Source organism: Brevibacillus fortis, assembly GCF_003013395.1.
Lineage (GTDB): Bacteria > Bacillota > Bacilli > Brevibacillales > Brevibacillaceae > Brevibacillus > Brevibacillus fortis.
In genome coordinates, this window is record NZ_PXZM01000004.1 from 1 (window position 1) to 48,083 (window position 48,083).

34 protein-coding genes and 2 pseudogenes are annotated in these 48,083 nt (G+C 46.7%); 5 read left to right on the top strand and 31 right to left on the bottom strand.

What is annotated here, in order from left to right; all coding sequences use genetic code 11:
* Positions 1–505 precede the first annotated feature (505 nt).
* The 7 genes from nagA to C7R93_RS05020 form a co-directional block, all read right to left on the bottom strand.
* Positions 506–1,675, bottom strand: a complete 1,170-nt coding sequence (nagA, locus tag C7R93_RS04990; RefSeq protein ID WP_106837781.1) for an N-acetylglucosamine-6-phosphate deacetylase — start codon at positions 1,673–1,675, stop codon at positions 506–508.
* 54 nt (positions 1,676–1,729) lie between these two features.
* Complete coding sequence (locus tag C7R93_RS04995; RefSeq protein ID WP_106837782.1) at positions 1,730–2,800, bottom strand: NAD(P)H-dependent flavin oxidoreductase; 1,071 nt, start codon at positions 2,798–2,800, stop codon at positions 1,730–1,732.
* A gap of 16 nt (positions 2,801–2,816) precedes the next feature.
* On the bottom strand, positions 2,817–3,854 hold the full coding sequence (locus C7R93_RS05000) for a VOC family protein (RefSeq protein WP_106837783.1): 1,038 nt from the start codon (positions 3,852–3,854) through the stop codon (positions 2,817–2,819).
* A gap of 205 nt (positions 3,855–4,059) precedes the next feature.
* Complete coding sequence (locus C7R93_RS05005) at positions 4,060–5,091, bottom strand: FecCD family ABC transporter permease (protein ID WP_106837784.1); 1,032 nt, start codon at positions 5,089–5,091, stop codon at positions 4,060–4,062.
* A gap of 2 nt (positions 5,092–5,093) precedes the next feature.
* A complete protein-coding gene (locus C7R93_RS05010; RefSeq protein ID WP_106837785.1) occupies positions 5,094–6,149 on the bottom strand; it encodes a FecCD family ABC transporter permease in 1,056 nt (351 codons plus the stop codon).
* Between the two features lie 129 nt (positions 6,150–6,278).
* Entirely contained in the window at positions 6,279–7,859 is a 1,581-nt protein-coding gene (locus tag C7R93_RS05015; RefSeq protein WP_106837786.1) for an AraC family transcriptional regulator, read from the bottom strand.
* Between the two features lie 129 nt (positions 7,860–7,988).
* Positions 7,989–8,963 (bottom strand): ABC transporter substrate-binding protein, encoded by a 975-nt coding sequence (locus tag C7R93_RS05020; RefSeq protein WP_106837787.1) that lies wholly within the window; start codon positions 8,961–8,963, stop codon positions 7,989–7,991.
* A gap of 285 nt (positions 8,964–9,248) precedes the next feature.
* On the opposite strand from C7R93_RS05020, the gene C7R93_RS05025 reads away from it, so the two are divergent.
* Both C7R93_RS05025 and C7R93_RS05030 read left to right on the top strand, forming a co-directional pair.
* Positions 9,249–10,235: an ABC transporter substrate-binding protein gene (locus C7R93_RS05025; RefSeq protein WP_106837788.1), complete on the top strand. Its 987-nt coding sequence runs from the start codon at positions 9,249–9,251 to the stop codon at positions 10,233–10,235.
* 127 nt (positions 10,236–10,362) lie between these two features.
* Positions 10,363–12,009, top strand: coding sequence for an AraC family transcriptional regulator (locus tag C7R93_RS05030; RefSeq protein WP_106837789.1), 1,647 nt, complete (start codon positions 10,363–10,365; stop codon positions 12,007–12,009).
* 47 nt (positions 12,010–12,056) lie between these two features.
* On the opposite strand, the gene C7R93_RS05035 is transcribed toward C7R93_RS05030, so the two are convergent.
* The 7 genes and pseudogenes from C7R93_RS05035 to C7R93_RS05065 form a co-directional block, all read right to left on the bottom strand.
* Complete coding sequence (locus C7R93_RS05035; RefSeq protein WP_106837790.1) at positions 12,057–12,848, bottom strand: DeoR/GlpR family DNA-binding transcription regulator; 792 nt, start codon at positions 12,846–12,848, stop codon at positions 12,057–12,059.
* A gap of 25 nt (positions 12,849–12,873) precedes the next feature.
* Positions 12,874–14,039 (bottom strand): annotated as a pseudogene (locus tag C7R93_RS05040) (saccharopine dehydrogenase family protein).
* A gap of 23 nt (positions 14,040–14,062) precedes the next feature.
* On the bottom strand, positions 14,063–15,178 hold the full coding sequence (gene phnW, locus C7R93_RS05045; protein WP_106837791.1) for a 2-aminoethylphosphonate--pyruvate transaminase: 1,116 nt from the start codon (positions 15,176–15,178) through the stop codon (positions 14,063–14,065).
* Positions 15,175–15,969 (bottom strand): phosphonoacetaldehyde hydrolase, encoded by a 795-nt coding sequence (phnX, locus tag C7R93_RS05050; protein ID WP_106837792.1) that lies wholly within the window; start codon positions 15,967–15,969, stop codon positions 15,175–15,177. The genes phnW and phnX overlap by 4 nt, the downstream gene beginning before the upstream one ends.
* A complete protein-coding gene (locus tag C7R93_RS05055) occupies positions 15,966–17,681 on the bottom strand; it encodes a putative 2-aminoethylphosphonate ABC transporter permease subunit (RefSeq protein WP_106837793.1) in 1,716 nt (571 codons plus the stop codon). The genes phnX and C7R93_RS05055 overlap by 4 nt, the downstream gene beginning before the upstream one ends.
* Positions 17,682–17,686: 5 nt before the next feature.
* Positions 17,687–18,736, bottom strand: coding sequence for a putative 2-aminoethylphosphonate ABC transporter ATP-binding protein (locus C7R93_RS05060; protein ID WP_106837794.1), 1,050 nt, complete (start codon positions 18,734–18,736; stop codon positions 17,687–17,689).
* 17 nt (positions 18,737–18,753) lie between these two features.
* Positions 18,754–19,830 carry a putative 2-aminoethylphosphonate ABC transporter substrate-binding protein gene (locus C7R93_RS05065; RefSeq protein ID WP_106837795.1) on the bottom strand — a complete coding sequence of 359 codons (1,077 nt, stop codon included), beginning with the start codon at positions 19,828–19,830 and terminating at the stop codon, positions 18,754–18,756.
* A 245-nt stretch (positions 19,831–20,075) separates the two neighbouring features.
* On the opposite strand from C7R93_RS05065, the gene C7R93_RS05070 reads away from it, so the two are divergent.
* Complete coding sequence (locus tag C7R93_RS05070; protein ID WP_106837796.1) at positions 20,076–20,546, top strand: pentapeptide repeat-containing protein; 471 nt, start codon at positions 20,076–20,078, stop codon at positions 20,544–20,546.
* A gap of 84 nt (positions 20,547–20,630) precedes the next feature.
* Here the strand turns inward: C7R93_RS05070 and C7R93_RS05075 are convergent, their stop codons facing one another.
* The 6 genes from C7R93_RS05075 to C7R93_RS05100 all read right to left on the bottom strand — a co-directional run bounded on the left by C7R93_RS05075 (position 20,631) and on the right by C7R93_RS05100 (position 29,296).
* Complete coding sequence (locus C7R93_RS05075) at positions 20,631–21,323, bottom strand: aspartate/glutamate racemase family protein (RefSeq protein WP_106834217.1); 693 nt, start codon at positions 21,321–21,323, stop codon at positions 20,631–20,633.
* Positions 21,324–21,329: 6 nt separating this feature from the next.
* Entirely contained in the window at positions 21,330–22,217 is an 888-nt protein-coding gene (locus C7R93_RS05080; protein WP_106837797.1) for a sugar nucleotide-binding protein, read from the bottom strand.
* 498 nt (positions 22,218–22,715) lie between these two features.
* Positions 22,716–24,707: a hypothetical protein gene (locus C7R93_RS05085; protein WP_106837798.1), complete on the bottom strand. Its 1,992-nt coding sequence runs from the start codon at positions 24,705–24,707 to the stop codon at positions 22,716–22,718.
* A 492-nt stretch (positions 24,708–25,199) separates the two neighbouring features.
* Positions 25,200–25,445, bottom strand: coding sequence for a hypothetical protein (locus C7R93_RS05090; RefSeq protein ID WP_106837799.1), 246 nt, complete (start codon positions 25,443–25,445; stop codon positions 25,200–25,202).
* Between the two features lie 158 nt (positions 25,446–25,603).
* Positions 25,604–28,468: an Ig-like domain-containing protein gene (locus C7R93_RS05095; RefSeq protein ID WP_208637790.1), complete on the bottom strand. Its 2,865-nt coding sequence runs from the start codon at positions 28,466–28,468 to the stop codon at positions 25,604–25,606.
* Between the two features lie 63 nt (positions 28,469–28,531).
* Positions 28,532–29,296: an SDR family NAD(P)-dependent oxidoreductase gene (locus tag C7R93_RS05100; protein WP_106837801.1), complete on the bottom strand. Its 765-nt coding sequence runs from the start codon at positions 29,294–29,296 to the stop codon at positions 28,532–28,534.
* Positions 29,297–29,593: 297 nt separating this feature from the next.
* On the opposite strand from C7R93_RS05100, the gene C7R93_RS05105 reads away from it, so the two are divergent.
* Entirely contained in the window at positions 29,594–30,487 is an 894-nt protein-coding gene (locus tag C7R93_RS05105; protein WP_106837802.1) for a LysR family transcriptional regulator, read from the top strand.
* Between the two features lie 611 nt (positions 30,488–31,098).
* Here C7R93_RS05105 and C7R93_RS30445 read toward each other — a convergent pair.
* The 11 genes and pseudogenes from C7R93_RS30445 to C7R93_RS05160 form a co-directional block, all read right to left on the bottom strand.
* Positions 31,099–31,371, bottom strand: coding sequence for a hypothetical protein (locus C7R93_RS30445; RefSeq protein ID WP_244191449.1), 273 nt, complete (start codon positions 31,369–31,371; stop codon positions 31,099–31,101).
* 164 nt (positions 31,372–31,535) lie between these two features.
* A complete protein-coding gene (locus tag C7R93_RS05115) occupies positions 31,536–31,730 on the bottom strand; it encodes a hypothetical protein (protein ID WP_106837803.1) in 195 nt (64 codons plus the stop codon).
* A gap of 357 nt (positions 31,731–32,087) precedes the next feature.
* Positions 32,088–32,432 (bottom strand): DUF3969 family protein, encoded by a 345-nt coding sequence (locus tag C7R93_RS05120; protein WP_106837804.1) that lies wholly within the window; start codon positions 32,430–32,432, stop codon positions 32,088–32,090.
* 15 nt (positions 32,433–32,447) lie between these two features.
* The gene (locus C7R93_RS05125) at positions 32,448–38,009 is read right to left on the bottom strand and encodes a polymorphic toxin-type HINT domain-containing protein (protein WP_244191450.1); all 5,562 of its coding nucleotides are present in this window, start codon (positions 38,007–38,009) and stop codon (positions 32,448–32,450) included.
* 582 nt (positions 38,010–38,591) lie between these two features.
* The gene (locus C7R93_RS05130) at positions 38,592–39,044 is read right to left on the bottom strand and encodes a nucleoside deaminase (RefSeq protein WP_106837805.1); all 453 of its coding nucleotides are present in this window, start codon (positions 39,042–39,044) and stop codon (positions 38,592–38,594) included.
* Between the two features lie 27 nt (positions 39,045–39,071).
* Entirely contained in the window at positions 39,072–40,022 is a 951-nt protein-coding gene (gene arcC / locus C7R93_RS05135) for a carbamate kinase (RefSeq protein WP_106837806.1), read from the bottom strand.
* An 18-nt stretch (positions 40,023–40,040) separates the two neighbouring features.
* Positions 40,041–41,521 (bottom strand): annotated as a pseudogene (locus tag C7R93_RS05140) (cytosine permease).
* Positions 41,522–41,602: 81 nt separating this feature from the next.
* Entirely contained in the window at positions 41,603–43,027 is a 1,425-nt protein-coding gene (locus tag C7R93_RS05145) for a YlbE family protein (protein ID WP_106837807.1), read from the bottom strand.
* A gap of 2 nt (positions 43,028–43,029) precedes the next feature.
* Positions 43,030–44,574, bottom strand: coding sequence for an acyl-CoA synthetase FdrA (gene fdrA / locus C7R93_RS05150; RefSeq protein ID WP_106837808.1), 1,545 nt, complete (start codon positions 44,572–44,574; stop codon positions 43,030–43,032).
* Positions 44,556–45,467, bottom strand: a complete 912-nt coding sequence (locus C7R93_RS05155) for an oxamate carbamoyltransferase subunit AllH family protein (RefSeq protein WP_106837809.1) — start codon at positions 45,465–45,467, stop codon at positions 44,556–44,558. Before C7R93_RS05155 ends, fdrA begins: the two co-directional genes overlap by 19 nt.
* An 8-nt stretch (positions 45,468–45,475) precedes the next feature.
* Entirely contained in the window at positions 45,476–46,084 is a 609-nt protein-coding gene (locus C7R93_RS05160; protein ID WP_106837810.1) for an ankyrin repeat domain-containing protein, read from the bottom strand.
* A 212-nt stretch (positions 46,085–46,296) separates the two neighbouring features.
* On the opposite strand from C7R93_RS05160, the gene C7R93_RS05165 reads away from it, so the two are divergent.
* Positions 46,297–47,991, top strand: a complete 1,695-nt coding sequence (locus C7R93_RS05165) for a PucR family transcriptional regulator (protein WP_106837811.1) — start codon at positions 46,297–46,299, stop codon at positions 47,989–47,991.
* The last annotated feature ends 92 nt before the right edge of the window (positions 47,992–48,083 follow it).

Genomic DNA, 48,083 nt, shown 5'->3' on the forward strand with positions numbered 1-48,083 from the left:
ATTTCCAGTCTACGCTTCGGCCTCCGCCCCGCAAGGGTGGGAAGACTGTCCGCTTCGGAATGAATGGCGGGAGCGCTTCAAACGTAGATAGTTTCGAAGAAGTGTCTCATAAGTGAAGCTGAAATTCCCCTCCATTCATTCCTACGCTGGGTCGGGCTCCAGAGGCGCTTGGACTGGAAATGCACTTCTTCCCACGCGGCTTTTGTTAACAACATTTTGAAAGGTCATCCTGGAAGAAAGGCGTTATGAAAGCTCTTCCTGAGTTGACCATCATGAACGGTGTAAACCAGGCAGAAGACAATAGCTGTACGGAAGTCCTGTCACATGTTTGGAAGGAGACCGCCCGAACGAAGAGAGGATATAGGCGACTGGAAAACATGTGGCAGGGCTTCGCCCCGACCACTACCGCTAGAAAACATCCTTTTGGAATTTAACTGATTATTAGCCCTTACGCAAAAAAAGCAATCCAAGAGCGATCTTGGACTGCTTTGTTCTATCTAATAAACTATTTTGACTGGTGATAAACCTCTTTACCACCAACGAAAGTCATCGCCACGTCAAACTGTTCATTCAAAACGGTGATATCCGCATCGTAGCCAGCTGCTAGACGTCCTTTTCGCTCGCCCACTCCGACGATGCTTGCTGGGGTATGAGATGCCATTTCCACTGCATCTGGCAAAGCGACACCGCTCAGCGTCACCATATTGCCGACCGCCCGATTCAGCGTAAGGATACTTCCGGCAAGTGTCCCATCTGCGAGCTTCGCCTGATTGTCGTGGACGTGAACCTCTTGTCCACCAAGGTCGTAGGTCCCTTCGCCCATCGCGGCTGCCCGCATGGAATCGCTGACGAGCGCGAGACGTTCAGCCGTTTTGACCCGATACAAAATCTTCATGACTGCTGGATGCACATGGATGCCATCTGCGATCAGCTCTGTACTCAACTGCTCATGGTACATCGCGGCGCCAACTACGCCCGGCTCCCGATGATGCAGCCCTGTCATGGCATTGAAGCAGTGCGTAAAATGGCGCACGCCCGCATCTACAGCCTCCGTCGCTTGGGAAAACGTAGCTCCTGTATGACCAGCAGATACGATGACATCGCGTTCTTTTAACCAAGCAATCGCTTCAAGTGCTTCCGGCTGCTCAGGCGCAATCGTCACGACCTTGATCAGACCTTCTGACAGCCCGTATAGCTTTTGCACCGCCTCGAGCTTAGGTATCGCGATGTTTTCTTCCTTTTGCGCTCCCTTGTAACGAGGGTTGATCCACGGGCCTTCCAGATGGATGCCGATCGCTTGTGCCCCCGGAAGCCCTTTCCTGCTGTTTTGCGCGATGTTTACCAGCACCTGCTCCAGTTGATCATAAGGAGCCGTCATCGTCGTCGCCAAAAAAGACGTCACCCCATGCCGCGCGAGTGCGGTCGAGATAGCCTGAAGTGATTCCGGCGTTCCGTCCATCGTGTCGTATCCATCAATCCCATGCATGTGCATATCGACGAATCCAGGGCAAATCCAGCCATCCTCTACCGTAACCACATGATCTGGCAACGCTTTTCCATAGCCATCAGCACGGCCAGCATAGGTGATCGTTCCCTTTACCACGACTACGAGACCATTATTTATTTCCTGTCCATCTGCGACAAGGTTCCCCTTGATAGCGTATTCCTGGTTCAATTTGATTTCCTCCGTCTTTGGCGTGGCTTTCGTAGCGAACTTAATCTACTGGGGTTACCCCAGATTGCTGCAAATTCTCGTCGTCTCCGCTGCCAGCTTTTCAACGAGCTCACTCGCGCTGATTTCCTGGCTGAGTGGAGCAGCCTGCCCTGCCCACATCGACATGTACGCACGTTGCTGCTGCTTGCCCGCTGCGGCGCGAATGTCTTTGGTCAGGGCATTTTGTACCGGATAGGTCGGGAGCTCGTGATCAAGTGGGGCGAGTGTTGTCATGAACGCATTTTGAATACCCCTTGCCCATTTTCCTGAGAAAGCACGTGTCATTACAATGGACTCTTCGCTCGTTTCCAAAATGGCTTTCTTGTGCAGGGCATGTGCTCCGCTCTCCTTGCACGTCAGAAAAGCCGTTCCGAGTTGTGCCGCCTGTGCCCCGAGCGCAAGTGCTGCTGCGATCCCTCGCCCATCCATAATCCCGCCAGCCGCGATTACAGGAATCTTGACCCGATCCACGATTTGCGGGACGAGCGCCATTGTGCCAATCATATTGCTTGATGAATCCGGCAAAAAGGAACCACGGTGCCCGCCTGCCTCGCTGCCTTGGGCGGCAATCATATCGACTCCGCTCGCTTCCAATGCAATCGCTTCGCGAACGGTCGTCGCTGTTCCGATGACAGTGATTCCCCGCTGCTTCAACTCTGCCATCAAGCGATGATCGAGAACACCAAAGGTAAAGCTGAAAAGGGCAGGCTGTTCCTCCAAGACGACAGCCATCTGCTCGGCAAACGGCTCTGTAAATTGCGTCACCTGCGGGTTGTGCGGGATGCCCAATCGATCTCGCACATCATTCATTGCCTGGGCAATTCCATCTGCGATCGGCTGGTCGGCAGCGAAATCTTCCGGGATAAACAGATTCACCCCAAACGGTTTGTCCGTTAACTCACGAATGGACTTGATCGCCTCACGAATCTGCTCAGGAGACATATAGGCCGCACCGAGCGTTCCGAGTCCTCCTGCTTCTGAGACAGCGGCTACCAATGCAGGCGTGGTCGCACCCCCTGCCATCGGCGCCTGTATAATCGGCCATTTCAAATGTAAACGCGAAGTGATAGGATTGTTTGTCCACATGATATTTTCCACTCCTCTATATTTGTTTACTAGTTGATTGGTCGTCGTTGCGAATCCATTCAAGAAACTGAGCCAACACCCGGGCAGTTAACCCCCAGATGACACGCCCGTCTACCTCGTAAAACAAATGCTCGACTGTCCCTTTTCGCCACGGATATCGCTTGCCACCCGGGATCAGATGATAAGGAAAATCTTCTTCAGGCTCGGTCATGACAGAGGAAAGATACTTCGCTGGTTGCGTAGTCAACAGACGATCGAGCGGAAGGATAAAGACCTCTCCGACCTCGTCTGGATTTGGCTTCATGTCTGGAATTCCTTCCACGTATCCAATAAAGGGCGTAATAATCGAGGAGCCTGGCCCAATCACCTGATCCAGCTCGCCTACAAAATGAATCTGCTCAAGTGGAATACCCAGCTCCTCGCTTGTTTCCCTAGCAGCCGTCGCCCAACGGGATTCGTCACTCTTCTCAGCTCGTCCTCCTGGAAAACAAACCTCGTTCGCCTGTCGCCGCATGGTACTGGCTCTTTTTTCAAATAAAATGCCCAGCTGGTTGTCAGCCATTGTCACGAGTGGAAGCAAGACACTGTATGCGCCACTCGTCCTAGATTCACGTTCTAGCAATCTCTTGGAAATCTCCTTGATGGCAGGAGCAAGGGAAGCTGCTCCTGATTCCTGTGGCAAGTACTGGGAGACCTCGATCAAATTATGGTCCGGATCACGCAAATACACCGAACGTATCGGCCCGATAGCCCCTGTTTTTTTAACAGGCCCTTCCACCAAATGGACGCCGCATTCATGTATATGCCGGATGACTTGTTCGAGTGGACGCGATGTGACCAGACAGAGATCAGCGGAGCCGGCGACTGGATGCATCGCTTTTGGCTCCCATTCTTGTCCGATTTGATGCAAATTGATTTTTTGATGACCGAAATGCAAGGCCCTCCTGCCGTCGCCAAAGGTAACAGCCTTCATACCCAGGACTGTTTCGTAAAAGTGACAGGTAGCTTCGATGTTTTTTACCGTCAAAACCAAGTGGTCTAATCGATCGATCATATGCCTTTACTCCTTCTCGTCCCGATACATGCTTATGCTGTTATTATAGCAAACACAAGGTGGTTGCTTCTTCTCCCCATTGTCCTTCAACATTTCCCTCTTTTCAATTCCCAAATTGCCTGATCCACACTTGGCCCTATACGAAAACGAGCGTCTCCCTCGTAACTAGACGGGAAAACGCTCGCCATATCGACAACTTGCGAAACTATGCTTTTGAACGTGCCAACAAGTACAAGAAATACGGAGCACCGATAACGGCTACAACGATACCAGTCGGAATCTCTGACGGTTGCATGATCCAGCGTCCGATGGTATCAGCCACGATGACCAATAACGCACCCGCCAGCGCTGATGTAGGCAAAAGCATCTCATGCTTTGGCCCCACTAGTCTGCGGGCCAAATGCGGACCGATCAACCCAACAAAACCGATGCCTCCACTTACTGCCACGCAGGAAGCGGCTAGCCCGACTGCGGCACCCAGCAATTTCAATTGCTCTTTGGCAACGGGTGCACCCAAGCCTTTTGCCAACTCTTCCCCCAAATTGAGCACGTTCATAACACGTGCTTTGTAAAAGACATACGGGAGTAAAATCGCGATCCAGGGCAAGAGCGAAAGAACGAACTTCCAGTTGGTCCCCCAGATACTACCGGCGAGCCAAGTCGCCACAAACTGGTACTTGTCCGGACTGAGCTTCAGCGTCAGTACGATCATCGCGGCACTCATCCCAGCCGCTACGGCAATCCCCGTCAATATGATACGGGTCGGAGACAGCCCCTTGTGTCTTTTATAAGACAATGCAAAGATCAGCGCTGCAGTCACGCTGGCTCCAAGCAAAGCCAACACTGGCAGCAGAAAAACAGGTGCCGCAGACGTTGATGGATAAAACGATATGAACAGCATCACCATCAAGCCAGCACCAGCGTTGATCCCTAAAATACCAGGTTCGGCCAATGCATTGCGGGAAATCCCTTGAATAATACACCCCGATACGGCAAGTCCTGCCCCGATCAGGAGAGAAATAACAATCCGCGGCAAGCGGAATTCGAACAAGATCAGGTTTTGTTTGTCCGTTCCAGAACCGATCAGCGTCATAAGCAGATCACTTGGTGACAATCGTATGTAGCCTGTATTCATACTGATGATAAACGCGATGGAAATGAGGATAGCGAGTATCGTCATGACCGCAAAAGCTTTATTTCTTTTGCGGGCTTGGTAATGGGAAACCATTTGCTGCATCATTACATCTCCCTTCTTTCTTTACGCGCCAAGTAAAGGAAGAACGGTACACCGATTAGCGCAATAAGTGCCCCTAACGGCGTCTCATACGGTGGATTTACCATTCTCGCTGCCAAATCGGCGAATACGACGAGCAAGCTGCCCAAAATGGCTGAACAAGGAATGATCCATCGATAATCGACTCCAACCAAAAAGCGGGTCAAATGTGGAACGATCAATCCAACAAAGCCTACAGCCCCAACAACGGCGACTGCTGATCCAGCCAAAATCAGAACGATGATCATACCGGCCAGTTTCACTAACGCCGTGCGCTGCCCCAAGCCTTTCGCAACATCTTCGCCAAGACTGAGCATCGTGATGGAACGCGACAACATCATGGCCCCTATAAGGGCTGCGAGAATCCATGGAAACATGACTTCCAGCTGAAACCATTTGGTTCCCGCCACACCGCCTGCATACCAGAAGGCCAAATCTTGTCCAATTTTAAAGTAAAGGGCAATCCCTTCGCTTAACGCAGACAAAAGCGCGGTCAATGCGGCACCCGCCAATACGAGGCGTACCGGAGTCAAGCCTCCTTTAGCCAATGACCCAATGCCATACACCATACCTGCCCCAACGCCAGCACCCAAAAAGCTGTAGAGAATCAGGTACATGAACGGAAGACCTGGGAAAAATGCAAAACATAATGCCAAAACAAACCCGGCACCTGCGTTCAAGCCAAGCAGTCCGGAATCTGCCAGCGGGTTGCGTGTCATCCCTTGCATGATGGCACCTGCAACAGCAAGGCTGGCCCCGACCATTGCGCCGCCGAGCAAGCGTGGCAAACGAATCTCCTGAATAATCTGGTGTTGCGTACTATCGGGATTAAATTGAAAAATAGCTTCCCATACGACTGCGAAGTGGATGTCGGCTGCTCCAAATGACACAGACAAAAACATCCCCAGAATTAATGCAAAAACCCCGCCCGTTAAAATCAGCGTCGCTGCCCAAGGACGAGAGCGAAAATGAACCGGCTTTCCGTTATTCCCCTCTTTCAGGGAATGTGCGTGTTGACTCATACTTGCCACCTTTTTTCGTTAGTATGGAGCTGAGTTGTATTTGTGATACTGATTCTTATTATCATATTGAATTTTAGGCGATGCATGAAAACAGTGTCAATGGACAATCACGAGTCATGCTTTGTACTTTTAGGCTAACACTTTAAGGACATCATCGACCTTTTTTCCGTTGGCGATCACGCCGTGATTCATCCAGGTCATGAAATCCACCTGGTACGCCCGCTTATTTTGCACCGCAGGAAGAGATTGCCACACGGGATGAGTGAGCTGTAGCTGCTCTGCGCCTTGCTTCCCCTGGTGCCATTTATCAAATGAGAAAAAAATATGATCCGCATCGAGCGTAGACAACTCCTCCCACGATACCCCTTCCCTCGCCTGCTTGGCAAATTGTTTTTTGACAAGCAAATGCGGCTCCATTTCAAGGTCTTGAAACAACACCTGTGATGTGTAGTTTTTCTCTACGAGGATGTGATCTGCCGAAATGCGCAAGAAGGCAACCTTCTGCCCTTTGAGACTGCGGCCAAGGGTATTTTTGGCAGCACTCACTTTTTGCTCATACTGCTCAATTAACCCCTCTGCCCGCTCACTTCTGCCCAAACGATCACCGAGTGTACGCAATGTTTTTCGCCATTCAGGACCGAACTGCCGAATCACGCATGTATGAGCAATCTGCGCGCATTGTTCATACAAGTCGGCCTTCCAGCCTGTACACTCCCGAAGCATGATGACATCTGGGGCTCCACTGGACAAAAGCCGCACGTTATCAGTAAGCACGTCATACGTCGGTACGTCGTGCAAGCCCAAATAGTCCTGCCGCCCCCAATATGTATGCGCCCATTGAATCACAGGGCGAATGCCAAGTGCCAGCAAATAATCTTCCATATAGAGCGATACAACCCGCAAATCATCCCGATGGATGTTGCGATATTTGCCAGGTGCTAGCCCTACGCTCTGCTTAAATCGGCGGTTGAAATAATACTCGCTGTTGAATCCGACGTTTTGCCCGATCTCGTTGATCCGGTCCCCTGTTATGAGCAGGAGTTGCTTCGCCCGATTGATCCGCAGTTGATGAATGTAATCGAGCGGTATTTCTCCCGTCATTTCCTTGAAGAGCTGCGTATAACGCCAACGTGGAACATTCGCTTCCTGTGCTAGCTGGTCTACGGTCAGCGGCTCTTGATAGTGCTCCTCTACATACGCAACCGAACGTTCAACAGCTCTCCTCGGGTCCAAGCTTATTTTGCCTGGCACATTTTGCTTGGCCAAAACACATAGCAATTCCTCAAACCGCACGTGGTTATAAAATCGTTGCAATGCCTCGGTGGCATCGCGATGCTTGTAAATCTCCGCAATCGATTCAACGACACGTGAAAACGGCGTGCAGGTCAACTCCCCTGTACAGAAAAAAGCCTCGGCACTCGGAGTTCCCATGTGGACGACACGAAAAGTCAAATAAAAATAGTCGAGAACGTGACTCGTGCAACGGATTCGAACGTTCTGACGCGGAGCTGCAATCCAGCAACGCTCCCGAGTGAATCGATATGTCGATGATTCGATTTCAATGAACCCTTCTCCGTCTGTTGCTACAATCATCGTGTAGTCTTCCGTCTCTTGATAGTCCTGCCATCTTTCCACATTTACTTTATGGATGGCCGTCATTGCAACGAATGATGGTGGAGATAGCTTGGCCCCTGCTGTTTCGTTATTCATCTCCCTCACCCTTATCGTGAGAATGATTATCATTTAATATTATAATGAGTAAACATCCCGACGACAAGCTCCACACATAAAAAAGAAAGCGCATCTACCGAAGTGATGCGCTTTCTCTACTGATCTCGATTACTTTTCAAACGCTTTGACTAAGTCGTCTGCCTTCTTCATATTGGCCAGAATGGCACCGGATTGCCAATGCGTCCGCTCCATTGGGTAGACATGACCTTTTTTCACAGCGGGAACAGATTTCCAGATTGGGCTCTCCAAAATCTTGAGCGCATCCTTGTTTTCTTCAGAAGTCCACGTGCCGTTCGACGGGAACACAATGATATGGTCTGCATCGATAGCCGGGATGGCTTCTTCTGATAATACCACGTGCGTTTCTTGATTTTTGGCAGCTGAATACGGCGTAAGGCCCAGCTCCTTATAGAGCATGCCTGTGTAAACATTGCCATCTCCGAAGAGGGCCAAATTCGGCTTATTTCCCACATTCAAACGAATGACGGCCACTGTTTCATTGCCAATCGCCTTTTCAAGCTTTGCCTTGGTATCCGCTATTTTCGCATTGTACTTTTGGATCGCTTCGTCTGCTTTTTCTGGAACTCCTAGCACCTCGGCGATTTTCTTGAGTCTTCCAATCGTGTCGTTACGGAGTTCATCCGGCAGCTTGTACGTAGGGGCTACCTTGCTGAATTCCTCGTATTTCTTGGGATCAGCGTAGCCATCCACAATGATGATATCCGGATTGGCTGCTAGTAACGCTTCGATACTTCCTGTAATATCAAAAAGCGGCACGTCCAGCCCGAGATAATCCTGTTTGCCCCACGCCGGATGATACCACTGGACAACCGGTGTTACACCCAGTGCTGTCAAGAAGTCCTCCTGATAAATTGCGGCTACCCGCTGTGGTTTTACCGGAATCTCTACATCGCCATACGCGTCTTTAACCACCTTGGTTTTTGGAGCGGCGCTCTCTGTCGATGATTTCTGCTCAGTGGCTGTTGGCTCCGCCGCTTTTTCTGCACACGCAGTTAACACGAGCATCATGATCAATAATAATGCCATCCATGCCAATCCTGCATTTCGAACCGTTCTTACCATCTTTCTACCCTCTCTCGCATCTGTTGATGAATATAGAATTGATTCTCATTCTCACTTATTTGCATCCTGATCATATGTGTTTCCTCGCCATCTGACAATGCATTTTCTCCACTATTTTTTGTCCAAACGCAACAACTTTCCGGGCGAAATCCTTCCCTTTGTACAAAATCAATAATGACTATCTGTCATTTGTCCATTGAGCTGTTAGGCTACTTTCCCTATGATATCTGAGAATAATTATCATTAATATGAAACAGATTCAAACGACACTGGAGGAAATTAGGAATGAAACACATACGTAACATAGCTGGAATGCTAGGATTCTTCGCACTCGCTGGCAGTTTACTCATCGGATGCAGTCCATCTGCTTCGCAGGCAACTACCACTCCCACACATGCACAAGAAACAACCAGCACATCTGGCAGCACGGCAAGTCAAAAAAGCCTGACACGTCCATATACCGATTATCTCGGACATGCAGGCAACATCCCGGTCTCCCCTGCGCGAATCATCTATTCGGGGGAAACATTTGGCGATATGCTCGCGTTGGGCGTAAAGCCGATTGGGGGATTCGGGTACGCCAACCAAATCTTTGAAGACCAACTGCACGATGTCGAGAATGTCGGTTTTCCCATTAATCTCGAAAAGGTCCTGGAATTACAGCCTGACCTGATCATCAATGCAAACACCGAAGAAAAAGAATATGAACAGCTAGCCAAAATAGCCCCTACCGTCATTTTTGATACATTCGCGCCGTTAGAAGAGCGGATGACCCAGCTCGGTGATATGATTGGGAAACCCGAAGCAGCTACCAAATGGCTTGCCGATTACAAGCTCAAATCGGAGGAGATGTGGAAGAAGCTGAAGGAGTCTAGCATCATGAAAGAAGGAGAAACCGCCTCTGTCTTTACCTATTATCCGGGCGATCGGTTGTTTGTCATGGCAAGAACAGGGCTTTCCCAAGTCCTCTACGATACAAACGGATTCAAGCCCACTGCGCCCATTGCGGAAATACTCGATGCACAAAAAGGATTTGAACTCATTTCCGTGGAACGTTTGCCCGAAATAGCGGGAGATCGTATCTTTATTCTGAATACTGCGAGCGAGGAAGCTAAGAAATCAACGCAGGAGCTGCTAAAATCACGCATCTGGAAGGATCTTCCTGCTGTTAAAAATGGGTATGTCTACTTTATCGACATCGAAAAATCTAGCAGTGATGCGACAACTAGAGAATGGCTCCTGCAAAAGATTCCTGAAATCCTAGCGAAATAATCAATCATATCCGCCTGAATCGAACACGAGAAGCTTTTCAACAAGGATTGAAAAGCTTCTTTCTTTTGTATACGAATGATAGAATGGATGATAACGATTCTCACAGACAAAAAGGAGGGTACAACCGATGCCTCACTCCATACCATCTCATCCCCCGCTCGGTTCCCTTCATTTTCAGTTGTGTAAAGTAGAGCGGACAGCTAGTCCTTCACCCACTCATTTCCATACCCTGCTCATCTTCACAAAAGGTAATGGCAGCCTCCATATTTATGACCAAACGATTTCACCTTTGGCTGGAAAGTGTTTTTTCCTTTCACCGTCTACTCCTTTTGCTATCGAACCCTCGTACGATAGCGCGACTGATTGTTACCAAATCTCGTTTACCGTTATCCAGTTCGATGCAGACTATAGGCCCCTGCCGTACCCACACGCACTGTTTGATGGCCGTATCGAGCTGTCCGTTCACCCCTTTGCCCGGCTCTTGCGCTTATGCGACGCTTTGCTCTTGGGCAGATCAACTTCCACTGAAATGGACAGCTTTTGGCAGCAATTGCGGTTCCAGAAGCTACTCGGATTTTTACTTGAGCAAAATCTATCTCCTGACCATATCCCCAGTAAGAGCAAGGAGGTCGAGAAGAGCATTCGTTATATCCAGCAAAATTATCAAGAGAACATGACGGTCAAACAGTTGGCACAACTGGCCAATGTGCCGTCATGGCAGTACACATTGCTCTTTCGCCAGTTGACGGGTAAAAAGCCTTTGGAATATTTGACAGCGCTGCGCATTCATCATGCGAAAAAGCTCCTGAAAAGCTCAACCGATTCATTGCGGGACATCGCCTCGCAAGTTGGCTTCACTGATGAGTATTATTTCAATCGTCGCTTTCGAATGACGACCGGTTACACGCCAAGACAATATTCCAGGCTTACTCATCGCATGGAGCTCGTGCAGGACTGGACAGGGCATGAGGTAGAAATCCCACTTCAGCCACAACGCATCATTTATATTGGGGAGACGTTTAATGATTTGCTCGCGCTCCATGTTGAAAACATCGTCGGCGCGAATTTTACCTGGATGGAACGGACGATCTATCGAGACAGAGTAAGACACGTACAGGATATAGCCTTTCCCATTGACTATGACGATTTGACGATATTGAAGCCAGATCTGATCATTTTCGCGAACGCAGAAGAAGATAAATATAAGCAGATGAGCCTGATTGCCCCAACGCTCACGTTTAATTCATTTGCTTCGCTGGAGGAACGGTTGCATACACTGGGCGATTGGTTGGGGAAAAAGAACGAGGCGCGAGATTGGCTCAGGAAATACCACACAAATGCTGCTAGCATGTGGAATAAGCTCCGCTCCGAGCTCGTTCCTGGTGAGACTGCATCCGTCTTTATTCATGAGCATGGCGGGCGTCTGTTCGTAATGGGCACGTCGGGACTTTCCTCCGCCCTCTACCATCCAAACGGTTTTTCTCCTGGGGATAAAATTCAAGAAATACTGCAAGCTGGCTACGGCTTTATCGAAATTAGAGAGGAGGACATCCCCCTGTACGCTGGCGATCGGATCTTTATGCTGCTGTCCGAAGAACCCGTATCGCGTCAGGCTACCGCCACATTCATGCAAAGTGATAGGTGGCACAGTCTGCCTGCCGTTCAAAACGGCTATGTTTATTTTGTAGAAGCGCGAAAATGGAATTGCGGCGCTGCTCTTACCAGAGAGAAACTGCTTCATATGCTGCCATTATTGTTGCAGCATTCTTCCTGAAGCAAACAGGCCAGCTTCCCTGTCGTGGGGAATCGCTGGCCTGTTCACTACAACTCTTCTGCTACCATCCATGCTACATTTTTTGCTTGGAGTCCTTTGTTCCATTCCGCTGGTGCTGCCGTATCGCTGATCACGATGTCGACCTCTCCCAGGTCTGCGATCTTGCACAATGTGCTGACCCCGATCTTGGAATGGTCCGCTAGCACAATGCTTTCATTGGCATTTTCGATGAAACAACGGGCGAGCTCCGTACGATCCGGCTCATAGCAGGTCAAGCCTTTATGGAGCAGGATGCCGTCAGCTGCGATAAACGCCTTGTCCACATAAAATTGTTTCATCATCTTCTCTGCATAGGTCCCGCTTACCCGATGATGCTTGGCGCTCACCTTTCCACCCAGGAAGTAGATGTCTGCCGCAAGCATTCCATTGTTTTGGAACTCGATTAATCGATTCAGCGCCGTGATCGAGCTAGTGAGGATCGTCAAATCTTTTTTCGTCACGAGAAAGCTGATCATTTGCAAAGGCGTTGTCCCTTCATCGATGACAATGGTGTCGCTGTCTTGCACCAAGTCTGCTGCCAGCCGTCCAATCCGTTTCTTTTCTTCCGCTCGCAAGACTTCACGGGCAAAATGAGAGGGCTCGGAGCGCTCCACTGTCAGCTTTACTGCCCCGCCATATACGCGCTTCAGCTTCTTCTCCGCTTCCAGCTCTTCCAAATACCTGCGGATCGACTCAGACGATACTTGCAGCTTTTCGACCAGCTCATTGGTCCGTACCTTGCCATTGGAATTGATCAACTGCAAAATGATTTGCTTACGCTCTTCCCCGAACAACGACACGCCGAATGTCCCCCTATCTCGTACTTTACGTCAGATCGATCTTCTCTTCATGGATAAAAATCTGACGTTTTTCCAGCTCGCGAAAAATCACAGCCGGATCAAATGCTTCTTCTGGTGTTATGACGCCAGTAGCTTTTACGTTTCCTTTTGCGATCTGCTCAGTTGCAATCGCCAGCGGGATTCCTACGTTGCGGGTATAGGCGCGCAGCCCAGCCCAGTCAGCTACAGAACCGTCAGATGCCGGATGTGTATGGTACAGGACGTGGCGTACTTTGCGTCCGTCCTTGGTACCTGTTACCTCGACATGAAGAGAATACCCGTATAATTCCGTCTCTTTTCCCTCCCTAGAATTGTAGAGGTATTGGGAGATACAATCAAGGATTCCCACCTGGGTTTCCCCTACCGTGATGGGATCGTTCCGTAAAAAGCCATAATCATAGAGAGCTTTGACCAGCTCCATGTTTTGCTTCGGCCATGTTCCCCGCACCTCGATCAGCTTTACGCCTTTTGGAGACAGTGCCTGTGCGAGTGTCTTGGTCTCCGCATGAGGAATGATGTACTGAATCGTTTTTCCATACGGTGCGGGAAGCTCGATTTCGCGGGGGCGGGCAAACGGCGGCACTTGAATAAATTCGCCATTTTCATATACGACACGCCCTGGCAAGCCTGGATCATACTCATAGGTCGTCGTCTCTGTGATCGATTTGGAAAAGGCAATCGGACGAAAAGAACCGTGGCTGACGCGCACTTCGTCGACCTCATCGAGCTGGTTCGCTGCATGCATCGCCATCATTTGTGTGAGTCCTGGCGTCATGCCAAAGCCTGGGAGGCAGGTCTTTCCTTGCGCAAACGAAAGATTGCATCCGATGCGTTTTCTTCCCCGAAGCCGTTCAAATTGATACCATGGCAGCCAGCCTCGGCAATCGCAGCGGTAGACAGGCCGTTTAGCGTTATCGTGGTACCGTCCATGACAATATCGTATCCGCTCATTTTTTGGACTGTATCCGCATGATCACGTACATTTACTGGAACAAAATCTACGCGCGGATCGTTCAGCCACTCGACTACCTTGCGACCTTCCTCTTCATTAAAATCGCCGATCGTGATTTGCTCAAAATCCGAATGCATCACGAGATCGAGCACCGCTTCCCGACAAATATTTCCCGCTCCACCCAAGCAAAACACTTTCATCACCGTTGCCTCCTTATAGTCTACTAAAGCCAGAAACGATTGTTATCCACTGCGGCGAGCAATTTCTCCATATCCTCGGGGTAAACCTCTCCGATGTTGCCAATCCGAAACGTATCCGCTTGCGAGATTTTGCCCGGATAAATAACGAAGCCTGCCTGCTTTAGCCGCTCATACAGCTCTGCGAAGGTGAATGCGTCGCTCTCGGGATAATAAAAGGAAGTAATGAAGGGCGATTGCGATTCTTTTGGCAACAGGACGCGAAAGCCGATTCGCTCCATGCCTTCAGCGAGAAGCTGCTGATTTCGCTGGTAACGCTCGTACCGTTTTTCAACTCCGCCCTCTTCCTCAAGCTCTACCAACGCCTGATAAAACGCTCGCACGACATGAGTCGGAGAAGTATACCGCCACTTTCCGTTTTGCTGCTCCATCGTCTTCCACTGGCTGTACAAATCGAGGGACAACGTACGGGCAATCCCTTCGCATTGGAGGAGCGCAGACTTTTTGGCAATGACAAAGCCTACGCCAGGCACGCCTTGGATGCATTTATTTGCGCTGGAGATCAGGAAGTCGATCGATAGCTCTGCTACATCCAGCGGGATGCCACCGAAGCTGCTCATCGCGTCTACGATATAGACTTTTCCATACTTCTTGGCGACTTCACCGATTTCTTTGATGGGATTAAGCATGCCGGTAGTCGTTTCCGAATGCACAACAGCCACATGCGTAATCGTTGTATCTGCCGCAAGCCTCTGCTCCAATTCCTCTGCATCCGCTTTTGTCACTTCGCCAAAATCAATTACCTCTGTAGCGATTCCATAGACCTGTGCCATTTCCACGATCCGATCCCCGTATGCGCCATTCGTCAGGATGAGCAGCTTGCCGTCTGCGGGAATCGCACTGCTCACTACCGCTTCGACACAAAAGGTCCCGCTGCCTTGCATCAAAACACTCGTATACTCCTCTACCTGTGAGGTTGCCAATCGGACGAGCTTCTGGCGGATTGCCTGTACCAGTTCATTGTAATCACGATCCCACGTGCACCAGTCACGCAGCATTGCTTCGCGTACGGTCGGTGAAGTGGACAATGGTCCGGGGGTTAGTAACAAGTACGGATTGTCGGTTGGTCGTGTCTGATTCATGGTTTCTCTCCTCCTGCATGGCGCTTCTCGATCTTTTCCAGCACTTCATCCAAACGCCCGATCTCCTCGATGACATAGTGGGCGCCTGCCGCAGTCAATCGCTCCGTTGCGATAGCCAGCCTTTTATCCAGCTCTTCCTGTGGCATGCTCGTCACTTCCTCCAAGGACAGGCCCAGCTCGCTTCCACCCTTCAGGACGCCAACGGTCCACATCCCGGCATTTCTTCCTTCTTTCATATCACTCGTCGTATCGCCGACCTTGACCATATTGTTCATTGGATATACGTCCAGCAGGATCGCATTTTGATAGCACATCCATGGATACGGACGTCCAGAAGTCACTTCACTCGGGGTGACGAGTGCGTCCGGTTCGTAGCCCTGTTGTTTAGCCGATGCCGCTACGACATTCATCATTTCCCTTGTGTAGCCCGTAGTCGAACCGATCTTGATCCCTTGCTCGCGCAGTCGCCCTACCAGCTCCAACGCTCCCGGAACAGGGGTGGCGTACTCGTGCAGCGTCGCCATCAGCATCGGTTCGAAGTCAGCGTACAACTCGTCCACATCCGCTTCATTTGGGAGACGTCCGTAACGTTCTTGCCATAGCGCTGCTACCCGATCCATTTTGCACAAAGCCTGGATATGATCGCGCTTGAGCATCCCCATCGGTTCGCGAGCTTCTGCTGCTGTCAGCTCAATTCCTCGTTTTTTGAACACCTGTAAAAAGACAGCCAAAGGAGCGAAACATCCGTAATCGACCATTGTACCTGCCCAATCAAATACTACTGCTTTCATGCTTTATGCCACCTGCCCTTTCTCTTGGTAGGACCTTGTTGCCGCTTGCGAAGTCTGGATGCGATCCATTCTGCGCCAGCACGAGCGATAATGTTGAGGATAACGATCAATACCGACATCGCTGCTGCCGGAGCCACATCCCCGGCGTCATCCATGTTGACGATGGAGACAGAAGCCAGCTTGAAATCCGCTGCATACAGAAACACAACCGCCGAGATCGTCACCATCGAGTTGATGAAAAAGTACACCGCCATCTCGACAATCGCGGGCATACAGACGGGTATCGTGACTCGCCACAATAGCTTTGTCTGCGAGATCCCCATGGACTCTGCCGCTTGCTCGAACTCGGGATCGAGCTTTTTCAACGCACTCGTTGCTGTAATAAAGCCGACTGCGAAAAAATGAATAACGTTTGCCAAAATCAAAATCCAAATCGTCCCGTACATGCCGTGAAATGGATTCGACGGATTGTTGAAGAAGAAAATGTACGCTAGCCCGATGACCATTCCCGGCAATGCCAGCGGGAGAATCGACAGGAAGTATCCCACCTGACGAAGCCCTTTCCACACCTGCGACTTTTCAATCATGTAGGCAGTAATAAAGGTCACCGCCGTCCCAATCACTGCCGTCAGCAGTGCGACGAGAATGCTGTTCCACAGTGGCTCGATCCCTTCTCCTGCTACATTGGAAAAATCGTAATGATCCAAGCCGAAAGTCAGATTGTACGGCCATACTTTGATGAAAGAAGCCAGAACCACCGCAGCCATAAGAAGCAGCAAAAATCCGCTGACACTCGCACAAAGGATGAAATAAAACCAGTCGCGCAAACGATTCTTCTTGATTCGATACGGTTTGGACTTGGCTGTTATGGCCGCGTGTTGTTTGCGCTCAACAATCCGGTCCACGACAAACGCCACGACAGCCGGAATGATCAAAAGCAGCCCAACTGTTGCTCCCATCGTCATATTTTGCTGACCAATGACCTGCTTGTAGACGTCTGTCGCCAGTACGGAAAACTGTCCGCCGACAACCTTTGGCGCTCCAAAGTCAGTAAACGAGAGAGTGAAACAAACGAAGCAGGCACTGACGATACCGTATTTCACGCTAGGCAGCGTCACTGCAAAAAACTTGCGCCCATGGTTAGCCCCGAGCGTATCCGCCGCTTCGTACAGCTGATAGTCGGCAAAAGCAAGGGAAACAGCGAGAATTAAATACGCTTGAGGGAAAACATAGACGATCTCTGCCAAAATAATTCCCACTGGGCCATACAGATCGATGTCCCATTGAAACGGGAGCAACCCGAAGATCCCCGTTGTCACTAGCCCCTGATTCCCAAAAAGGTAGGTCAGCGCGATGCCGTGCATCATCGTGGGTGCAAACAGCGGCAGTAGCGCGATCGCCCGAAAGACTCGTTTTCCGCGAATCCCGCTGCGCGTCAAGGCATAGGCGAACAGAAAAGCAAGTGTGACTGCGATCAGCGTCGTCATCGCTGAAATGTACAAGGTGTTATTCAGCGACCCTGCCAGTGCCGGGGTGGAAAAGTACGTAACGAAATTGTCCAGGCCGATGAACTGACCGTTCTTGTTATAGAATGCTTTGGAAAATAGCTGGCCAAGTGGCAACAGAACACTCGCTGACAATCCAAGAACGACGAGAGCGATGAGCCACTTTTGCATGGCTTTTCCATCGAAGATCGATGTCATTTCCTTCATGCTGCTCACCCCTGTTCCTCTATGGCTGGCGCATGCTCAAAGGTCAGCAAATTCTCCAGCGGAAACTCCAGCCAAACCTTTTTGCCTCGGGCAATTCCAAGTCTTTGTGCCTCAGCCGCTATTAAATCGATTGTCAGAAGCTCTTTTTTTATCTGGCCTTCCTCTTGCCATTCCAGAAAGATTCGGTAAAAAGCACCGCGAAATTCTATCTCGGAAATAGTCGCAGGTATGGCGCATTCGGACTCGTTCTGCAAAAGCCGCACATGCTCTGGTCTGATCGCAAGTAAGCGATTCTGATCAGATTGCGCATTCTCGAAGCGGCTGTACTCAAAAAAGTTGATCGCTCCGATAAAATCAGCAACAAACGGAGTGGCTGGGGTGTTATAGATCTCCTCGGGCGTTCCTACCTGAACGACCTCGCCGTGATCCATCACGACGATCTTGTCTGCCATGGTCAATGCCTCATCCTGATCATGGGTGACCATCACCGTCGTCATCCCGTACTGCTCATGCAAACGCCGAATCTCCCGGCGCAGCTTTTGTCTTACTTTTGCATCCAATGCGGATAGTGGTTCATCTAAAAGCAGGACATCCGGCGATAGTGCAATCGCTCGCGCCAAGGCAATCCGTTGCTGCTGACCGCCTGAGAGCTGGCTGGGATATTTGGCGGCGGCATGAGTCAAATCAACCATGTCCAGCGCCTCTTCTACTTTGGCTGCGATCTCTTTTTTCCCCAGCTTCTTTTCTTGCAGGCCAAAGGCAATATTTTCGGCAGCCGTCAAATTGGGAAACAATGCGTACGACTGGAACATCATCGCAATGTTTCGTTTCGCTGGTGGCAGGGAAGTAATCTCCCTGCCTCCCAAGATCATCTTGCCTGTCGTCGGCTGCTCCAATCCAGCCAGCATTCTCAGTAATGTCGTTTTACCGCAGCCACTGGGACCGAGCAGACAAACAAATTCATTTTTGTCAATTTCGATGGAAATGTGCTCCAATGCGGCAAACAAACCAAAGCGTTTACTGACCCCTTGAATGGATAGATAGGATTGTTTCATGCTGTTCTCCTCGCTGCTTACTTAGGTTCACTCTTGGTCGCGTAGCGTTTTTCCCACTCACCCAAGATGTTGTCACGATTTTGTGCGGCTTGATTCAGGTCGAGCTTGATTAATTGCTTGATTGGATCTACTGCGTAGCCTTCCGGGAGTGTCGCGCCTTCTTGCTTGACGCTTACGATGGCGAAGTTCTGGTTATAGGCTTTCATGACTTCATCCGAGATGGCCCAGTCCAAGAACAGCTTGGCTTCTGGCTTGATCTCACTCTTTTTGATCAAGGCATTCGCCTCTACATCCCAACCCGAGCCTTCTGTTGGAAAGACGACTTCAACGGGGGCGCCTTTTTTCTTCTCGGTAATCGAACGGTAACCAAAGGAAATGCCGATTGGATATTCGCCCGATGCTGCCATTTTCGCTGGCTTCGATCCGGAATGCGTGTAGATCGCCATATTTTCATGCAGCTTGTCGAGGTACGCCCAGCCTTCTTGCTCCCCTTTCAGTTGCATGATTCCGTTAATCGTCAAAAGCCCAGTTCCAGAAGACGCTGGATTTGGCATCACGATCAATCCTTTGTACTCCGGCTTGATCAGGTCTTCGTATGAGCGCGGGATGGGCAAATTGCGTTTTTCCAGCTCCTTGGTATTGACCGCAATAGCTGTCTCCCACGCATCGATTCCTACCCAGCTTGCAGGTTCCTTGGAATCCTTAAACTCCGGGGACACTCTCTCGATTCCTTTCGGCGAATAGCCTTCGAGCATGCCTTGTTGTTCGAGTACAAGCAGGCTTGTCGCTGCCGTTCCCCATACGACGTCTGCTTGGGGATTGTCTTTTTCCGCCAGTAGCTTTGCTGTGATGATCCCTGTAGAATCACGGACGATGCTTACCTTTACATCCGGATATTTCGCTTTGAAGGTTTCCAAATACGTTTTGATCTGGTCATCCTCCAGTGCCGTATAAACAGTAATCTCTCCTGAGGCGGTTGTACTTTCCGTTGCGGAAGATTGTGTGTTTGATTGTGATTGTGGTGATTGTCCACATCCTGCTAAAAACGCGATTGATAGAACGGAAGCAAGTAAAGGATAATGCCATTTTCTCATGAGAACCTCTCCTCTTTGCGGAATGTTCATTTCCTGATTCCTACGACACCAATCTTACGGGGAAAATATTAAGCGGATGTGAACGCAACGTTAATTGAATGTTTTTATGTGTGTTTAGTTGTTTTTAATTGGTTTTAAGAAATCTCTTGGGGAGAGTAGAGAACACAACTGGGTAATAAAGGAAAAACATGGCGTATGTCGAAGTTACAAATGCCTCAATTTTTAATGCGAAGGGGGATATGAGAATGAACCTGAAGGCGGAACCGCGGGACTTGCGAATGGCGGATATATCAGGGTCTAAATGGCAGGAGGTCAGAGCTGAGGAGCTTACTATTGATAATGTCAGCTTGGCAAAGACCAAAATCAACAACGTAAATATGAGTCAAATGACTTTGAATGATGTGAATATGAGTGGAAGTAAAATCTCCAACGCAAACTTGTCGGGCTTAGGCATTCAGCATGCTAATTTTAGCCACGCTGTTATTGATCAGGCACATTTGTTTGGAACAGAGTTTCATAACGTGGTTCTTCCGAATGAGGGAGACGCGAATTATAATCCCGATGGGCAGTATAAACCGGTAAGCTTTCACAGCTGTAACCTAACTCGTGGGCAATTCAGAAATTGTGATTTATCCAATGTGGAGATAACGGATTGCGACATTACTGGTTTGAAAATAAACGGTATCTTGATCTCGGATTTACTCAAGGACAAATAACGGACATGCACGTTTGTACAAAAAAAAGACTCAGTCATCCAAGTAGAAAATGGGATGAACTCAGTCTTTTATTTTTCCTATCATCTACTGCAAAGCAGCCTCCACAGCAGCCTCTGCATGAATCGCAGTCGTATCAAATACCGGAACGGTGCAATCTTCGGCTGTGATCAACAGACCGATTTCCGTACAACCGAGGATGACTGCCTCAGCACCTTCCTTGACCAATCGCTCAATGATCGCCTGGTAGGTACGTTTGGATTCCTCGCGAATGGTTCCGACGCATAGTTCATGATAAATGATGTCATGGACGAGTTTTCGCTCTTCTTCATCCGGCAGCAGTACCTCTAATCCGTGTACATCACGCAGCCGCCCTGTGTAGAACTCCTGCTCCATCGTAAATCGAGTCGCGAGCAGTGCCACTCGTTTATGCCCGTGGTTCGTGATCGCTTGGGCTGTCGCATCCGCAATATGAAGAAACGGCAGGCTGGTCGCTTCTTCGATGGCATACGCCAGTTTGTGCATCGTATTTGTACAGAGAACGATCAAGTCGGCGCCTGCCGCTTCCAGACTTTTCGCCGCACTCGCCATCCGCTCGCCTGCTTCTTCCCATCGTCCTTCTCGTTGCATTTCTTCGATCTCCGCAAAATCAACAGAATACATAATGCTTTTCGCCGAATGCAAACCGCCCAGCCTCTCCTTAACGGTTTCATTGATCAAACGGTAGTAGACCAAGGAGGACTCCCAGCTCATGCCGCCAATTAATCCGATTGTTTTCATTGTTTTCTACTCTCCTTTGTCGCTATCGATGCCATTTGCGTTTTCCCATCCCGCCTGACGAAAACGGGTCTGTAGCCGTTCATGCGCCTTTTTCGTATTCAATGAAGTATCCATTGGTACTCCTCGTTCTTGCGCATCCGCTTCTGTTAACAAGGTTTCTTTTACACCATCTGCATTCAGCCCTAATGCCAGAGCCATCTTTTTGTAAAAGGAATAATAACTCTCTTTCTTTGCAGGACCGAGATGAAGCGTTCCGAGGTAAGAGCCGTGTAGCAGTTCGTGAATGGCATTCCCCACGTCTTCCACATGGACAAACGTCTTGTACAAATTGCCTGATCGGCTTACTTCTGTGCCAGCTTTCAGGTCTGCACACATCGAAGCGACGCGTTTATCCCATTTCCCAGCCGCATTTCGACCATAAATCGGCCCCACTCGCACGATGACATGGTTGGGATGCCGCTCGCGAATGCGTGCTTCTCCTCGTATTTTGGCATTCGAATAAGTAGCTAACGGGTTTCTCTCATCTAATGGCTCAGGCGGATCTTCTTCCCGATAAGAGCCTGTTCCTTTTCCGAAAATACCATCTGTGGAGATGAAGATCAATTTGCTCTTTTCTGGCAGCAGAGAAAGCAGAGCATCCAAGCCGTTTTCTATTAGCGCTCGTTCATCTGTTGCACTCATCAACGCCCAAATGACAACATGTGGTGAAAATTCTTGCAGAATCGGTGAAAAAGAAGGAGTATCTGTCACATCGATTTGGAGCAGATGACCAGCAGCTGGTGCCGAAAAGCATGTACCCATTAGTTCAAGGGAATCATCCCGCAAAAGCTCCTGATAGATTTGACTTCCCAAGTAGCCGCTTGCCCCGAGTAACAAAACGCGACGTTTCTCCATGGCATGTCCCCCTACCTTGTCTATCATTTCTAATATGATCCAATATACCACTCACTTCCTTTTTCGGCGACGCTAAAATTGAGTCGAGTCTCCTAGACCACTCGTCCATTTCCTTGTACTTTTTTAGCCCATCCAGTTGTTTTGTAATCGTTTTCTGCTTTCACTTTCTCCAGCTCTGAAGCACTCATGACCGCCACAGCTATATTGTTTGCCAACAGTTTGTTTTAGTCGATGAAGCTCCCCTCTCGAGACCACTTCATCCAGACCTTTAGCTGAGTCACATTTCGGATTCAGCTCTCTCTTTAACTTCCCTCACCGGAGCTCCTGCCAATCACATTTGAATCGCCAGCTTCTTGACTTCTACGGGGTTACTCACTCTAGTAGTCAATGCAAAAACACCTACAAAATTGTCCCCATATCATACGACATGGTTGCGTTCTCTTGAAGGTGTTTTGATTTGTCTCACATTACGGGGGCAGTCCCGGTAAGACCATTTTTTTATATGAACATTTTTTTTGCGTTACGTTCCTCTTCTTTGGCCTTTTTAGACCAGGATGAGTAAAATTTTTCGTTCTCGTATTTTCCTCGTAATTCAGTCAATTCTCTCGCTGTAATTGAACTTTTTTCACTTTCCAATTTTTCACTGTATTCATCGAGATTTACTTCGTAATGTATATCATCGTCTTCCACATCTTCGTCAAGATTTAAACCATTTTCTAAGATAAGCTCATCTCGAACTTCATTTTCTTTTTTAACTTTTGTACTCGAACCAGGTACAGAGCTAATGCTGTCAGTTGGTCTCGCTTCCTTGGATCGGTTTGGATTTGTAATATCGATCGATTTATTGAGGTTACCAACTCCATGATTCTGCGCATAGCTGACGTACAGTAAGTTTGAAAAATGGTTGGTTCCCATACCTGTACTTTTTGGCACATGGTGATCTGCCTCTGGCGCCTTTCGACCTTCCATATAAATAAGTTCATCCATTCCAATTGGGTCATTATATAATCTAGCTAATTCTCCTTTGAAATTATACTTTTTCATCGCTTCCGGATTTAGATCAGATAAAAACTTTCCGCTATTTTTTGCTTTTATATGTAATTCTGCTAACAGCCTTTGTTGAGGTGTAAAATTTAGCCCTTTATTGTAGGTTTCGTATTTTACAGAATCTAAGAGATCATATTCTTCTTTATTTTCTTCAGACAATTTTCCTAATAACGATTTCAATTTTTTCTCATTCATAACCGACATCATGTGCACCAAATAATCAAGCGATCGATGCGGACGAGGAACATGCTGTTCTGGTATACTAAGCGGAGGATATTTTTTGCCTTCTTCGCCTAATCCCTGTGGTATCCATTCAGCTTTCTTATTTTTTTTGAGATCTCTATCCAACGCATCTAATTCCTCTTCGGCAAATTTAAAAATCTGCTTAAGTATTTCAGACGGTTGCGCGTTTGTTTTTTGAATATCATCATACGAGAACTGGTTTGTATAAAACATTTGATTATCTATTGTATGTAGTGTAACTAAAAATTTATGGGGTATCCGTGGATCACTCCCAATTTTTTCTAGATGATCTTGCTTCACATTGTCTTCATCATCAGCTACAAGAGGGTAATCAAGCAAAATACGCATGTATCCTCCACGATATTTCTCGCTCTTTTCCTGTTCCTCGTAATTTAGAATCGACGCGATGTCATCCTCACTTACATTGTCGGTACTATCAATCGTTGTAGATATATTCTTTTCAGATTTAGGGAATGCATTTGTGCTACGCAGAATTCTACTGATCGAATCCTCCATACGCTTCCACGGTCCCGTCCTGTTCATTTCCATTGTCATCGGTACGATTAACAGGCTATTGACTGGTGCTCCAGACGAATGGGGCATCAAATGTCCCTTATCAAACCGTTTTTCTTTATTAAAATCTCCATCTATTATTCCTTTATCATTCCCAACGCTCAGTGGTGGAGCGGTCTTAGTACGAATCTTGCTACCTCCAAGTATTTTTCTATTTTTCCCTTGTAAAGTGGATAGCGGAATACGCACCTCTTTTTGTCGTATACGTGGCTTATTGTTAAACTTGAATGATTCAGTAATGACTTCTGTACTGTCTTTAAACCAGTATGATCGTAAGTGATCTGCAATGTTTGTATCCGACTCATTAATAGTCTCTTTCTCCTCAGACTCATTCTCCATTGTACTTTCTGTATCAAGTTCTGTGCTGTTTTCCGAGGTAGTTTCTGACTGCTGTATGACGCTGCCTACACCTTTTCCTTTAGAAGTATCCTGATACTTCTTCATCAACTGTAAGGTAACACTGTTTCCAAACGCTTTCTGCATTTGCAATACCGTAGAAACGTTTGATGGAACTGCTATTTTTTGCAGTACCTTTCTATTTTCAACAGACGTATTTAGTAGTTGATCAGACATTCCAGTCATTCCAGTCATTCGATTCTTCTTTTTCTGATAACTATTCGCTCGCATTTTCTACTCCCTCCACCACACATATAGTTCCCAATAACGGATGACTGTTTTGTGAAAATTTTCATTTAATATAAGAGACATGCAACCATAAAAACCTGCAAACCAACTTAAATTGGTGAGAATTAAGTGTATATTGGCAACGTTAATTGTGAGAGAAATAAATGAAATTAGGTGAACCGTTACGATTCATGACATTAAATTTATTTGAAATTGTGGTCTTATATCCGCTTGTAGCTAAAAGAAACTGGCTGATCTATGCTATTGCTATTTAATTTGAAAACAAAATGGGGAGAACCTCATTATTTCGATGTAACTGAATTAATAATGAGATCCTCTTCAGGAATTATGTGGAGTATTGAAGTTTTATTTTCAGATGACTCACCTTCGGAATGCTTGGCTAGGACAAACTTAGTGTGGCGTAGTTTAAAAATCCAAACTTATCCCGTTGTAATAATGTAGTCTATAAGATTCGAAACACATGCGAAAATTCACCTAACGGGTAACACGCTGAGTTATATCGCGTTTGCTTCGATCCATTTTGTCCATGAATCCTCTCATGCTGTTAAATGCTTCTTCACGTTTTTGTGCTAGTGACTTTCCACGTGCTTTTTGTACTTGCATCATCGCCTCTTCCAATGAGAATGCGCTAGCAGGAGTTAGTCCAAAAGAGAGTACCCCTGCTGCGATAGATACGGAGAGAAGAAGCTTTGCCATTCTGTTTTTAAGTACGTTTTTCATGTTGATAATGCCTCCTACGAAGTTTGATTATTTGCGAATGAACTCGTATTTTCTTAATGATTCGATGATCCACCTCCCTTTAAGAGAATACGATCATCCATTTCCAGTAAACGAGAATCAGTTAGTCTTCCATGGTATAACCGACTCTCTTACACCACTTATTCGCTTACGACGATCTTGAGCTGAATTTCTTTTCCTCCATAGCTGACCGTTATGGTCGTGCTCCCCTCTGCCAAGGCCGTAATCGTCCCATCTGCATCTACAGTAGCTATTTCAGGATCGTCCGATGTCCACTCGGCATCCGCCGTTACTTCCTCTTTAAAGCCTTTTCCATACACAGCATGTACGGGGACAGACCTGCTCTCTTCAGGCTCTAGATAAAACGAGCTGCGATATGCCTCTAACCGATCGACTACTTTTTCTTCCATGACCAAAATACTCAATCGGACCTCTTTGTTTGCGTATTTACCTGTAAGGACAACCGTTCCTGGCTTTTTGGCAAGCAGCACGCCTTCCTTCGTCACGTCCGCAACCTTAGGATTCCTTGAGGACCATTGGACGAATTTCGTCACCTCGTCGCTCTGTTTGTTGCTCAAAAGAGCGTTCACTTCCAACTCCCTTTCTTCATCCACTACTAACACAGCCTTTTGTATATTAGCTGTAAGTGATCGGACAGACAGCTTGGAAATCGTAACGGGGATCTCAAGCTTTTCTCCGCGATAGTGGACGGTGATTACGGATTCTCCTTCTGTTTCCCCTACTTTTAGACGGCCTGGCTTTATTAAGCTAGCCAAATCGTTATCTATGTCGTAAGAAGTTTCTTTGTCATTCGTGATATCTCTACGTTTTCCATCGATGACCGCATACACCTTAAAACGAACACTGCTATATGGTCGAATCCAGAACATCTTCTCCGTTGATTCTAATTGTAAGGAATCGTCTGCTTCATCACTGACCCTTACTTCAAGGGTAGCTTCTTTGTCCCCATCTACAGACGTTACGGTGATAGTTGTCTTTCCTTCTCTTTTCGCCGTGACGCGTCCTTCGTCATCTACCTCAGCTACCTTTGGGTTGCTGCTCTTCCATCTTACTTTCTGGTTCGTTGCATAGGATGGGGTGATTGTAGCCTTTAGTGTGACGTCTTCTCCGACTGATAGGATCAGCTGTTCCTCATCTAGACTGATTCCTGTGACTGGATAATAGGAAGGTTCTGTTGGAGGAATGATTATTCTCTTAATCCTCACGGTGACCGTCGCCATGTTGGAATCTGCCTTACCATCGTTGGTTTTATACGTAAACGTATCCGTTCCAGTCTCGTTTGCATGGGGTGTATAGGTGAACGAGCCGTCTGCGGTCAACGTGAGCGTCCCTTTGGACGGATCAGTTACTAATATCGCTGTCAACGAATCGCCGTCTGCGTCTGTGTCATTGGTGAGAACACCTGGTGTAGCGACGGTCAGTGGAGTGTTTTCATTCGTGCTGTAGGTATCTTCCGCAGCTACTGGTACCTGGTTGATGGGCGGTGCCGGATTGATCGTCACCGTTACCATCGCCACGTTGGAATCTGCCTTGCCATCGTTGGTTTTATACGTAAACGTATCCGTTCCTGTCTCATTTGCATGGGGTGTATAGGTGAATGAGCCGTCTGCGTTCAACGTGAGCGTCCCTTTAGACGGATCGGTTACTAATAGCGCTGTCAACGAATCGCCGTCTGCGTCTGTGTCATTCGCGAGAACACCCGGTGCCGCGACGGTCAGTTGTGTATCTTCATTCGCCCTGTAGGTATCGTCCACAGCCACCGGTGCCTGAGGGGGAGGAGCGATGATGATCCCCGATGTGTCACCCACACCCGTTAGTAACAAATCGGCCGGATTACCCGTCCCATCTTGCATGGCTCCACCATCTAGCACCATATTTGTATCCAGTGTTATTCCGTTGGCGTCTCTGTCGCCCGGTTGCACCGTATAAGAGAAAACGAGCGTATTACTGCCAGTACCAGATTCATACAAGGCTTGCTTCAATTGAGTTCCTACTGTCAGTTCAAGATGGCCGTTAGTCGTGAGTTGCATGCTCACAGGCTCACTGTAATTCACTTTGAATGTGAGTTTATCCCCTACGCGATAGATGCCTGATCCCGGTACATCTACAGAAGTAACGATTGGGGAAGTGTCAACATTCATGGCCTTCCCTCCCGAGATACTAACCTCAACAGGATAGTTCAAGTGATCCGTGATGGAACCACCGTCCAAATCAATAGAATTGCCTATCGAAACTCCATCATGATCATTCATACCTTTTTCTATCTTGTACGCAAAGGTCAGCCAGTTCCCCCCTGAACCCCTTATATAATTGGCCTTTACATTTGAAGATCCGATTTCCATTGGAAGAGTAGGCGTTCCAAGCACACTCACTTTACTAGTAAAAAAAATAGTATATTCCAGTGTCTCCTCTTCTCTAAGCACTTTAGGGTGATAGGACTGACCGGTTATCTTAGTAACAATCGTAGTCGGATCACTCGCAGTGTTGTTGCTAGGATTGGAGTCATTACCTCCCGAAACCGTTGCCTGATTCGTTACTGTTCGCGGTGCTCCATCAAGGACCCTAACTTGTAAAGTAATACTTTCGTAGGCTGCGCCACCAGGTATAGGATTACTATGGCTACAAGTGCGGTTGTTGTCGCAGATCCAGCCGGTACCTCTCATATTCACTGTAGCTAGACCCTCTGGCAAGTTGACCGTTACCTCTACATGTCCAGTTGAGGCTTCAGAGCCTTCAGCATTTGTTACTGTAATTGTATAGATTCCATTATGTCCTCCGATATTTCCTTCATGCGACATGGTGATAGATAGATCCGTAGGAGACAAGGCGGACAGCCCAAAGGATGTTTGTGCCGTATGGTCAATTTGATCAATTGCACTTACAGTACTAGCCGATAGAGGTACGCCCAACAACAAAATCATGAACATTCCGACACTGCATAACAAAAGCTTGATCGATCGGGAAAAGCGTGAAGCCACTGCCATATACGATTCTCCTCCTTCTTCATGGAAACTCACCATCTCAAAGGCATGACTACCACCTTGAAATCACCACAAGGAAAAGCCCCACTTTATCGGGCGGTATCCACCATCCACCAAAAGGCTTGTGCCTGTAACGAAAGAAGAATCATCACTGGCAAGAAACAGAACAGCCTTCGCGACTTCTTCAGGCTTGCCCAAGCGTCCCATTGGATGCAGCCCAATCAGGTGCTCGTTCATGGCTTCACTGTGCCCAGCGATCAGTGACGTATCTATGTATCCCAGACAGACAGCATTCACACGAATCCCTCTTCTCGCATATCGAAGTCCCAGCGTTTGGGTCAGGAGCTTCACGCCACCTTTGGCGGAAGAGTATGCAGTCGCATCCTCATTTCCAGCATGCCTATGAATAGAGCCACAGTTGACAATCGCTCCGCCAGTGCGTTGTGCCAGCATTTGCTCGATGACGTATTTATCACAGAAGAACACCCCAGTGAGATTCATGTCAATCCTTCTTTGCCAGTCATCCATGCTTAACAGATGACCTGGCGCGTCCTTGGCGATTCCTGCATTGGCAAACAAAATGTCTATCATCCCGAATTTCTCCACAGTGAGGCTCACCATATGTTTCACTTCGTATTCTATCGTCACGTCCGTTTGCACGAACAAGGCATCGAAGCCAGCTTGGTTGAGCTCTTCTGCCAATTCCTTTCCCCGTGGGGATAAGTCAGCAATCACTACTTTTGCCCCTTCTTTCGCGAAGAGACGAACCGTAGTCTCACCGATTCCACTTGCTCCACCTGTTACAATTGCTACTTTATTTTCCAGTCTCATCGATAATGCTTCCTACTTTCATAAAAATACTTGCGTTCCCTTGAGCCACAGCTTCCATAGCGACTTTTCCGTATTGCTCAATCGTTGTTTCCACTATTAGCTGTCATTACTTTTCATGGGTTACATCTTGCACTATCGCGATGGCTTCTCGACCCGTATCATCGCTGTTGTTTTCCCGCTTCTTGTTCCTTTATTGGATATTCTTACCTTGCGTATATTATAGGACTCTTATATATTTTTCGGTATGTAAACATACTTACCACTTCTTAAGGATAACTAAAGGAGGTGATCTACCCAATGAATTTGGAACAGCTCGAATATATCGTAGAGGTAGCGAAAGAAGGCTCTCTGACCAAAGCCGCTCAGAACAAGCATGTCACCCTCTCCGCTATCAGCCAGTCGCTCTCCAATCTGGAAGCAGAACTGGGCGTTACTCTTTTTTCACGTTCCCACCTTGGAGCGGTACCGACTCCTGAAGGGAAAATCATCATCAAAAAAGCATTTGAAGCCTTGGGGAAGATTCAGGAGATATGGGAAGAAGCCCAAAAATACACGAACACGTTAAGTGGAGAACTTAGGCTGGCGACCATTCCCGGGCCATTGACGGTGTTGATCAATGCTGCTTCAAATTTTAAAAAAGATTACCCTCATATCCGTACCCACATTACAGAAAAAGGGACTCAGGAAATATTGGAGGATATTCTCCAGGATAAGCTTGATTTCGGCCTGGTTATCATTCATCAGCACTTGCTCAAAAAAAGTGAGGGACTTAGCCTGGTATTCGAGCCGCTGTTTGAGGTAAAAACGGTCGTGGGCGTAACGAAAAATTCTCCTCTTGCCTCTCAATCTTCCATTACACCAGATGAACTATGCAGACATCCTTTTATCCTTTACAATGATACCTACGTCAAGACGTTCGTAGATGAATTTGTCCAAGCTTATGGCCCTGTCGATATCTTGTTTACTTCCAACATCACAGATGTCATTACCAATGCACTTAGGCAAAACCTCGCTGTCACCATCGGCCTGGACTACTCCTTTATGCGAGACCCCGAAATTATCATGCTTGAAATGGACATTCCTTATCAACAGCCTGTCTATCTCGGCTTGGTCCGATCAGCGGAACGTCATAATTCCCATATCTCCATGAACTTTATCAATCGTCTTCAATATGATTTGAAAAACAAGTAATAACCGCTCTTTCCTTAATGGATAATTAAAAAAGCTGTCGCTTGATTGCGACTGACCGCTTAACGTGGGGTAGTAACAGCGCCGTTGGTACTACGTAATTCAGAAGCACTAAGCATTGATATTGATGACTTCGATTTATTAGAGAGCAAAGATACAAATCGGCCGAAAATCAAAAAGCTTTCTTCCTATCCACAACTACAGGTGCAGGTAGTAAGGTTGAAAAAATGAGAATCCGTACCGAGCAGAAAACATCTTGATAAATATGCAAAAAAACACCCATATAGTGGATGAATAAAAGATAGGGAATGAAACCTCCAACTAGGATTGTCAGGAGGTTTCATTCCCTGTTATTGCTATCTGTTTTTTTGGGTCGCGTACATCCACACATCCGTTAACAAACAAAGAAAGGCTTCAGCTCCGAAGGGATTGTCTTTCTCTGCACCAACGTGTCAAGGGTTCGCTTCGCCTTACGCCCTTGACCTTGTTAGAATTTATTCAACTAAGTTTACATAAAATCGGTTCTTTAATTCTGACCATGTGGCATTAAGAAATTCAACCTCATCGAAATAAACTATCGATATCTATCGCTTTTATAATCTCGTCCTTTGTCTTTACTGAGAACCAAATAATATTTGGTGGTGTATTAATTGGTTGGTCCCAGGAATTGTCTCTTCCCACGGCAATACCCATTTGGAATTAGTAAATAGACGTCTTTCATTGATGAATTCTTGAATCTCCGACTCAAATAAATGAAAATTTCTCTCATAGAAAGAAAATAACAGGAAGGAATCGTTTTCTATTAGAAAACTAAGAATTTGAGCAACTTCCTCAGTTGATACATTATGTTTTAACATTCCAATTGATTTTATTAAGTTAAGTTCCATGCTCTATACTCCTAATCGTTGAAATAGAAATGTTGGTCTGATCTAGTTCTTCCTGTGAAAGTTTGGGACATATTAGTTAGGATCGATTACATCCCGTTGGAAGAGCCATTCGACTTCCTTAATAAGCCATCTCACCAGTTTCATCGTCTTTAGCTGGGACTTTGTCACCTACCTCGATTTCCTCGATAGGTTTCTCCTATTTCAGCTACCACCATTGTATCATTAGCTTGCCGCCTGTTCAGGTAAGTGCTTACCGCGAGAACTTCCGGTAAGCCGCTCAGCAGATTTCTTCCTTGCGCTGTAACAATCGCTACAATGGTCAGTTCTGTTGCGGACAAAATTAAATGATTCGATTTCACCGTCCTTACTCTTAATTGTCCTTCTGTCCATTCTGATAGATGCGAAGCTTCTCAACCTCTGTATCTGGGCGGCATTTTCTTCAGTTGCGATTATGTCCAAAAAAGTGTGAGAAAACGAACATAACAAAAAACAGGTCAATCATGATGGTATCTGACCATAATGAACCTGTAATATGTAACGCTAATGCGTTACTTAAGTTATAAAATTCAAGCATTTATGTGCGTACAGGCATATTAAAGGAATATCATACGAGGGTGATGAGGGTTAAGTTCTTTCAAGGTGTACCGCCCGATTCATTCGGAACTGGGTGGGGTAAAAGAAAGACCTTGAGGATTGCCGCCCCCAAGGTCTTTGAATCATTCATCAAATTTATTGAGCCAATACATCGACTTTTCCGTACTAGACAAGGATTTAAGTAAATCTAATGTCTCTTTCTTTTTCAGTTTAATTGCATCTTGTAACTTTTCGGGAGCTATATCTCGTATATCTTCCAACATACAGCATTCCTCAAACAAATCAATTATTGCCTTGTTGGCATTATTTTGTTTTAGAAGTTGTGCTACATAAGGACGATATAGATACGCATATGCATCTTCAAAAGTTAATGCCCCTTCAAGCAAGGAATCAAGCATGCCAAGATTTAATATACATAAAAACTTTTGAATTTCATCTGAATGCTTCAATTCTATTTGTAAATTCAATGTAACACTCCTTTATTAAGGCATTTGACTCGATGAGTTGCTCCATCCATTTTTCACCTTGACATTAAACACTTGACCGGATTGGCTTTGGAAGTAGTGAATTGAGATTTTTTTACCGTTTGCATCCACACCATCCTTGTAAATCTTGTTCCAAGTACCGGACTCAATAGCTCGTAGTTTCTCAAGTAATTCTGTATTGTTGACCTTGTTCTTCACAGTTCCGTTTTTAGCCGCTGAAAAACCTTGTGGGTAAAGTGGAGCATCTTTAATTGATTTATATACATGTTGCAACGAACAGTTATGAACCCAAATACCAAGGTTAGAAACAAAGTAAGAATGGAAATCAGCTACCTCAAAGTTATAAACCGTTGCTTCTCGCGGCTCTTTTTCAATCTTATCTATCGCCAGTTTAGTACCATCACTCGAAACAAGCAAGTCGCCAACTTTAAGGTCTTTAACGAACGTCCATCCCTTACCATCCAACCAAAATGGATGCTCACCCGTAACCTCGATGATTTCTTCCCCGATGTGGACATAGTAAATTTCGTCAGCCTGTTTTTGGAACAGCCCCACGACCTCTTTATACGCCACTTCTCCGGTTTCGTCAGACTTAGCTAGGACTTTATCCCCTACCTCAATTTCCTCGATAGGCTTCTCCCCTTCGTCTGTTAGAACCTTTGTTCCAGCAGTAAAACAATTGCATTCAAACATCTCATTGACTTCATCAATTAGTTCCTTTGCTGTTTTACTTATTTTTACAGTGATGGCAGGCCCGACACGCAATATACGTATTGCCCCGCGCGTTGCAACTGAAAAGATGATCGCATCGCCTTGCAGCATAAACTCAATTCTTCCCCCCGAGAAGTCTCGGTGTGCGTCTTTAATAGAATTGCTGACCAATCTCTTCGTTATTTTTCCTCTTTCAGTAATAGGTTCATAGTATGTTCCTTTATTTTTTGCATCTATTTCTTGTTGGGCAACTAGTCCGCTCCATCTGTTGGTAACTACCTCATACATAATTACGGACATTAATAAATCTTCATCGTAAGAGCCTGTAACTTCGCCATGATACATTTTCATGGATTTAAGATTTTTTTGCATCATTTTAATGTCTTCGGTAGATACTTCCCGATTGTATGTATCAACTAAAGCATCAATATCAAGAGTTTCTGTATCTTTTGCACTGACCAGTCTAAACCATGAATCAATTGTATACCTTTCTGCAACGTCTTTTGCTCGAATTTTTACAATGTAAGTTCCATTTTTTAAGATTGGCTGGGTAGTCGGCATATTGATGGAACCATCCCACGTAAAGGTATGCTTCACATTCTTCGCCAAAAACCTTCTCGTTTCTAGGTAAACTACATGAGTTGGATTATCTTTAGGTGCTACGGTAATGACCGTTTCCTGATGATCTTCGTAGTATTTCCATGAAATCGTTCCGACAATGTTTAAGGCTGGATCTATAGCCATATACCCCGTATCCCGTACTACTTTATGAAACTTTGTATGGTAGATGGGAGTTGGAGCAGTCTGTAACGAGCGTAGAGCCGCTCTTTTCTCTTTCCTTGGATTTTGCTTCCATACTTTCGCATAAAATACGCCTAAGTCGCCTGGAATAAATAACACGTCTTCCTGATTCGCATAAAACGTCTGGAGCTCATTTCCGTCTTTATCTTCTAACGTTAGAATGTTGTTGTCGACATATAAATTCATATCGGCAATCTCATCCAGCGTAAGCTTGAAATAATCAACATCGTATGGTGAAGACAAACGGTCGGAATAAATCCCATCCCATTCCGCTGCCGTAGCTGTTTCACGAGAATTGTCGAAATCTGACTCTACTGTCATTCTGGTCAATAAATTTGCATTTGCCTTTGCGGTAAGCTTTACATAATACGTCGTATTCGGCGCAAGCTTTGCTTCCACCATGGAGAATAGCGAACCGAAAGGGCCATCATGATCATCATTTTGCACAATCACATTCTGCATGGCAGAATCGCTGTACAAGGTAAGAATCGTGTCTACCTCTCCACCGTTCTCTTGATACGGAGATGTAAACAAGCGATGCAATCCCTCTTTTTCTGTGGTGAACTGATAGATAGCCTCTTTTGCATTCTTCGTCACATCGACAAAAGTGTTGACCGCTACATTCTCAATGATCGGGACTGGATCTGAAGTTACGACAAAATGCTCATAGGCCCCATAAAAAGTAATGGGATTATCATTGATGACTGTCGTGGTAAAGGTATGGCCAGCCCTAATTGTTTCACTCTTTGATGTGCTTTTTTTATCATTATCTGTGATCTTACCGTCTGGACTCTTGACTTCGAAACGATAGGTATCATAACGTGTCGCAGTTGTTTTGATTTTCGAACTTTTTTTACTCTGATTTAGAATGCTTACACTTTCATTCTTTAAGAGGGTTCGTTTTAACAACGCGGGTTGCAAACTTTCACTTCTTGCTATAGTGCTTTCAAATCCGCTGAACGTCACTGGAGAAGCCGAAGTAACAGTTACAACTACCTTTCCACCTGCGGGAATTTCAAGTAAATCTTTAGAGAAATCACGTTCTAGACTATGACTGGTTCCATCTACTTCGTACATGGCATAATCAAATTTATTCCCAGACTCATATGTAACATCTGTCTTTATTTCTCGTCTTATATCACTTTTGTTTACAAAGACATAAGATTGACCTTGTTGTACTTGTTGGTTAAATGTTAAAGAAACCGCTAACTCTTCTTTTAAAATGTCATAGTAACCTGCGAACGTAACCGGCAGGTCAGTGGTCACTGTTGCTGTCAGCTTACCCCCTGGCGGTACGGATACTTGGAGCTGAGAAGTGTCGTTGGCCTCCATACTAATAGAACCGTCACTCTTCATCACTTGATAAGTAAATCGATTTTTGTTGTAGGTTGCATCTGTTAGAACTTGTATAGTATCTTGACTTGTATTCCGAATCCCAATTGTTTCGTTTTTTACCGCTGTTCGTTTGAAAAGAGCAGGGGTAGGACTCACTCTTGCTTCCAATCCATCTTTAAAACCTTCGAATGTCACAGGTTTTAAAGATATGACGGTGACCACTACTCTACTGCCCGGAGGCATTGAAATTTGTCTTCCATTATCACTTGCAGACTGACGTGTTGGAAGTCCTTGATAGTACAAGGTATAATCGTATTTCTTATCCTGAGAGGAATAAGCATCTGTATCTATATACTGGTATTTGTTCGTACTCGTGTTTGTGAATACATAAGACTCGCCTTGGTTCAGTTGTCGTTTAAAGCGTATCGAACTAGAACCATCTTCTTTAAAGAGGTCATAATAACCATAAAAGGTAACGCTCTGATCGGAGGGAATGGTAACCGTCAGCTTTCCACCTGCTGGTATCTCCAAGCTTGTCGCAGTTGCATCGTTTTGCTGTTTGACGACAGAACCAGTATTTGAGGCAATCTGATAACTGTATTTATTCCTACTAGACGCATTCGTTTCAATCTTCAATTCTTTCGTGCTTGTGTTTAAAAAGCTTACGGTTTCACTATTAAACACTTGGCGCTTAAATAGTGCAGGATTTGCGCTGGGGCTTCTTTTTACACCTTTCTCAAATCCTTGGAAGGTCACAGGTATGGAAGACGTGACCGTAACGACCATTTTTCCACCGACTGGAATATACTTCGATCTCAAAGCTGTATCCAAGGCATACGAATTGCCAGTGCCGTCGCTATTATAAACGGTGTATTCGAATCGATTTCCTTTTGAAGAAGAAGCATCTGTTTCAATCTCTTGAATCTTTCCACTAACATTCGTAAAGATATAAGATTCGCCTTGTTTGACTTCTTGTTTGAATAGAAGATCTTCTACCTGTTCTTCTTTAAAATGATCAAAATATCCATGAAATGTTACCGGATTATCTTTGGTTACTGTTGCAGTCAACGTCGCACCAGCTGGAACAGGTATGCTTCTCAAGGAGGAATTGTCCTGTTGGCTCACGATAGAACCATCACGACTTGTAACTTGGTAAGTAAATACTTTACTTGGGCCAGCATCTGTTAGAGCTTTAAGGTCGAATGAGCTTGTATTTCTCACACTGACTGTTTCATTTTTGGTAACCGTTCTTTCCCAAAGAGCAGGATCAACACTTGGGGTTCCGACAAAGATAGGGTCATATACTTGGAACGTGATCGGCGTGCTAGACTTAACCGTTACGACTATCTCTCCACCCGCGGAGACAGCGTTCGATCTTGCATATGAATTAGCAGCCTGGGAATGTACTGTGCCATCGCTTTTGTAAATAGCAAAATCAAATCTCGTATCTGTCTTATACGCAGCATCGGTATCTAACCTTAATGTCTTTTCACTATTATTGACAAAACGATAGGACTCGCCTTGATTCAGTTTGTGACTGATGACAGTTCCATCGGAGGTGTCCTCTTCTTTGAAGATGTCATAATAACCACCAAATGTTACAGGATCATCAGATGTCGAAGTGGCTACAAACTTTCCACCTGCTGGAACGGAATAGGAAACTGTCGACGTATCGACAGCCTGTTTGTACACCGAACCATCACTGTTGAATATATGGTAACTGAATTTCTTTTTCGTACCACCAGTGTATTGAATGGACTCACTTTGTGAGCTTGTATTTACTGCAATAAACGTTTCATCTTGGCTCAACGTTTTTTTAAATAAAGCGGGTTCTGATGCAGAATAATAGGTTGTTTTTTCTACATCTCCCGTAAAAGTTACCGGAAATCCAGTAACCGTAACAACAAGCCTTCCATCTAGCGGGATCGACCTTGAAGTGGCAATGGAGTCTAGGTCATGAGCGACGCCCTCTCCCTCTGCATTGTACGCAGCATAGTCATACGTCCTACCATCAGTTCTCGAAGTGTCGGCCTTCAACGAAGAACTTGATTTAGGATTACTATTTTCAAAAACATAAGTCTCACCTTCGGAAATGGTTAGCTCGAATGTTTCCCCCGCAACTCGGCTCATCAACCTGGGGATTTCCTCTTCTATTTCGCCGGTTTGTGATTCATCGGTTAATTCATCTACAGCAGGCTCTTCTGAAGAAGCATCTACCACTTCAACATTCACTTTCGTCACTTTGTCTTTGTAAGTAGCAGTGAGCGTGGTTTTACCCGGAGCTTGAGCAATGACCTTGCCTTCTTCGATACGAATCAATTCTTTGTTCTCGATTTCCCACGTGACAGATTTGGTTACATCTTCAACAACTTTATCTGCCCACGATGCCTTAACAAGTAAAGCAACGGATTCATCTACTGCCATTTGAATTTCATCTGGAAGGATTGATAACTCTACTATTTCGTTTTCTGGTTCTAATTCTTCCTCATTTTCTTGCTTTCCCTCGTCCATGGGGAACTTACTATCTACAGATCCTTCGCTTTCTATTTCTGTTGTACTCTCTAGACCTTCTGAAGATGTATTTTCACTTGTTTGCACTGTGTTCATTTGATTATCTAGATTTGTAGATGCATATGAAAGGGGTACTACCATATTCAAAAGCACACTCAGCACTAGAAGCACGGACAAATATCTCTTCATGTTAATGTTCACTTTGCTCTCCTCATTGGTTAGGTTTCTACTAGTTTGACATTCGAGAACAGCGCTTAAGAAAATGGAGTATTGTTCAAAATACAGGTAGTAGAAAGAGTCACTATCTCAGTAAAATACTTCGAAATTTAATAAACCCAAACTGAAACATGATAGCTCCACGATCAATATTCAAATTCACCTACTCGAATATGTAACTTTGCTGTAATGTACCCTCTTACCAAATCAATTTGTTAGGCCTTTTGTTACAACTGAATCTACTGTCTACTCGAATTGAGCAGCACTGCCTAATACGATTCCCTTCACAATTACTACCTCACTTTCCATATTTTATTATGATTAAACATGATATCATTACTTCCTAATATACCAAATGGGAATAATGTCATATTCTGCATATTACACAATTAGGAAATTAGTCTATTATTTTTAAAAAAACAATACTCTACGCACCTTTAATAGACAAGCAACCATGACGTAGGATATGGGGGAAATCCAAGCCCAAAAAGAGGAAAAGGGCCCTTATTAAGGCCCTTTTTTCATACTCCGAACATCCGTGTTTCTTGTCTGCTATTCAGTTACCTACTACGCTTGGTTCAGCTTGTGATAGTGCCTAAACAACTGATCGCAGTCCTCGCGCTTCTCCACCTTGATCATGTTCAAAACGCTCGTATCCTTACCAGAAAAATAGTCGCGCAGATGCTTATCCGAAAAACCGTTCTCATGCGCGTCCTCCGCAGTCGAGCAGTAATGAACGACCTTGATGCCAGACCAAATGATAGCCCCCACGCACATCGGGCAAGGCTCGCATGTCGCGTAAATTTCGCAGCCTGTCAGGTCCATCGTGCCCAGCGTCTTGCACGCTTCGCGTATCGCTACCATCTCTGCGTGCTGGGACGGGTCCATATCTGCCATCATGCGATTGCTGCATACGGCGATGATTTCGTCCCCTTTCACGACGGCTGCCCCGAAAGGTCCTCCAAGCTTGTTGTTCATACCTTCCAGCGTTTTTTCCACTGCTAGCTTCATGTAATCCATTGACTTGCATCCTCCCTCAAGAGGCCATTATTTTACGATGTGTGTCCCTGCTTTGTTCGTAATCGCATCTTTTAAGCTCTCCGGGTTCGTGATGATCACGCTTGACCCGCTTTTCTCCAAAAAGATCAGACTGGCCTCGATTTTTGGCAGCATGCTGCCTTTTGCGAAGTGCTCTTCACGAACGTATTGCTTCGTTTCCTCTACCGTGATGCGCTCCAGCGCCTTTTGATTTGGCTTGCCGAAGTTAATGCATACCTGCGGGACACCTGTCGTAATGATCAATGTCTGTGCATCGATTTGCTCTGCCAGCAAGCTGGTGGCAAAATCTTTGTCGATGACAGCATCGATACCATCGTACGTATTTTCGCCCGTTTTCACAACCGGAATACCGCCGCCACCAACAGCGACAACCACATATCCCGCTTCGATCAACGATTTGATTGCGTCTTTTTCCACGATATCGATTGGCTTCGGGGATGGAACCACTCTTCTGTAGCCGCGACCAGAATCCTCGATAAATACCCAGTCCGGATGCTCTTTGCGCATCTCTTCCGCCTGCTCCAGTGTGAAGAAGGAGCCGACTGGCTTCGTTGGATTTTCGAAGTTCGGATCATCCTTGCTGACTTCTACCTGCGTGATAACGCTCGCCACTTTTTTGTTGATTCCTTTTTTGGCAAATTCGTTGGTGAGTGCCTGCTGGATTTGATAGCCGATTCCGCCCTGCGTATCCGCCACGCAATTGACCAGCGGGATCGTTGGCATCCCGGACACTTCATTGGCGATTTCGCATCGTTGCAAAGCAAATCCAACCTGTGGTCCATTGCCATGGGTAACGACAACGTTGTAACCTTCTTGCACCATATCTGCTATATTTGCCGCGGTTTCACATACGGCTTCATATTGGTCTTGAATCGTGTTGCGACCATTATCTTTAACTAATGAGTTGCCGCCGATTGCAACAATAACGAGTTTTTCCACTGGGCACTTCTCCCTTTGTTAAGATACTTTTGCAGCTGTTTCACTCTGCGTGATCGTGCTTGATGTGTTCCATTTATAGCACAGCGCATATAAAACGCCAGATATGATCGACCCGCTAAGGAATGCTGACTTGCTGATGTTTGCCAATAGTGGCACATTTGGCAAGAAAGAGCCGGATAGTGTAGTCAAGAAGCTGACGATCAATACGCCGCATGCCACCATATTAAAGCCGTTTTTGTATTCCCCGTTTTCACCTGGTTTTACGTAGATGCCAGATAAATCCAGCTTTCTTTTTCTTTCAATGAAGAAACTCACCAGCATGATTCCCGTAATCGGACCGTACATGGAGCCGATAAAGCTATAGAACATATACAGCGCAGCCGTGCCGTTCACCAGCTTCCAAGGTAAAATGACAGTCCCCAATACAGCTGTTAAGATAGCCGCTGATTTCACTGTAAACATTTTCGGAAGAAGCGCTGTCATTTGCAGTCCAGATGGCAGCAAATTCCCAAACACAACATAGCTCGTCGAACCTATATTCAGTGCCAGCAACAAGATAATGACGGCAACAGGATTCCCAATTTGATCAATGGCAACGACTACATTAAAGTCTGTGATGCCAAACGCGATTTGCGTTCCAACCAACAATCCTACACACGTAATTCCAAACAGGATGTAGGATGCAATCATTCCAAGCGGCAGACCAATCATCGGAGCTTTCGGGTGTTTTGCCCGTTGCGTAAGGTCTGTAATATTTACAATCGGGCCACCCCAGTTCGATACCAATGCACTAACACATGCGATAAATACAAGCCAATTCTCCATCGGTTTGGCAGGAGCATAGGCAAAAATCGGACCGAATCCGCCAGCAACGCTGATCGCCCAAATCGCTGCACCCACGATGAAAATATAGATGATCGGTGAAGACCATTTACTAAACAGACTAAGAATTTTCATTCCACCTAAAAACAGTCCAACTGTAATGACCCAGAGGATCACGTAAGAAAGTGCGGTCGGGAAGTCTAATCCAAGAAAATCAAAGCCCGGAAGCATCTCCATATAACCCGGGAAAATTTTCTCAAAAATAACATTAAAGGACTGTGCCCCAATAATCGTTTTTGTCCCAAAAAACACAACCCCAGCAATTAGCCCACGACATATAGCAGGAATGATCGAGCCTTTTACACCAAAGGAGCTGCGCAGAAGCATCGAATAGCCAATCCCGTACTTCTGTCCCGCATAGCCATTCAACACATAGCCAGCCGAAACAATCAAGGCAGCAATCATGACTGCCCACAAGACTTGCGGAACGGATAATCCGAGGACAAAAATCCGGCTACAGTCATGTACGACATAAGATTGTGCACAGCGCCCATCCATACGGTCACGTAGTTAAAGGTGCCCCAATCTCGATTTTCGGAAGTCTTTGGCAAAATATCGTCCGCATATCCATAGGACTTGAATTCTTCATATGATCCCTTTACGTTTGCCTGTCCCATGTTCATTCACCTTCCTCATTCAACCCAGCTTTCGCAACCTTCTTTTGCTGCGAAAGCTGAGTCACTTAGGATGAAAAGCTGTTAGCTAATCGTTTCCGTTACTGCAAGCAATGCCTTTTCGAAAGCTACCATCGGTGGATACGTAATACCCGCACCAATCATGCCGATACCCGCGTCTTTATGCGCAATGGCGGTGTTGATAATCGGCAGGATGCCTGTTTGGATCACCTGACGAATATCAATTCCTGTTGCGACACCTTGGAAGTCGAGGAGAGGAATCGTGACGTTTGGATTTTCTGCTGTCGTAATTTCCTTCATCGTGGTGGAGAAGCCGATCGCTTCTTCAACCGTTCCGCCTACGAGCGCAACAATCGCTGGAGCTGCCGCCATCGCGAAACCGCCGATCCCATATGTTTCGGTGATCGCACTGTCCCCGATATCCAAGCCGGAATCCTCTGGCTTGTAGCCTGCAAACATCGGACCGACTACCTTTTGCGCTGGTCCTGTGAACCAAGTGTTGCCTGCCATGCCGCTTACACGAATACCGAACTCTACCCCATTGCGCGCCATCGTGGTGACAATCGTGCTGTTCTCGATTCCATGTGCTGCGTCCAGTGCGCATTTGCACATCGCCATCCATGTCGGACCAGAGAAGTAATCGCTGCTTGCTACGAAATCGAATACTTCGCGTTTTTGTTCTTTTGTGAAATCTGTCTCCAAAATGTACGGAGTCAGCGCTTGAATCAACAAGCTCGTACCCGCGTTGTTGCGGTTGTGGCATTCATCGCCCATGTGCAATGCTTGCGCCAGCATGAGACGAAGATCGATTTCGCCAGCAATTTTCATGGCATCCCGCAGCATTGGTCCCAATACATCGCGCATCCAGTTCAGGCGAGCGATGACACTTTCATCGTTGGCACCCATGCGGAGAATTTTGGCCATTTGCTCACTCAGGTTGGTGTAAGCGACGTTGCCGTACGTTTTGTTTTTCACCACATGCATGAACATTGAAGCGGATGTGACACCAGCCATGGAGCCTACGCAGTTGTGTTCGTGGCAGGGAGAGAACGTGATCGCGCCGGAAGCAGCTACCTGTTCAGCTTCCTCGATGTCTTTTGCCAAGCCCTCGAATACGATTGCTCCGGTTACAGCACCTTTCATCGCGCCGCACATTTTGTCCCAAGTAATGGGCGGACCTGCGTGGAGAATCGTCGTTTTTGTCATGCCTGGTACCACATTGATTGCTTGGTCGAAGCCAACAAGCATCGGCTGGGAGTTGATGATACGCTCTACCGCCAGCTTGTTTGCCCCAGCGATTTTGTCTGCGACCGCAGTGTTTTCCAGTCTGTCGAGAGCGTTGATCAGCTCAGGCTTTCCGCCACCCGGAGGCTTCCAATCCAGATGAGACGCATTCGCATTTTGCTTGATGATATCGTCTTTGAAAAACTCGATTCCTACGTTGATCGCATGAATTTTTCCGTTAAACAGCTCGTTGATTTTGCTCATGATTATTCCCCTTTCGCGACAAATTCTCTGGCCAGAAGACCTGCGTTCGTGCTGCTGCTTGCAATCGTTACACCCGCATCCATCAGCTTCTTCACTTGCTCATCGAAGTTCGGTGTATCGAGGTCGGTACCCAGCACGTAGCCCAGGATTTCCAGGTGTCTGCCTTCCTTGGCAGCCTGATCTTTTGCTTCGATGATCGCTGGCAGCATCACGCCTACAGGATCTTCGTGGGAACCAAAGCCCAAGATGAAGTCCATCAGAATGACGCCGACGGAAGGATCTTTTGCTTCTTCCAAAAATCTTGCGATGCGCGAGGACGGGTCGATCATTGGATGCGGCTTGCCGTTTGTAAAGTCGTCATCGCCCATGTCGAGGTAGGTGTGAGCCTTGCTCTCATGGATGTTTTTCAGCTTGTAGTCTGCTTTCTTTTGGATGTTGCTGTATACGTCTTCATACTTTTCCATCGCGAGGTACATCGCTTCGTCGCACAGGGTACCGCCGCAGAACAGTCCGCGAACGTATTTTTGTTCCGGTGTCAGCTTGGCCCGCACTTCTTCAATCAGCGGCCAGTTGAGTGCGCGTTTGTTGAGCTCGTCTTCGTTGGCGCCCGCCAGCACCACTGCTTTGATGGCTGCTTCCTTGCTCGTTTTCGCAAAATGTCCGCCAGCTTGTACAACCGCTGCTTCGTCTCCACCTATGAAGTACACAACGACAGGCTTTTTGCTGTTCTTTACTTGTGCCAAAACTTTTTCCTGAACGCTTGGTGCTGGTGGCTTGGAAATGAGTACGATGACCTTTGTCGCCTCATCCTCTTCCAGTGCTTTGATTCCGTCGAGCATCATGATGCCGCCGACTTGCTCTGACAGATCGCGACCGCCTGTGCCGATCAGCTGCGTGATACCGCCGCCGAAGTCGTGAATACGCACGCTCACCTCTTGGCTTCCTGTCCCGGATGCACCTACGATCCCGATGCTGCCTTTTCTCACGGCGTTTCCGAAGCACAGTGCTACATTGCCGATAATCGCTGTACCGCAGTCAGGTCCCATCATCAAGAGGCCTTTTTCATGCGCGAATTGCTTGAGGGCGATCTCTTCCTCGATGCTCACGTTGTCGCTGAACAGCATGACGTGCAGATCGTTTTCCAATGCTTTTCTCGCTTCTCTCGCCGCGAATGCACCGTTTACCGAAATCACTGCGAGGTTTGCCTCTGGGATGCTGGCTACCGCTGAATCAATCGTGGAGTATTTGATCTCCGTAGCAGATTTGCTGCCGCCTTTTTTCTTGAACAGTTCTTCGATGGCGATGAGAGCGCTCTCGCACAGCTCGACTGTCGCTGCCTTCACCACGATCATCAGGTCGCTCGTTTTCGCTGCTTCCAGCTCAGGTGTGAGCAAGCCTACGTTTTTCAATACCTCTTTGTTCATGTCGGTGCCCATTGCAATGACTGCTTGCTCGACACCTTCGATTTGATTCGCTTTTGTAGATAGAGACATCAGGGATACCGAGTCAAAATACGTGCTTTGCTTGATTACGACTTTGGTAGACATACGTTACCTCCAGCTTCTAGATTTCGTTCCAAACCACATAGGATGCCAAGCAAGATATCCGTGCCCGACGACGAGCCGATCCCGATGATTTTGTCTAAGGCAGGGACAAGCTCTTCCAAGGAGCCGGACACCATACACGAAAGCAAATCTTGGAGTGACTCTCTTACTTGACCATAGGCCGCTTTTTTCAACGTGATCGCACTGACTTCGTTCGTTAATGCTTGGGACGAACGGACGATTTCTTCGAAAAATGGGCATGACAAACAACAGGAAATGTTTTGCATTTTGTATACACTGCACAATCCCACTAAAAAATCGTCACCTGAGGGCGTTAACCCCGGACCCAGTCCGATAAGACTTATCGCACGCTGAGTAGCTGACTCTATGCGGTTGTTCGCCAGATCGTCGGAAAGCATGCCTGCACGCTGGATCAGCATACGGGACATCTCTTTCTCAAACGGGCTGGCAGGTTGGGAGGACATTTTCATGCCCCCCGTCTTGCCGTATACGTCCACGTAGTTTTTCGTGAACGCTACATTTCTTCGCAATACTTCTACGCCTTCTATGTCACAAGGATAGGAAGGAAGCTCACCTTCCCACTTTGTTGCTTGCTGTGTCCATATTCGCAAATCCGCTCCGATAACGAGCGTATTCTCTTCCGTAATGACTGGAGCGTTTACTGACAGCCCCAGCTCTGAAAAACCTTGTACATCAATGATGAGCGTGTTCGGTGCATTGTCTAGCTGCTTGTTGCCAATGGTGTACAATTCCCCGTTTTCGCTGCATGTCAGATTGATCGTTCGCTCAAAAATACTGTGTACGGCCCCGCTAAAGTTTGCTCGTGCCAAACGCTCAAGGAAACCAGCATCGCCAGACAACGCCTGGATGTACATGGGACGCTTTACTTTGCTCCTGCTTCCAGCAAGATTTGTTCGATTTCGGTGTAGCCTTTTCTTCTTGCCAGTTCAAGCGGTGTTACGCCGTATTTATCTACCATGTGCACATTGCAGCCATGCTCAATCAACAGCTTGATGATCGCTTGCTGCTTTTCGCCGCCATCATTCAGGATGATTGCTTCGATGAGTGGTGTCCAGCCTACAAAGTTGGTGTGATTCACATTGATGTCCGTTGTTGTTACCAGCTCACGCACGATCTCCACATGACCTTTTTCAGAAGCGGGTGTAATCCCTACTCCGCCAAAGCGAGTCAACAGCTCCAGGTTGGTACCTGCCTTGATCATCATTTTGACGAGTTCCAGCTTGTTGTTGATGCAACCGAACAAAAACGGGTTGAAGCATGTTTCATCCTGCAAATTAACATCTGCACCCGCTTCTACCAAAAACGATACCGCTTCCAATTTGTCGTTCATGGCTGCAGTCAGAATCGCTGTACGCTTTTGTTTGTTTCTTGCGTTGATATCTACGCCTTGCTCCAAATGCTTTTTCAGCGCCTCGATATCCCCTGCTGCCGCTGCTTCGAGAAATGCGTGCACTGCGTTTTTGTCCGTCATAGTCGCCCTCCATGGTCTCGTAATAATAGCCCGACTGTTTTTGCTGAGCGCTTGTTCTCCCAAAAATCATTAGACAAGCACCCGTACCTTACAGCATTATTTTAGACAGGATGTATGAGATCGTCATTGTGTATCGAAACTAAAAAAACTCAGTTTCGCTTGTGCACATTGCACAATCACAACCATCCGTTTGTGGCAAAGGAGTGAACGAGATGCTGACTATCAAAGATTTGCTGTCCATCCAATCCATTGACGGCATTAAAATCATCGCCGGAGAACAAGGCATCAACAACGTCATCTCCATCGTCAACATCATGGAGAACCCGGATGCGTTTGACTGGCTGTCTTCCAATGAACTGCTGCTCTCCACCGGATATATTTTCAAAGACAACCCCGAACTGCAAAATAAAATCATCAAGGAGCTTGCGGAAATCAACTGTTCTGGGCTCTGCATCAAGATGCATCGCTATTTTGATCAAATCCCGCAAAACATGATCGATCATGCCAACAAGTACGGACTCCCACTGCTAGCATTGCCTTTTGAATACACGCTGTCGAAAGTGATTGCCATTATTAATGAGAAAGCCTCCGGACGTTACGACTTGTTGAACCGCAAAACATTGGACATGCATAATGCGCTGTTTCGCATTGCGCTCGAGGGTGGAGGACTGGATCGCATCGCCTCTGAACTGTCCGAGACAATCAACAACCCGATCCTCATTCTGGATCAGGACTGGCATCTGCTCCATTACACGGAAATCTGGCACAATCCGATTCCGCTTGACTCCTGCTTGACCTTGATCAAAAACAGGCCTGTGTTTACCCGTGACTTCATCGAGTCTGTCCCGAAAAATATTAGCCAGATCAAAAAGTCGATCAAGCGTATCTACCATGCAAAAGATTATGAGATCAAATGCAGGATTCTCCCTGTGGCCGTTGCCAATCACATCTATGGATACATCGTCGTCTGGCAAACAGTTTGGGAGCTGACTGAATTTGACTACATCGTACTGGAGCAGGCATCCACGATCGTGGCGCTGGAGCGGATCAAGGCGAGGGAAATCGAGGAAGTGAAGCTGAAGATCAGACAAGACTTTTTCGATGACTTATTAACGGGAAAAATTACTTCGTCTGACTCACTGCAAACCTTATGTGATTTGCACGGACTACAATCGAGCTACATGTATTTTTGTGTGGTTATTAATATCGAGCCGGTTGAGCTGGAAAATTTGGAGGATATGGTCGATCGCAAGTATGAGCTGGATCGGATCGCCAAAAGATGTGTGGATCTCGTCTATGACTATTCGAGCACAGCTCCTGGAGAAATCACCTGCTTTTATCGGAACAACCGGATCATCATCCTCATCGGACAAAATGAGCATCGACCTGTGGTATCCGCAAGCGAAGCCAAGCAATTCGCCAATGAGCTGTATAGCGCTCTCGTGGATAAAATCAAGAAAACCTTATTCTTTATTGGGGTCGGCCGTCAGTATAAAAACATCGCTTCGCTGCATAAAAGCTTTTCTGAAGCACATGAAGCGATCCGCCTGATGCAGAAGTTCAACAGCAAGGGCGACGTCTCTCATTTCGATGATTACTCCGTCTATCATTTCTTGGATTCCAACATTAAGGACATCGAACTGGAAGACTTCTTTTTGAAGCGTCTGGGGAAGCTGTACGAGCATGATCAAGAGTTCGGCACGAGCCTCATGGTGACCTTGGACAATTACTTTTTGTACAATCAAAACGTCAGTGAAGCGGCGAAAGCGATGTTCATTCACCGCAATACGTTTATTTATCGGATTGAGAAGATCAAGGAGATTTTGAACATGGATTTGAAAAACTCGGAGGAGCTACTTCAAATCCAGCTGGCGCTCAAGATCGGCAAGCTTTTGCACAAGGAGTAAAGCTCGTCAACATACTGTAGTGGTCGGGAGGAAGGCGTGCCACATGTTTTCCAGTCGCCTTTTTCCTCACTTCGTTCGGGCGGTCTCCTTCC

Coding starts and splice junctions, on each gene's coding strand:
- C7R93_RS04995 (WP_106837782.1), bottom strand. CDS start 2,800: ATGTGGACAAACAATCCTATCACTTCGCGTTTACATTTGAAATGGCCG.
- C7R93_RS05000 (WP_106837783.1), bottom strand. CDS start 3,854: ATGATCGATCGATTAGACCACTTGGTTTTGACGGTAAAAAACATCGAA.
- C7R93_RS05005 (WP_106837784.1), bottom strand. CDS start 5,091: ATGCAGCAAATGGTTTCCCATTACCAAGCCCGCAAAAGAAATAAAGCT.
- C7R93_RS05010 (WP_106837785.1), bottom strand. CDS start 6,149: ATGAGTCAACACGCACATTCCCTGAAAGAGGGGAATAACGGAAAGCCG.
- C7R93_RS05015 (WP_106837786.1), bottom strand. CDS start 7,859: ATGAATAACGAAACAGCAGGGGCCAAGCTATCTCCACCATCATTCGTT.
- C7R93_RS05020 (WP_106837787.1), bottom strand. CDS start 8,963: ATGGTAAGAACGGTTCGAAATGCAGGATTGGCATGGATGGCATTATTA.
- C7R93_RS05025 (WP_106837788.1), top strand. CDS start 9,249: ATGAAACACATACGTAACATAGCTGGAATGCTAGGATTCTTCGCACTC.
- C7R93_RS05030 (WP_106837789.1), top strand. CDS start 10,363: ATGCCTCACTCCATACCATCTCATCCCCCGCTCGGTTCCCTTCATTTT.
- phnW (WP_106837791.1), bottom strand. CDS start 15,178: ATGAATCAGACACGACCAACCGACAATCCGTACTTGTTACTAACCCCC.
- phnX (WP_106837792.1), bottom strand. CDS start 15,969: ATGAAAGCAGTAGTATTTGATTGGGCAGGTACAATGGTCGATTACGGA.
- C7R93_RS05055 (WP_106837793.1), bottom strand. CDS start 17,681: ATGAAGGAAATGACATCGATCTTCGATGGAAAAGCCATGCAAAAGTGG.
- C7R93_RS05060 (WP_106837794.1), bottom strand. CDS start 18,736: ATGAAACAATCCTATCTATCCATTCAAGGGGTCAGTAAACGCTTTGGT.
- C7R93_RS05065 (WP_106837795.1), bottom strand. CDS start 19,830: ATGAGAAAATGGCATTATCCTTTACTTGCTTCCGTTCTATCAATCGCG.
- C7R93_RS05070 (WP_106837796.1), top strand. CDS start 20,076: ATGAACCTGAAGGCGGAACCGCGGGACTTGCGAATGGCGGATATATCA.
- C7R93_RS05075 (WP_106834217.1), bottom strand. CDS start 21,323: ATGAAAACAATCGGATTAATTGGCGGCATGAGCTGGGAGTCCTCCTTG.
- C7R93_RS05080 (WP_106837797.1), bottom strand. CDS start 22,217: ATGGAGAAACGTCGCGTTTTGTTACTCGGGGCAAGCGGCTACTTGGGA.
- C7R93_RS05085 (WP_106837798.1), bottom strand. CDS start 24,707: ATGCGAGCGAATAGTTATCAGAAAAAGAAGAATCGAATGACTGGAATG.
- C7R93_RS05090 (WP_106837799.1), bottom strand. CDS start 25,445: ATGAAAAACGTACTTAAAAACAGAATGGCAAAGCTTCTTCTCTCCGTA.
- C7R93_RS05095 (WP_208637790.1), bottom strand. CDS start 28,468: ATGGCAGTGGCTTCACGCTTTTCCCGATCGATCAAGCTTTTGTTATGC.
- C7R93_RS05100 (WP_106837801.1), bottom strand. CDS start 29,296: ATGAGACTGGAAAATAAAGTAGCAATTGTAACAGGTGGAGCAAGTGGA.
- C7R93_RS05105 (WP_106837802.1), top strand. CDS start 29,594: ATGAATTTGGAACAGCTCGAATATATCGTAGAGGTAGCGAAAGAAGGC.
- C7R93_RS30445 (WP_244191449.1), bottom strand. CDS start 31,371: ATGGAACTTAACTTAATAAAATCAATTGGAATGTTAAAACATAATGTA.
- C7R93_RS05130 (WP_106837805.1), bottom strand. CDS start 39,044: ATGGATTACATGAAGCTAGCAGTGGAAAAAACGCTGGAAGGTATGAAC.
- C7R93_RS05145 (WP_106837807.1), bottom strand. CDS start 43,027: ATGAGCAAAATCAACGAGCTGTTTAACGGAAAAATTCATGCGATCAAC.
- fdrA (WP_106837808.1), bottom strand. CDS start 44,574: ATGTCTACCAAAGTCGTAATCAAGCAAAGCACGTATTTTGACTCGGTA.
- C7R93_RS05155 (WP_106837809.1), bottom strand. CDS start 45,467: ATGTACATCCAGGCGTTGTCTGGCGATGCTGGTTTCCTTGAGCGTTTG.
- C7R93_RS05160 (WP_106837810.1), bottom strand. CDS start 46,084: ATGACGGACAAAAACGCAGTGCACGCATTTCTCGAAGCAGCGGCAGCA.
- C7R93_RS05165 (WP_106837811.1), top strand. CDS start 46,297: ATGCTGACTATCAAAGATTTGCTGTCCATCCAATCCATTGACGGCATT.